The following is a 54,102-nucleotide window of genomic DNA, read 5'->3' as shown; positions in this document are numbered from 1 at the left end:
GGATCCATTGCTGGCGTTGATCTGATAGCTGTCCGTGCCGGCACTGCCGTTGACCATCATCCAACCGCCATCGGCAACCGTGAGATTGAAAGAATCGTTGTGGGATGAGCCGATCAACGCGAAACCAAAATTGTTCGTGCCTGTCATCGTGGTTTGAATGCCGACAATCGTCGTCGTGCCGTTCATGCCTTTGTCGATTGTCCCGGTATTGGCATTGCCATCGATCGTGGCATTGATCCCGGCCGAGAGATCCCAATGCCCGAGCGTGCCAAACCCAGTGACGACCCCGGAGAAATCGACAAGGTCGTTGCCCCGTCCCGGGACAACGATATCTTCCAAGTCATTGTCACCTGTTCTGATCGTATCGTTGCCGTCACCGCCTTCGAGCCAGTCGGAGTGAGCACTGCCGAGCAGACTGTCATTTCCGTCAAGGCCTTCGAAATGCATGCCGGTCGCGCTGCCAACTGCGCTCATCGTGTCGCCGCGCTCGCTGCCGCGGATTTCTTCGATGTTCGAGAAATGGTCAGTATTGCCTTGGGTGTCGGTCACCGTTCCGGCAGCGGCATCTACGACAATTCCCGACCCCACACCACCGAAATAGCTGATCTCCCACTGGTAGGACAGCATGTCATAGCCACCACGCCCGTTGACGGTGTCGGCCCCGCCCAGCGGGGCAAACCCCTCCCAATGATCGGCATTGGAGCCGGTTATACTGTCATTTCCCGCAGACCCTTCGAAATAGTTCGCATAAGTGAAGGTATCATTGACCGCTCCGTTTGCGGCCACGGCAGTGCCAGACCCATTTGCCCCGACGTTGATGGTCAGGCCGCCGCCGACACCCGACATATTGCCGTAGCTGATATCGATACCGTCACCTGAAGCATAGAGACCCGCATGCCCAATGATTGTGTTACTGCCAAGTCCGGGGCGAATATAGTCCCCCCATCCCTGACTTGCGGTACTGCCCCCGGATGCATCAATCGTATCGTTGCCGTCATTGCCTTCCAGCCTGTCACGTCCAGCGCCGCCGGCGAGGCTGTCATCACCCGAACCGCCCTCGAGGGTGTCGTCGAAAGGCGTGCCGATGGCGTCGACATTGGTGGTCAGCGTGTCCAGAACCAGATCGAATCCGTCGACTGCACCGCTCCCGTCGAAATTCACGTCGCCAATGTCGAGCAGGGCGTCGAGCGCCGTGGAGTCGTCGAGTTCGATCAGATCGATCATCGCCGGGATCAGGTCCGACGTCGCCCAGGCGAAATTGGTGAGCGTCATGATCGTGTTGCCGAGGTCGTCGCGAATCGTGATCCCGGTAACAGTTCCGGATAGAGTATTCGCGTTCAGACCGGTGCCGGTCATGGTGACTTCCCAGTTGGTGTCCGGGTTGATACCAACGACCTGCGTCGGCGTGTTGGTTGTGATCACCAGATCGAATTCATCATCGACGGAATCGTAGAATGCTTGCGCGAACACATCGATGCTCGGTCCAAAATAGGTGATATCCATTCTTCCCTCCCAATTTTTTAAATAAAAATTCTTGGCCAGATGGGCGTACCAACTCAAAATTTACCAAAATCTCTTTAAAAAACAAACTTCAGATTCAAGGAATTTCACAAAATGAAACGGTTCTAAAAATGAAAGCCAAGCTCGGAAACGCGACCATCCCCATAACCGAACATCCGCATAGGGCTCATCACGTCAATCGATCCCAACCGATCGAAGGTCCATTCCGGCGCGCGCGGACGTCATATTGAGCTTTCCTCACTTGCATCCTCTGCGTCCGCGGCATGCAATTTCCGGCGACGCAGTAAATTCCACCAGACCGGTCATTCGAGGCCATGCCAACGGCCGATTTTCAATCCGATCGTTCGCCGCACCTTGGTCGAAGTAGCGAGACGCGAGACCAGGCTGCCGTTGAGCAAGTCCATGAGAGTGGCGGGAAACCACTGCCTTGCGGACCTCCTTTCCTGCTACCGCACAGACTGCACGTTCAATACACAGTACCGCTAAGAACGCACCGAACCTGGAAAATGCAGCGAGAAAATCGCTGAGGATTTGAGAGGCATCCCTTTCAGTCGAGCCCCAGTCCCATCTGAGCTCGCAGCACCTGGTGCCCGGGCGCGACCTCATCGTAGATCGACGGTGCGGGGATGTGGCCAAGCGGAAAAACAGGGGAAGGGATCGGGCGGAAGTTCAGATCATCCCTGATATTGCGCTGCGTCGGATCGGCGACAGGTACCGCCGAGAGAAGCGATTTAGTGTAGCTGTGCTGCGGGTTTTCGAAGACCTGCTGGCGGCTGCCAATCTCGACGAGACGGCCCAGGTACATTACACCCACGCGATGCGCGACCCGTTCGACCACGGCCATATCATGGCTGATAAACAGATAGGAAACGCCCAACTCTGCCTGCAACTCCATCATCAGGTTGAGAACCTGGGCCTGCACCGACACGTCGAGCGCACTTACCGCCTCGTCGGCGATGATCAGCTTGGGATTGACTGCCAGCGCACGGGCGATGGCGACCCGCTGGCGCTGTCCGCCGGACAGCTCGTGCGGAAAGCGGGACATGAAGCTACGCGGCAGATCGACCCTGTCGAAAAGCTCTGCCACGCGGTCCTCGACCGTGCCGGCGGTCTTGATGGCAAAATTACGTATCGGCTCGGCGACCTGATCGCGCAGGCGCATATAGGGGTTGAGTGAGGCAAAGGGGTCCTGAAAAACCATCTGCATGTCGCGCCATGCCCGTCGGCGAAGATCGCGGTTATTCAAGGCCAGAATGTCAGTCCGATCCAGCAGCACCTGCCCAGATGTCGGCTCCGAGAGCCGCAGGATCGAGCGACCGCAGCTTGACTTGCCGCAACCGGACTCCCCCACCAGCGCCAGCGTCTGACCCCGACCGATGTCGAAACTAACATCCTCGACGGCATGAACGTTGGCAATGGTGCGCCGAAACAGCCCCCCCTTGACGGGATAGCGGGTCGTCAGATTGCTGACCTTCAAAAGCGGCTCTGGCGCCGCGTCTATCGGCGTCGGGGAGGCCTGCGCCGTTTCCTCGCCCACCAGCCGCATCGGCTCGGGCGCGGGTTTGCCGCGCATCTCGCCCAAGCGCGGCACGGCTGCGAGCAGCTTGCGGGTGTACTCTTCCTGCGGAGCAGCGAAGATGCGCTCAACCGGGCCCTCCTCGACCAGCTTGCCACGATACATAACCACCACGCGGTCGGCCATCTGTGCCACGACCGCCATGTCATGGGTAATGAAAAGCACCGCCATGCCGGTTTCGCGCTTGAGCCGGTCGATGAGGGCGAGAATTTCCGCCTGGATCGTCACGTCCAAAGCCGTTGTCGGCTCATCCGCGATCAACAGACGCGGCTCACAGGCCATCGCCATCGCGATCATCACGCGCTGACGCATACCACCCGAAAGCTCATGCGGGTACTGCGTCAGCCGCCGTTCCGGTTCCGGAATGCGGACCTGCTGCAAAAGCTCCAGCGCCCGCGCCCGAGCCTTGGTGCGCGACAACCCGCGATGCACGCGCAACCCGTCGGTCATCTGGCGCTCGATGGTGAAAACCGGATTGAGCGAGGTCATAGGCTCCTGAAAGATCATGCCGATCTCGTCGCCGCGGATCGCCTGCATCGTCTCCGAATCGGTCTGCGCAAGGTCGATCTGCTCACCGTTGAGCGAGAACCCGAGACGCCCCGACGTGATCCGCCCGCCGCCGAACTCGACCAGCCGCATGAGAGACAGAGACGTGACGGATTTTCCTGATCCACTTTCGCCCACAACGCAAACCGTTTCTCCCGGCGCGATGGAAAAGCTGATGTTCTCGACCCCGACAATGGGGCCGTCCTCACCACGGAATTCGACGCGCAACTTGTCGACGCTCACAAGAGGTTCTTGATCAATTGGCATTACGCCGCCCCCCTTGCGCGTGGATCAAGTGCATCGCGCAATGCGTCGCCGAACATGTTGAGCCCCAGCACCGTCACCGCGACCGCCGTACCGGGTACAAGCGCAGTCCACGGCGCACGGTCGAGATAGTCGCGCGATGCCTGAATCATCAGCCCCCAAGACGCATCGGGCGGCTGTGTTCCGAGACCCAGAAAGCTAAGCCCGGCCTCGGCCAAGATCGCGAAGGCGAGGCTGATGGTCGATTGCACGATGACGGCGGGCATGATGTTGGGCAGAATGTGCAGCGTGATCAGACGCAGGTCAGAATTGCCGGCAGTCCGCGCCGCCTCAACGTATGGCATCTGGGCCACCCGCAGGGCTTCGCCCCGGATGATGCGGGCAAGAAAAGGAGTGAAGGCGATGCCGATGGCGATAATCGTATTCTGCAGGTTTGGCCCCAGAATAGCAGAGATCGTCAGCGCCAGCAGCAGTGCGGGAAAACTGAGGAGTGTGTCCACCAGACGCATCAGCACATTGTCGGTCGTCCGGCCCACGTAACCTGAAACCAGCCCCAACGGCAGACCGATGACGATCGACATCAGCACCGCCGCCGAAGCGATGAAGATCGAGGTCTGGGCCCCCAGCAAGACCCGGAACATCAGATCGCGACCAAGCTGATCAGTGCCCAGCGGATGCGCCCATGTAGGGGGTGACAGCCGCGCGCGCATGTCCATCCGGGTTGCCCAATCGGCCGGGATCAACAGAGGGGCAAAAACGGCGACGGCCAGCACCGCCACGACGACAATCACGCCGGCAATCCCCTTGGTGCTGCGAAAGGCTGCGGGCACCTTCATGACAGACGGATCCTCGGATCGACCACGGCATAGAGCAGATCGACGATCAGGTTCGCCAGCATCACCACCGCCGCGATGACAAAGACGCTGGCCTGAATCAGCGGGATGTCCCGGTTGAGCAGCGCTTGATAGGTCAGCCAGCCCATGCCGGTGTAGTTGAAGAGGCTCTCGATCACGATGATCGAGCCGAAGAGATAGCCCACCTGCAACCCGGCCACTGTCATCACAGGCCCCACGGCATTGGCCAGACCGTAGCGCCAGACGACTGTGCTTTCGTTCAGCCCCTTGGCACGGGCTACGCGAATGAATTCCTGTTTAAGTATGCCGGTCATCGTCGCCCGGGTCATGCGCGTCAGATGCGCCATCAATCCGAGACCCAGCGCCAGCGAGGGCAACAGGGCATGGCGCACAGCGGCCCCAAGGTCGTCGCCCGGATCGACGAAGCCCGAAGACGGCAACCAGCCCAGCCCCCGCGCGAAAAGCAGGATCAGCATGATACCCCAGAAAAAATCCGGCAGGCTCACGCCAAGCATCGCAGTGGAGCTTGCCGCCGTGTCCTGCCAGCGGTTGGCGTGCACCGCCGCCCAGACCCCCAGTGGGATCGCACAGGTCAACGCGATGGCCATGGAAAAAAGCACCAACAACCCGCTCGCAGTCATCTTTTGCAGCAAGAGCGGCGCAATCGGCTCCTTGAACACCAGCGACGACCCCCAGTCTCCGGTCAGCATGCCGCCGACCCAGCGACCATATTGCACCAGAAGCGGGTCGTTCAGTCCAAGTGTTTCCCGCAGACCGGCCAGCGCTTCGGGATTGGATTGCGTGCCCATGATCATCATGGCCACATCCCCCGGCAGGATATTGGTCACCGCGAAGGTTATCGCAGAGATTAGGAAGAGGGTCAGCATCATCGAAAAGACGCGGTTGAGAATGTAGCTCACGCGAGGATCGCCCTTGTCAGCAGGTTATTGAACCGGGGCGCTACGCTGCGCCCCGGTCTTTTCATGCGGGCATCAGGTCTCGGCTAGCCAGACCTTGTGGAAGCGCAGGTTGGAACCGTTGGGATGAACGATAGAATCGAGTCCCTGCACGGTAGGCTGCGCCCCGATGGTGCCGTTGCGGAACCACAGAATCACGTCGAGCGTGTCGTCGTGGATGACCTGCTGGACTTCTTTGTAGATTGCCGCCCGCTCAGCCGGATCAACGGTGACACGCGCCTTGGCGGTGAGTTCGTCCACCTTGGGATGCGAAATCTTTCGGTAGTTGAACGCACCTTCGGTATTCCACAGAGAATAGTAGAGGAAATCCGGCTCCCACAGAGTGAAGAAGTTCATCATGGAAATCTGGAAGTCCTTGTCGACCCAGACCTGGCTCAGCCAGTCCGACCAAGTGAGCTGTTCGATCGAGGCATCGACACCCGCCATGCGGAACCATTCCAGCATGATCTGCGCGGATTCCACGTGGTAGGGATAGTTCGTTGTGACCTTAAAGACGACCGACAACTCATTCGGCCCATAGCCCGCTTCGGCCAGCAGCGCTTTGGCTTTCTCGATGTCCTGCGGACGTTGGCCAAGATCGCTGTTGTAGGAGGCCGACGTGGGATAGCTGGGCGATGCGGTGGTCGCCCCCTGCCCCCAGAGCGCCCCTTCCAGAAGCACCTCCTTGTCGATCATGTAGTCGAAGGCCTCGCGTACCTTGGGGTCCTTGAAGGGCTCGAAGTCGTGGTTGAAGTTCACGAAATCCCAGTTCAGCGGAAACCACGACACGACCTGCAGATCGCTGTCTCCCTCGATCTCGGCGATGCGGTCGGCGGGGATGTCGTTGATCATGTGAAGCTCGCCCGTCCGCAGACCGGTCAGCCGAACAGTGGGTTCGGTGATCTCGCGCGCGATGACACGGTCAAGATACGCCGGTCCGCCCCAGTAATCATCAAAGCGTTCCAGTTCGACCTCGTTGCCGAATTCGCGGCGGACAAAGCGGAACGGCCCGCAGCCCACCGGCGCGTTGCCCTGTTCCTCGCCCGATCCCTCGGGCATCACCACACCAGCCCCGTTCTCGGCAAGGCGCGACAGGAAGGGTGCGTTCACCGAGTTCAGTTTCACGATCAGGGTCAGATCGTCGGGTGTCTCGATGCTTTCCACGGCATTGAACACCTCGAAGTTCACCGCGCCGGTATCGGGGTCGCGGCAACGGTCGAAGGAATACTTCACATCCGCCGAAGTCATGGTCTTGCCGTTGTGGAACATCACGCCAGGGCGCAGACGGAAGGTATAGGTCAGTCCGTCCTCGCTTTGCTCAAAGCTTTCGGCGAGGTTGGGGATGACGTTCAAATCCTTGTCCACCGTGACGATCGAGTCGTGCACGTTCTGCAGCACGCGCCCGGTCGAGGCGGTGCCGGTCTGGTGCATGTCGAGGTTCTGGGTCGTTTCAGAATGACCCCAGATCAGCGTGCCGCCACGGACCGGCTCAGACTGCGCGCGTGCCGGGCCGCTCAGGCCGTAGAGGATGGTGCCGCTCATAAGGGCCGACGTCGTCTTTAGAAATTCCCTGCGTTTCATATTTCGATCTCCTTGTTGCACATAGGTCGGGCGTTCCGGCCCGTCAGTCGAACATCCGCCAGCCTTGATCAGCCGGTTCTCTTCCTCATTCAGGCAGGCGCGGCCGCTCGTCCGCGACGCCAAGACTGGCCTCAAGGGCCAGCCCGAGATTTATAATCGTTCCCTCGTCGAACAGCCGCCCCCAGAGGGAAATGCCCTGCGGCACGCGGTGTGTCTTGCCGCTCGTGTCCGCGTCGCCGGTGGTCAATTTACCCTCGCCCAGCGAGGCTGCGCTGCGGGTGCCCAGGTTTTCGAACCCTGCACGCAGGTGCAGGCAGGGATGGCCCGTGAAATTTGACGCAACCAGCATCGGACCGGTCATGAATGGCCCGATGAGCGCGTCGACCTCCTGGAACAGACCATCCAGCGCCTGCATCACCAGATAGCGCAGACGGTCAAGCTGGACGTGATCGACTGCCGACAAAAAGCGCGCCTTGCGGAACGTGTTGGGCCAGGCCCCGTCGTCTTGCCAGGTCAGCGTGTCGTCCGCGCCTGTCAGGGTCAGGTGTTCAAACGCCGCCGCCGCTTCGGCATAGACGACGTTCATCAAAGCGCCATAAGGCAGATCGGGCAGCGATACTTCGACAACTTCGATACCCAGCTTCTTAGCCGCTTCCAAAGCCACACGGTCGACGTCAGTTGCACCTTCACCGAAGGCCTCGGGCAAGTATCCCAGCTTCAACCCCTCGATGCCCCTGCCCGCGTCGAAGGAGAAGGGTGCGTGGATCGAACAGAGATCCGCCGGATCACCGCCATTGATCGCCGCGAGAACCAGAGCGGTGTCCTCCACGCCCCGACAAATCGGCCCCACCTTGTCGAGCGACCAGCATAGCGCCATGCCGCCCGCGCGGCTGACCCGCCCAAAGGTCGGGCGCAACCCTGTCGGGCCGCAGCGCTGACAGGGCGACGTAATGGAGCCCAGGGTCTCAGTCCCGATGGCAAAGGCGCAGAGCCCCGCCGCCGTGGCAGAGGCCGACCCGGCACTGGAACCGGAGGAGCCTTCATCGGTGTTCCAGGGATTACGGGTCACGCCACCATACCAGATGTCGTTGTAAGCCAGCGCGCCGACGGTTGTCTTTCCCAGCAGCACCGCACCCGCATCGCGCAGCATCGTCACGATGCGCGCGTCACCAGCGGGCACGCGGTTCCGGTAGGGTTCCGCACCCCATCCGGTAACGATTCCGTCCGTGTCGAATAGGTCCTTCACGCCGTAGGGGATTCCATGCAGCGGGCCGAGGGATTTGCCCTGCGCGGTCAGCGCATCCATCGCATCGGCTTCGGCGAGGGCCATATCCGTCGTGACCATCGCATAGCACATCAGTTGCGGATTGAACCTCGCAATCCGGTCGAGGTAAATCTCTGTCAATCGCCTGCTTGTCAGCGCACCGGAGGCGATCCACGCACCAAGCTGCGGCAGGCGTGCAAAGGCGATGTCTTCTTCGCTGTCAGGCAAGGGCGCGTCGGGGCGCGATCCGACCACCCCCTCTGCCTGCGGCATTTCGAACCCCGGCAAACGCGGATCGAACCGCAGGCTCATCGGGACAGAATTGGCCAGTTCAACCTTGCGCCGCGCCACGGCGGAATCGATCTGCCCTTCGAGATTGCCCGCCATCTGCGCGCGTTCCTGCGCGGTATACGCAACAGCGAGCAGCCGTTCGGCCGCTTCGATATCGGCTTCTTTGATCTTGTCGTCGCTCATGGCTTACCCCCGTTCAACTTTGTTTTTATCCGATCGTCTGTCGTTCGATCTCTATGGTCATGCGATCATACAAGAGTCCGGGCACACACGGTGGAACTGTTTCAAAAAACCGGCATCGATGCCTAAATGTTGAGCGTCCTGTCAAAACGGTGTCGCGAAAGATCGGCTGGCCTGGCCCGCGGCCCTACGACGGTCTTCTTCGGCGACGATTTCGGCATCTACGTTGGTCCGGTCGAGCGTGCCATGCGGGTTGGCCCGCGTCGGTAGTGTTTTCGACATAATCAGGAAACGCTCGTGCGCCACGTCATAGAGGCGACGCAATTCAGCGAGCGGATCGGGATGATCGTCGGCGCGCAGATCAAGCCATGGATAAGGCTCGGAGCGGTGGACAATCAGTGCCGCGGATTGCGTGCCGCGTTTGTCTCCGCCTGCTTCTGCACCCGCCTCCATCGCGGCCATCAGCCGCTCGATCAAGGGTAGATCTGCATTGTTGCGATAGGCTTCCATAGTGTCGCGTACGACGGCCTCTCCCGCCAGCATGTTACCTGCGACGGAAACACCCGGTGATGTCAGATGCCCACACCAGCCGACGCAATCAGGGCCGGTGTAGGCGGCGGTGCGCCCCTGCGCATCGACCATGTGGAGTTGCCGGTTGGCGCGGCCATCGTCGGCCTTGACCAGCGCGTCGAGCACGTCTTGCGGCGCCTCGCCTGCGGCGAGCCGGTCTGCCGCGTCGATACCCCAAAGCGGGCTGACGAAAGCCTGCGTCGCCACCGCGCCCTTGCCCGCGCGGATGTGCGGGACAAGCGCGCCCACGGCGAAGAAGCGGCTGGCTACCGCGATCCCGAGCTCGCCGGTACGCTCATCATGTGCCACGATCGAATAGGTCATCGCTCCCTCCTCAGCGCCCAATTGCGTACGCCTGCATCAGCCGCGGGGTTGCGGCGGCCTTGAGCAGCCCGTCGGACGTCCGGCAGGCGGCGGTCAACCGCCCAATGGTCCAGGGCTCGGCCACTTCGACGGCATGCCCGCGCGCGCGCAGGTCGGCGATCACCGCCTCGCCGAAATTCGGCTCCACCATCAGGTGACCGGGACGTACGGCGCGCGGGTCGAAAGATCCCTGGAAATGCGAGGTGTTGAAAAGCGGCGCGTCGATAGCTTCCTGCAGGTTCATGGCGCTGTGGACGAAGCGCAGGAACAGCATCAGTTGCCATTGATCCTGTTGATCACCGCCCGGCGTGCCGAAAGCGTGGCGCGTGCCATCCGGCTCCTCGGCCATCGACGGTGACAACGTGGTGCGAGGTCGACGCCCCGGAGCAAGCGATGTGGGCAGCCCTTCATCGAGCCAGAACATCTGCGCCCGGCTGTTGAGCGGCATTCCCAGGCCCGGCACGACCGGGGAGCTTTGCAGCCACCCGCCCGAAGGGGTGGCAGAGACCGAGTTGCCCCACCTGTCGATCACGTCGATATGCACCGTGTCGCCACGCTTTTCGGAAAGATGCGCCATCGTGGGCTCACCCGCACCGACGCCGCCGCCCAAAGCCTCTTCGCTTGCCTTCGCGCGAGCAACGGCGGCATCTACTTGACGGTCAAATCCATCGATCCGCCCAGGGCGTTGCGTGAGGCTCGCCTCCGCCCCCAGCAGCGCGCGCCGTTCCTCCGCATACTCCCGCGACAAAAGTGTGTCGGTCGGTATATCGCTGTGATCTGGGTCGCCATAGTAGGCTTCGCGGTCCGCGAAGGAAAGCTTCATCGCCTCGGTGACCATGTGCACGAAATCCGCACCCCGGCTGTCCATCTCGGCAATACCACTGCCCTCCAACGTGCGCAGCGATTGCAGCAGAGTGGGCCCTTGGCTCCACATACCGGCCTTCCAGACGGTCCAGCCCTCGTAGTCAACCGAAAGCGGCGACTCGTAGCTTGCCTGCCAGCCAGCCATATCCTCGCCGGTCATCACGCCCTTGTGCGCCGTGCCTGAGGCATCCAAAACGCAGGCCTGCCGCATCCAGCCGTCAATCGCCTCGGCCACGAAGCCCTGATAGAAGGCCCGCCGGGCCGCTTCGATCTGCGCCTCGCGGCCCTTTGCCGCCTCGGCTTCCAGCAAGAGCCTTTCCCAGGTGTCGGCCAGCGCTGGATTACGAAAGAGCACGCCCGCCGCAGGAGCCCGCCCCCTCGGCAACCAGGTTTCGTAAGAGGTGGGCCATTCGTTGCGGAAGAAGTCTGACAGCCCTTCAATGGTGGCCGCGACACGCGACAGAATAGGGTGGCCATGGCGGGCGTAGAAGATTGCGGGTTCAAGAATATCGCGCAGCCGCAGGCGCCCGTGATCGCGCAGCATCAGCATCCAGGCATCGAAGGCGCCAGGCACCACCGTCGCAAGCAGCCCTGAGCCAGGGATCCTATCCAGCCCTTCCGAGCGGTAATGGGCGATGGACGCCCCCGCAGGTGCGACGCCTTGACCACAGATGACGTGCGGAGCCGTGTCGCCAGCGGAACGGACGAGGGCCGGCATGTCACCCAGCGGGCCATTCAAATGCGGCTCAACCACGTGCAGGGTAAAACCCATGGCGGCGGCGGCATCCGCTGCCGTTCCACCGGTTTCGAGGAGCTTCATGCCGACGGCCGAGGCAATCCAGTGAGTCGAGGTCACGACGCCAAACGTACCTTGGATTTCAGGTCTGGTTGAAAAGGTCATCGGCTGCCCTGCTCATGAATCACGTGGGTCGAGCGCGTCGCGCAGCCCGTCGCCCAAAAGGTTGAACCCCAGCACCACCAGAAAGATCGCGACCCCCGGATAAAGCGCCATCCAGGGTGCCTGTTCGAGAAAATTCTTGGCGATGTTCAGCATCGCGCCCCAGCTCGGTGCCGGTGGCTGCTGACCAAGTCCGAGGAACGACAAGGAGGCCTCTGCAATGATGGCGGTGGCAATAGTCAGTGTCGCCTGCACGATGATCGGTGGAATGATATTGGGCAGGATATAGCGCCCGATCATCCCAAGATGCCCGATCCCCACAGCACGCGCGCTTTCCACGTAATCCTCGGTCATCACCGTCAGCGTCTGCGCACGCGACAACCTGATGAAGATCGGCATCGCCGACAAGCCGATGGCGATCATCGCATTGGTCAGCGAGGGACCCAGAAAGGCCGCAAGCGCTATGGCGAGGATCAGGAAGGGCGCGGCCAGCAGGGCCTCGGTAAAGCGCGAAATGATGGCGTCGGTCCAGCCACGCAGATAACCTGCGAGCATGCCCAGAGGCACCCCCAGCAGCACCGCAATCAGGACCGATACGACCCCGGCCAGAAGCGAGGCCTGCGCCCCCCATATCATCCGGCTTAGAACATCGCGCCCAATCTCGTCGGTACCAAAGGGATGCGGGATGGAAGGCGCCTTGCGCACCGCCGACCAGTCGGTCTCGGTCGGGCCGGGCACCGGCAAGATCGGTGCCAGCAGCGCCACGATCAAGAAGAACAGCACGATCACCCCGCCCAACAGCGCTGACGGGCTGCGGCGGAACTTTTCCCAGGCCCGGTTACGGCGGCGGGGCGGCAACGGATCGGCCGCCACCTCCGGATCGACGACAGCAGTCATTGCTCAGACATCCTCGGGTTCAGGACACGGTAAGCCGCATCGGCGAGTATGTTCATCAAGATGAAGGCGATGCCGGTACACAGCACGATCGCCTGCACGACGGCATAGTCCCGGTTGAAGACCGCATCGACGACCAGCTTTCCAAAGCCCGGAATAGTGAAGATCTGTTCCGTCAGCACGGCTCCGGCCAGCAGCTCTCCGAAAAGTAGCGTGATGACGGTCACGACAGGTACAAGCGCGTTGCGCAGGGCGTGCTTGATCAGGACGACGCTTTCGCGCAGGCCCTTGGCGCGAGCGGTGCGCACGTAGTCGGATTTAAGCACGCTCAGCATGGCCGACCGCGTATGGCGCATCAACGTGGCGGCGATGGCCGTGCCAAGCACGAAAGCAGGCATGAGCATCGTTCGGATCGATTGCAGCGGGTCTTCGGACAGCGGCATGTAGCCAGACGCGGGCAGCCAACCGAGCTTTACCGAGACGAGCAGGATCAGCATGATACCGAGCCAGAAATTCGGCACCGACAGGCCCGACAGGGCGGTGATATTAGCTACCCAGTCGATCCACGTGCCCTTCTTGTAGGCCGAAAGCACGCCTGCGGGGATTCCGATCAGAATGGCGATGGCCAGCGCCATCACCGCAAGCTGGATCGTCACCGGCAGTTTTTCCGCGATAAGTTCAAGCACCGGCTGCTGGGTGCGCAACGATATGCCCAGATCGCCCTGCAGCGCGTTTCCCGCCCAGGCAAGGTATTGCACTGGGATGGGGTCGTTCAGGCGGTACTTCTCGCGCAGGGCGGCGATGACCTCCGGGTCACGTTCTTCCCCGGCCATAACGAGGATCGGATCGCCCGGCAGAAGATGCTGTAGAGAGAACACGAAAAGCGAGATCAGAATGACCGTCGGGATCGCAATAAACACCCTGCGTGCGAGAAAAGCGAGCATAGCGGGACCTGAATAAGGGGTTGCGAAGGGGTCGCTGCGCCGCCCCGGGGGTTTCCCGGAGCGGCGCGCGTCATGGCTGCCCGTTACTCGGTCACGGACACGCCGTGCAGGCGGATCATGCCGTCGGGATACGGCGTGAACCCGTCCACCGCGCTGTCGAGCGCCCAGAGCCAAACCGGGTGGTAAAGGTAGACAATGGGCATGTCTTCCTGCTGCTTGGCAATCGCGGCATTGTAGCTTTCCTTGCGTACTGCCGGATCGGTGGACAGGCGAGCTTCATTCAGGAAACGGTCCATTTCGGGGTCAGAATATTTGGAATCGTTGATCCCGCCACCGGTGGTCATGAACTGGTGGATATTGCCGTCGGGATCGACCCGCCCCGACCAGCCGATCTGGCTGGCGGTGTACTCACCCGCCGACTGGTCGGCCAGAAGCGTGGCGAATTCCTTGGCGGCCAGTTCGATGGTGATTCCCGCCTCACCAGCCATGGACTGGATCACCTGCATGACCTGCGTCTGCACCGGATTGTTGGCAACTTGCACCTCGATGGTCAGGCCATCGGCAAAACCGGCCTCGGCCAGAAGCGCCTTGGCAGCTTCGACATCACGTTCGGGCACCGGGAAGTCAGCATTATACCACGGCGACGTCGGCGAATAGGGCTGGTTGCCGGTTGCGAAAGCTCCTTCGAAGACGACCTGGTTCAACGCATTGCGGTCGATCGCCAGAGACAGTGCTTTGCGCACCGCGGCATTCTGGCCCAGTGGATTTTCCGCACGCGGGCCATTGGCCACATTGATTGTGATGCCTTGATAGCCAAGCGATGTCGCCTTTTCGACCATCAGCCCGTCATCTGCCTCGGCAGAGGCCATGTCAGTCGCAGCAAGCCGTTCGAGCATATGCAAATCGCCCGCCCGCAAGTTGGCAAGGCGTACTGTCGTGTCAGGGATCGGCAGGAAGGTGACGCTGTCAAAGTTGATCTCGTCCGCGCGGTAATACTCCGCGAACTTTTCCAGCACGATGCGATCCTGCTGGATGCGCTCCTTGAACTTGAAGGGGCCCGCGCAGACCGGATTCAGGCCAAACGCCTCCCCCGCCTCGCCGGTGGCCTTGGGCGACAGCATCATGCCGGAACGGTCGGCAAACTGCGCAATCAGAGTGGCGTCTGGGGCCGAGAGATTGAACTTGATCGTATAGTCGTCGATCACCTCTGTGCTTTCGATGGATTTCACCTCGGATTTCCGGCGGCTCAGCTCGAAGTTCTGTGAGCGGTCGATGTTGGCGGCCACGGCCTGAGCGTTGAAGGGTTCGCCATCGTGGAAAGTGACACCCTCGCGCAGCGTCATGGTCAGCTCGGTGCCATCCGCATTCCACTCCCATCCGGTGGCCAGCATCGGGATAATCTCAAGGTCCGGCGTGATATCGACAAGCTTGTCGCAGAGCGAAGCGTAGACGATGCGGCCTACGAAAGTCCGCGACTGATCGGGGTCGAGCACATCAGGGTCTTCCTGCAGGCCGATCCGCAGGTCCTGAGCATGCACAAGGCCGCTTGTTGTGGCTAATAGTGCCGCCAGTCCCAGTGTTTTCAAGATACGCATTGCGTTCACTCCTCTTTTTCAAGTTTTGCAGATTCGGTATTGGCCGTCATGCTGGCGCGCGCCGCGCTGTAACGGGCAAATCTTCTTGCCACCGCAGGTGGTCGAGCCTGATTGTCGGTGCGGATGCCTTCCAGAGACATGTTATCGGCAAAGTGACAGGCGACGCGCCGCCCCTGGTCCATGTCTCGCAGCTGCGGCCGTTCGGTGCGGCAAATATCCTGCACGTAGGTGCAGCGCGTATGGAAGCGGCACCCAGACGGCGGTGAAATCGGGTTCGGCGGATCGCCCTCGATCTTGGTTTGCACCTTGCGCGCGCCGGTCGCAGGGATCGGGATCGCCGACAAAAGCGCCTCGGTATAGGGATGCGCAGGAGCCGCGAACACCTCGGCCGCCTCGCCAAGTTCGACGATCTCGCCCAGATACATCACAGCAACCCGGTCCGCGACGTGGCGGATCACGGCCAGATCATGCGCGATGATGATCAGCGTGAGGCCGAATTCGTCCTTCAAATCCTCAAGGATATTGACGACCTGTGCCTGGATCGACACGTCGAGGGCCGAGACGGGCTCGTCCCCGATCACGATCCTTGGCCCCGTCGCCAGCGCACGAGCGATACCGATACGCTGGCGCTGCCCGCCGGAGAATTCGTGCGGATAGCGGTCGGCATGTTCCGGCCGCAACCCGACCTTGCGCAGCAATTCCGCCACCTTGGCACGCCTTTCGGCGGGCGTGCCGATCTTGTGTATGCGCAAAGGCTCACCGATCAGCGCACCCACGGTCATGCGCGGGTTGAGGGACGAGAACGGATCCTGAAAGATGAATTGCATCTCCCGTCTGAGGTCACGCAGCTCGGCACCCGTCAGCCCAGATATTTCGCGACCGTCGTAGATCACCGACCCTTCTGACGCCTCGATAAGGTGCGAAAGGAGCCGCGCAAGTGTCGATTTCCCGCAGCCGGATTCCCCAACGATGGCAAAGGTTTCACCTTCGATGATCTCGAAGTCCACGCCGTTGACCGCCTGCACGATGCTCGGCGCACCGAAAAGCGGCTTGTTGGTAATGAAGTGGCGCATCAGGCCGCGGGCTTGAAGGATGGGGGCATTCATGCGGTTTCCCTCCACGCGGGCGTGGGCTCAGCCTGCTCGATAGGGGCGTGCCAGCAGGCAACGCGGTGTCCTGCCTCCAGATCGACAAGCTGTGGTGGCGCTTCGCACGCCGCATCGGCAAAGGGACAGCGTGGGGCAAAGCGGCAGCCAACGGGCATATCAAGCGGGCTCGGCACGGTGCCGGGGATGGTCACAAGCCGTTCGCTTCGGCCCGCAAGCGACGGCATGGAGGACATCAGACCCAGCGTATAGGGATGCTGCGGGTCATCGAATATCTGCGTCACGGTGCCTGCCTCGACGATCCGACCGGCATACATCACGGCGACCTTGTCGGCCATTTCAGCGACCACTCCGAGATCGTGGGTGATCATGATTTGCGCCGCCCCCGTTTCGCGCCCCAGATTGCGCATCAGATCGAGGATCTGCGCCTGGATCGTCACATCCAGCGCCGTCGTGGGCTCATCGGCGATAAGAAGCGCGGGATCATTGGCCAGCGCCATGGCGATCATCACCCGCTGCCGCATGCCACCGGAAAGCTGATACGGATACTCGTCCAGCCGGCTTTCTGCAGCGGGTATCCGCACCCGCTTAAGCATCTCCAACGCCCGCGCCCGGCCCGCCTCGCGAGAGACATCCCGGTGCTCGCAGACCGCTTCCGCGATTTGGTCGCCGATCTTCAGCGCAGGATTGAGCGAAGTCATCGGCTCCTGAAAGATCATTGCGATGCGGTCCCCACGCAGCGCGCGCAACGTCGCTTGAGGGGCCGACAAAAGGTCCGTTTCCTGGAATTCTGCCGTGCCGCCATCTATCCGAAGCGGAGTCCCCTCGAGCAGTCCCATCAACGCCAGGGCGGTGAGGCTCTTGCCGCAACCGGATTCCCCCACGATGCAAAGCGTTTCTCCGGCATCGAGGGAAAAGCTCACATCATCGACGAGCGGCCGAGCAGCCCCGGCAACGCGGATCGACAGACCTCGGACATCAAGAAGTGGTTTAGAGGCAGTCACCGCCGTTCCTTTTCCAATGACGTCTTTAAATTGGAGAAGAGCACGTTGAGATGGTCGCGCATCGCCTCAGCCGCCGCTGCCCCGTCGCGGGCGTTGATGGCGTCGATGATCCGGGAATGCTGATCATCGTAAGCCGCGCGTGTCTCAGGTGTGCGCGCGCGATGGCGCTTGCGCCGCCATTCCTCCCCCATGCGCACCTCGTCGATCAGAGTAAACGCCGTCAACATCACCCGGTTGCCGGCAATCCTCGCGATCGCCCGGTGCAGCGCGCCGTCCCAAAGCTCGGCGGCTTCGGCTTCGCCTGCTTCATGCGTTCGGTCCGCCAGTTGCCGCAGCAGGGCAACATCATCGGCGGTTGCCCGGCGGGCGCAAAGATCGGCCAGCGCCGGCTCGATACAAAGACGCGCCTCCATCGCTGTCAGTGGATCAACCTCCGAGACGATCTTGGCCGCAAGCTCTTCTGTCGGATCCGGCGGTTGACCGACAAAAGTGCCTTTTCCCTGTTTGCGCCAGACCAGCCCCTCGGCTTCCAATTGATCAAGTGCGTACCGCACCGACCTGCGGCTCGCCCCCAGGTCCATCGCCAGACGACGCTCCGTCGGCAATCGCCCGTCCGATGGAAGAAGATCATCCGTCACGATTTGACGAATGGCTCGCAACACCCGGAGACTCTCGGACAATTCTTGCCCTTCGATCTGATTATCCTGCAGCATCGACACCCAAAAACATTTCACGTTTGGTCTGTACCAATTTACGTTTGGTCCACCCAAGACTGTCAACAAAAACCGTTGTTCGGTGGGGCGAAAATCACATTTCGCTGCTTTGGTCAGATAGATTCGAACTCGGTGCGTTAGGCAAGTCATTGTTTATGTTTGACTTTAAATCTTGAATATCTTTTGGGCATCTGACGCGGAATTTTTCTGTAGGCACTGGCCAACAGTCATGGACTGGCTCAGACGTTGAAAGAATCGCTACCGTCCTGAACGCCCTCGCCATTTTGTTTGGCGTCGAATGAGAACGCTTTCGCTGGCGGCCTTGCTCTGGTTAACAACGGGAGAGTTGTTAATCGAAAATCGGATGATGCAGGCTCCAGAGACGACCCTGGGAAATCGCGCTGAACAGCGACACAACGGTCGTCTCTTTGGGAAATGCCACAGTCCAAGCCCCGGAAAGAACGGGAGAAAACAGGGAAAAAGGCTGATTGCCGGCAGAGACTGGGGTGGGTGGCGGACCGAGGAGGATTCGAACCCCCGACCCCCTGATTCGTAGTCAGGTACTCTATCCAGCTGAGCTATCGGTCCGTGGAGGCCTCAGATAGACGCATGCCCCGGCCATTGCAAGAGGGGAATCAGGATTTTTCCAACTGTTGGCCCAGCTCTCCCTTGGGCAGACGGATGGTGAAAACCGTGCCCGTATCGTCGCTTTTGTCCAAGGTCAGTGCCCCACCGTGGCCACGCACGAGCTCGGCGGCGATCGCCAGTCCCAGCCCGGTGCCATCCTTGCGGGTGCCGCCGTGGAACGGGCGAAACAGATAGTCGCGCGCCTTCTGCGGCAGGCCCGGACCCGTGTCGCTGATCCGAACATACCAGGCTTCGTCGTCCTCCCGCGCCGACACCGAAATCTCGCCCGGCTTACCGGTAGCGACAATCGCCTGCCTGGCGTTGCGCACCAGATTCGATACCACGCGGAAAAGCTGTTCGGGATCGGCACGCAGCATCATCATGCCAGGGATGTCCTCGCTCAGGCTGACATCCGCCTCGCCAATCGCCAACCGCTCCGAGGCCAGAACGTCGCCCACGACCTCCGACAGGTCAACCCGGGCCAGTCGCGGCGCCGGCTCCTCAGCCTTGCCAAAGGCGAGCGTGGTCTCGCACAAGTTCACGGCGCGGGTGATCGAATTCACTAACTTCGGCGCCATCCGTTGCACCGCAGGATCCTCGCTCATCTCGATCCGGTCTGTAAACAGCTGGGCCGAGGTCAGGATGTTGCGAAGGTCGTGCGAGATCTTGGCCACGGCCGCGCCCAGCTGGGCCAGCCTTTCCTTCTGCTTCAATGCGCTGGTCAGCTCGGTTTCGAGCGATCTCAGCGCCTCTTCAGCTTCGCGCAACTCGGTCACGCCGGCGCGCGGCGAGATAATGCGCCGGGCATCCTCAGGATCGGCGGCATAGGCCTGCATATCGGCCACCACCCGCTTGATCGGACGCACCAGGATCGCGCGCACCGCCAGAAACAACAGCGCCGCGGTGATCACCGAGATCACCGCTGAAAGGATCAGGATGCGGATGCCGTAATCGATCATCGCCGCGCGCAGCTCGCCTGTTTCCATCGTGACTTCGATCAGCAGTCCCGCTTCGCGCACCGGGTTGCCCATCACCCGGATAACCTGCGGCTCCGGGTCGAACAGCCGCACAACCGCATCGCGGATCAGCGTCAGCGGGGTGGCGTCGCGTAAATCGTAGGTCGCCGAGACCGGTTGGGGGATCGGCGCTGAAAGCATCAACTGTCGCGCTTCGTCGCGCCGCAGCACGACGTTGAACACGCCCGCATTGCGTAACAGTTCCTCCTCCAGCGAGGGGTCGATCATTTCGTCAGCCAGAAGTGCAAGACTTGCGATCTGGGCGCGCTCGAGCCGGGAGAGTAGAAAGTCCTCACGAAACCGAGCGATCGACGGCACGAAGATCAGCACCTCTGCCAGCATCACGAAAACCGTGGTCAGGATCAGGAAACGGCCAGACAGGGAATTCAGCATGCACCTTCCCCACACACCCGACATGTCAGGCGCAAGCCAGCCCTTGCGCGGGCCTGGATTGTCGTCTTCAAATCCGGCGCGTTTTTCAAATCCGTGACCTCACGGCAGCCAGCGCTGCACCAACCCGACCACCCGTTTCACCCCTTTGCTATCAAAAAGTCTGGGTGAGAAATAGGCACCCGCAGCGCGTTTGTTAACCTCGCCAAGCGACGGGTAAGGCGAGACCATGCCGGCCACCGCGCTCATCTTCAACCGGTTGGCCAACGCCAACGCCCAGAGATTGATGTGTTCTCCGGCCTGGTGGCCTACGATGGTAGCGCCGACCGGGCGACCCTTGACCACCATCACCTTGACGAAGCCCGCCGTTCGGCCTTCGGCGATTGCCCGATCGCTTCCGGCATAGTCGAACCGCGCGACCTCAAGCTTTGCGCCGTGTCTCTCGCGAGCTTGACCATCAGTGAGACCAACCTGCGCCAGTTCCGGATCGGTGTAGGTCGCCCAGGGGATGTGATCCGTCCGCACCTTTGCCGGCAATCCGAACAGCGCCGAGCGAATGACGATCCCCGCCTGGTAGCCGGCGACATGGGTGAATTGCAGCCCGCCATTGACATCCCCAATGGCGTAGACCCGGCGGTTCGAGGTCTTCAGCGATGCATCCACCTTTATGCCCGCTCGAGTAGTCTCGATCCCTGCAGCGTCAAGGTTCAGCCTTTCGATATTGGGTTTGCGCCCCACCGCCACCAGCAGATGCGTGCCTGCGAAGACGCGCCCGTCCTTGGCCGTTACGTCGATGGCGCCGGGCTGCCCGCGGATTTCTGCGGCCAAGGCGTCCTCGGCGATTTCGATTCCTTCGGCCCTGAGCGCCTCGATCACCACCGCCGCGGCGTCCGGATCGTCCTTGCCCAACACCTTCTCGCCCTCGATCACCGTGACCTCGCACCCCAAACGCCGGTGCGCCTGCGCCATTTCCATGCCGATCGGTCCACCGCCGATTATCAGCAGGTGTCCGGGCGCCTCACGTTGCTCAAAGATCGTCTCGTTGGTGTCATAGGGCACGCTGTCGATCCCCGGAATCGGCGGCACCAGCGGCGACGACCCGGTGGCGATCACGATCCGCCGCGCGGTGATCACCCGGTCGCCGGCCTGTACCTCGGTCGGCGACAGAAACGTCCCGTAGTTCGAAATCACGCGCACTCCCAACCCCTCGAACCGCTCGACACTGTCATGCGGCGCGATGGTCGCGATCACTCGCGCCACGTGCTCCTTGGCGGCCACGAACTTCACCGTCGAACCTTCATGCGCGCGCTTCGCCATGGCCAGCAGAGCCTTCGATGGCACGCAGCCATAGTTGAGGCAGTCGCCTCCCATCTTGTGACCTTCCAGCAAGGTGACGTCGGCCCCCATCTGTGCTGCACCAGCCGCAACCGACAACCCGCCGGAACCGCCGCCGATCACCAACAGATCCGTCTTGATCTGTTCCATCAAAGCACCTTTCCGCCGCGTACAGCCTTGATAGCGATCGGCAGCACCGCCAGCACGCAAAGTCCCAGGATCGGTAGCAGGATGTGCGGCTCGAAGATGACACCAAGATCGGGGGTTTCGCCACGTTCGAACACCTCTCCCAGCCCGGCACCGACCGAGGTATAGACCAGCCCGCCGGGGATAATACCGAAGAAGGTCGAGATCACGAACCGTCGCAGCGGCACTTCAAGGAAGGCCGGCACCAGGTTAGCCAGAAAAAACGGCACCGCCGGCACCAAACGGATCAGGAACAGCATCGACCACTGGTTTTCGTCGATCCCGACCTTGATCTTCTTCACCGTGCCCCGGCTGTCCTCCAGCCTGGCGCCAAGCCGCTCTCCAAGCCCCCAGCGGGCAGCAAGGAAGATGAGCGTCGCGCCAATCGTTGCGGCAGTCACGTTGTAGAGTGTGCCTGGAAACGTCGCGAACAGAAATCCGCCGGTCAGCGTCGCCACCGTCGCGCCAGGCAGCGAGAACGCCACGATAGTTACATAGGCCGCGAAGAATGCCGTCACCGTTGGCCAGTAATAGGTGTCGCGAAACGCGATCAGCATCTCGCGATTGTCCCGCAGGGCCTCGAAGCTCAGATAGTCGCGCAAGGTGAAAGCACCGACCGCCGCCACCGCCAGGATCACCGCCAGCGGCAGGTTGCGCATCAGCGCGGATTTGCGTTGTCCCGCATCGGGTTGGGTCATGTCGCTCATTCTCGGGCCGGGCCTTTCCATGCTGTTTGGCATGAAATCGCCGTCAGAAGGGGATTTATCCACCCCGCTCACGGCCGCTTGATGCGCCTTTGCCGGTTTCGTGAGAATTTCGCGGCCATTCCCAGCGTTTCGTAACATTTTCCGCCGCGCCGGCTGGAATTTGTTGCAAATCACCCGCTTCCGGGTTTGACAGATGCCACAGCCCTGCCTATAGACCGGGGCTCGAAGCATTCACGGGGCATCCGCGATTCCGCGCGCCTGCCCCACAGACGGAGACGGAGCGATGAAACGCACCTTTCAACCCTCGAACCTCGTGCGCAAACGCCGCCACGGCTTCCGCGCCCGCATGGCCAGCAAGGCCGGCCGCAAGATCCTGAACGCCCGCCGTGCGCGCGGCCGCAAGAAGCTGAGCGCGTAAGCGTTCGCCCGCACCTCCTGGTGCGGATTATCGCAATGAGCTGTCCTGAAACCGCCGGAGCCCTTGCTCGGGCGGTTTTCGCTTGTCCGGGCTCTCGTGCAACCTGTGTCGCCTGCCCCGCCCCAAGTCGCTCAACCAGGCGCGCTTTATCTGCACGGAGGCGGCAGGCGTGACCCCGGAAATCGAAATCCTGAAAAACCGCGCCGATTTCTTGGCCTGTGCTCGCGCCCGCAAGCAAGGCACCAAGGGTATGATAGTGCAGGCCCGGCGGCGCGGCGACGACGGCCCGATCCGCGTCGGTTTCACCTGCTCGAAAAAGGTCGGCAACGCCGTCGCTCGCAACCGCGCCAAGCGCCGCCTGCGCGAGGTCGCCCGGCTTGTGCTGCCTGCATACGGTCGCATGGGTTGGGACTACGTGCTGATCGGGCGGCAACGTGCCACAGCCGACCGCTCCTTTGAGGATCTCGAGCGCGACCTTATCTTTGCGTTGGACAAACTGCACAGTGGCTGACCCTTCATGACCCCGCTCGCCCACATCCTTGCCCTGCCGGTCCGGGCCTACCGGCTGATCTTCTCGCCCTGGGTCGGTCACAACTGCCGCTACGAGCCGACCTGCTCTGCCTATGCGCTCGAAGCGCTGGCGAAACACGGCGCGATCAAGGGCGGCTGGCTGGCGCTGCGCCGCATCCTGCGCTGCAATCCCTGGGGCTCCTGCGGCTATGATCCGGTGCCGGGCAGCGACAAACGCTGCGATCACGAGCACTAACCACAGGTCGCAGTGACAATATCGCGTGTCGCGCGCGGGCAATTGCAGCTTGGGCGATGGCTTTATGATCCGGCTAATCCACCCTAACGGAGAGCCGTCCATGACCACTGATCTTTCGAACGTGATCCGTCCCATCGCAACCGCCCACGGTTTGCCAAATGCGCATTACACCGACCCGGCGGTCTGGACCGAAGAACGTGAGGCGCTGCTCTTCAACCAGTGGGCCGGGCTCGACGTCGCCGCCGCGGTGCCCGAGCCGGGCGACGCCAAGCCGATCGACTTTCTTGGCGCGCCGCTTCTACTTTTACGCGACAAGCACGGCACTGTCCGGGTCTTTCACAACATCTGCCGCCACCGCGGCATGATACTGGTCTCGGAACCGCGCAAGATCGAAGGCGCCATTCGCTGCCCTTATCACTCCTGGTGCTACGCCCATGACGGCCGCCTGGTGGCGACACCGCATGTCGGCGGCCCCGGCATGAACACCCATGACGAGCTCGATCGCTCGGAACTGGGCCTCGTCGAAGTCCGCAGCCATATCTGGCGTGACGTGGTCTTCATCAATCTCAGTGGCACTGCCACACCATTCGAGGAGCTGCACGCCGGCCTGCTCGAACGCTGGAAGGAATTTGACTCCCCCGTCTATCACGGCGGCCCTGACAGCAGTTTCCAACTCGAAGTAAAGGGAAACTGGAAGCTTGCCGTCGAAAACTACTGCGAAAGCTACCACCTGCCTTGGGTGCATCCCGGCCTGAACAGCTATTCGCGCCTCGAAGACCATTACCACATCGAGGAACCGGGCCTCTATTCCGGCCAGGGCACGCTGGTCTATCGCCAGTTCAAGAATGGCGACGCCCCGGCCTTCCCCGACTTCCCCGGGCTTTCGTCGAAATGGGACGAAGGTGCGGAATATGTCGCGCTCTACCCCAACGTGCTGCTCGCCGCACAGCGTGACCACGGCTTCGCGATTATCCTCGAACCGCGCGGCATCGAAAATACTCTGGAACATATCCACCTCTACTATGCCGCGCCCGAGACCAACCCCGAGATGCGCACCCGCAACGCCGCCCAATGGGAGGAGGTCCTGGCCGAAGATGTTTTCGTCGTCGAAGGCATGCAGAAGGGCCGCCACACGCCCGGCTTCGACGGCGGGCGGTTCTCGCCGGCGATGGACGGGCCGACCCATGTCTTCCATGCCTGGGTGGCCGAGAACGTGGCCGCGCACCGGCAGAAGATGGCGGCCGAATGAGCAGTCTGGATGCGCGGCTCCTCTCGGCCCACGGCCGCGACGACCGCCGCGCACTGGTAGCGCTTTACGAAGAAGCCGCGGATGAGGCAGAAAACGAAACCGCCCGCGGTTTCTATCTCACCCACGCCTTTGTCTTCGCTCTGGAACTCGGCGATTCCCGCGCCGACACACTCCGAGCCCGCCTGCACGAAATGGGACGAATTTGAAGCGGATCGGCCGCTTTCAATACGCCGAGTGCGACCGGATGGACCTTGACCATCCCACCTCTTTGCATTCAAATCACACAATCTGAATGTATCTATGACTCCAGACTGTCACGGGAGGAAAGGACACCATGGCGTTCGAATTCAACGGCAAGTCAATCGAAACCAACCCGCAAGGCTATCTCGTCAACCAGGAAGACTGGTCCGAGGATCTCGCCCGCGCGATGGCCGAGGCCGAAAATATCGGGGAACTAACCGATCGGCACTGGGACGTGATCAACTACCTGCGCGACGAGTATTTCAACAATCGCGAGAACCAGCCCAATACCCGCTCCATCATCAAGGCGATGAGCGAAGAATGGGGAGAGAAGATCAAGCAAGGGGATCTCTACGCACTGTTCCCGCTCGATCCCTCGAAACAGGGCGGTCGCATCGCCGGCCTGCCGGAAAGCCGCCGTAAGGGTGGGTATTGATCCGTCTGCTTAACTGCACAGACGATTGTAGGGGCCGGTGACCACCAGAAGGCCCGGCCCCTCAGCTTTCTTGGTCCAGCCCCTCCGCGAGGCGAAAACCGATCCGCTTCGGAGCTTCCGCCTCGACGTCTTTCGGCAGCGCGCGCAGCACCACCGACAACTGGCTGACATGCTGAATGAGCTGGGTTTTCACCCCGTCGCCGCCGGTGCCGTAGAATGTCACGATATCAGGATCGAAAAAGCCCAACCCTTCGATCCGGATTACCCCGGCCTCGCCGCCGGCAAATCCCATCGCGACCTCGTGCTCGGCATCCAGCTGTTCTTCGAAGTTCTGGATGTAGAGGATCAGCCGCTCGTAAGCCCATTCCGCAGGGCTTTTCTGCGCCACAGGTTTCTTAGTCACCTCGCGCGGCACTTCGGTGCAGGGCGTGGTCCTCGGGTCGGCGTGCACCTCATGGCGGCGTGGGATCGCTTCGGCTTCCTGCGCTTCGGCGGCGGTCGCGATCTTGTCGTCCATGTCTTCGTCTCCACTCACAAAGGCAGCGCCGTGGTTTCTTTTATCTCCTCCATAACGAAACTCGCCGACATATCCGAGACCGGGATGCGGGCGATCACGCGTTTGTAAAACGTGTCATAAGCCGGCATATCCGCAACCCTCACCCGCAGAAGATAGTCCAGATCACCGGTCATCCGGTAGGCGCCGACCACTTCGGGCATCGCCCGGATCGTGGCGGCGAACCGATCCAGCCAGGCCGGATCGTGCGAATTCGTCCGCAACTGAACGATCACCTCCAGCGGGCAGCCTACCTTGGCCGGGTCCGCCAGCACCACCCGGCCCCGGATCACGCCGGCCTCTTCCATCGCCTTTATCCGCCGCCAGCAGGCATTGCGCGACAGCGCCACCTGCTCGGAGAGCTCATCCACCGTCAGGGTTGCATCGCGTTGCAGCAAACCCAGGATACGGCGATCTATTTCATCGATTTTTTGGCCCATGGATGAGATTCTATCCCGTTTCAAAGGCTAAATGAAGGATCATTGAGACAAAATCTCCCCCAGGTGCGGCTAATCTGCTTCCGAAAAGGACAGGAGACTACTCGATGCAAGATCAACCCCGCCCCAACGGCAGCTTCGCCCGTCTATTCCTCGATCACCCGGCGTCAGTTGATGAAAGCTATGTCGAGCATATGCGCTTTGCGCTTGGCTTCGCCGGCACACTGGCGCTGGCCGCCGGTGCCGCGCTGATACACGCTTTCATCCCCGCGGCCTGCGAGAGCACAGCTAGCAGCATCGTCAAGCGGCTCTATCCGCGCGTGGCGCACCGCGGGGCCGACGCCCAAGGCCAAGCCGAAAGGGTCTGATTGAAGGATACCGTCGCCGGGCCTTCACTCACGGGAACTGCTTGGAACCGGCGGCACCGGGCGCGGCGGCGCGGGGATGCGCCGCTGCCCCGTCTTCAGCTCAGAGTGCCGACCAGAGCCATGCGCCGTCCTCACGGCGCGCACGGGTGGCGCGTTGCTTCTCCAGCAAGTGGTTGAGATGCGCCACCGTCTCGACCAGCGCCAGCCCGTAGATGCCTTCGTCCACCCGCCGCTTGAAGAGCGGCGCGAAACACTCCGCCGCCACCCGTGGCCGGTCGAGATGGTCCACCAGCCGGTCGAGCGCATGGGTGTGGTTCTCTTCCAGTTGCCGCATCCTCAGCGGCAGCCCGGTGAAGGGCAGTTTGTGGCCCGACAGCACCAGTTGATCCTCGCGCGCGAACTGCGCCAGATGACGGCAGCTGTCCAGCCACTCGCCCAGCGGGTCAGCCTCCGGCTCGGCCGGGTAGACGCCGATATTGGGGCTGATCGAGGAGATCACCTGGTCGCCGGCGATCACCAGGTTGTCGTCGCGGCTCCAGAGTGTGACATGTTCAGGCGCATGGCCATGGCCCATGCGGACGTCCCAGTCCCGCCCTGCAGCACGAAACACCTGCCCGTCCTGCAGCCGGGTGAACCCCACCGGCAAGGGCGCACAGAGATCGGCGAAGTTGAACGGACGCTCCTCCAGGCGCTTTTTCAGATGGCCCGCGTCCATCCCCGCTGCGACCCAGTAGTCCACTGCTTGACGTGTCGGCCGGTCCTCCTCGTCGAGAATCAGCATCCGCGCCATCAGGTAAGCCGTGCGCGAGGTCAGAAGTTCGGCGCCGTGCTGCATCAGCCAGCCTGCCATGCCGACATGATCGGGGTGGTGGTGCGTCAGCAGGACCCGACCGACCGGCTTGGCCCCGAGCGGTCCATTGAGGATCGCCTCCCACATCGCAACCGAGCGGCGCGAATGCACGCCGGTGTCAACCACCGTCCAGTGATCGCCCTCGTCGAGCGCATAGACGTTCACGTGGTCGAGCGCCATCGGCAGCGGCAACCGCAGCCACAATACGCCTTCGGCCACTTCCGTGGCCTCCGCTTCGTCCGGCGGTGTCTCCCAAGGATACCGCAACTGCCCCACGCTGCCGTCCATCACGCGACCAGATCGTCAAGGCTCAGCGCGTAGAGGTCCACCGCCCCCTGCGTGGCGTGCGTCAAGAGCCCGGCATGCTCCGGCAACAACCGCTTGACATAGAATCGCGCCAGCCGGGTGCGTGGGCCTTCACCGTCTTCGGCGCAGGCGGCCTTGAGATGGTAATGCGCGCCCAGCACTCGGCCGAACCCCATCAGAAATGGCACCGACCCCGCAAAACGGTCGTTCATGTCGGACTGGGTCACCATCCACTCGGTCGCCTCGCGCAGCGATTCGGCGGCATCCCACACCACCTCGGCCATGACCGGATGCGCGCCGCGCGCCGCCTCGGCCTGGCGCGAGACCTCGTCGAGCACCGCGCAGGCGGCCTCGCCCCCGTCCATCAGCTTGCGGCCGACCAGGTCCATCGACTGGATGCCGTTGGTGCCTTCGTAGATCGTTGTCACCCGGACGTCGCGGGAATATTGCGCCGCGCCCGTCTCCTCGATGAAGCCCATGCCGCCATGGACCTGCACGCCCAACTCGCTGACACGGATACCGGTCTCGGTCCCGAAGGCCTTGGCGATCGGGGTCAGGAAGGCGGCCCTTGCCTGCCACTCGGCTTCGCCGGTGGCGTTGGCCATGTCGATGGCCACGGCACAGGCCATTGCGATCGCCCGGGCCGCGAACAGGTCGGCCTTCATCGATGCCAACATGCGGCGGACATCGGCATGGTCGATGATGGTTCCAGTGCCGTCGGCAATCGGACTGCGGCCCTGCTTGCGCTCTTGAGCATAGGCCAGCGCGTGCTGATAGGCCCCTTCGGCGGCGCCGATCCCCTGCACACCGACGCCGAGGCGGGCGTTGTTCATCATGGTGAACATCGCCGCCATGCCGCCATGCTCGGGCCCCACCAGCCAGCCTGTTGCCCCGTCATACTGCATCACGCAGGTGGGAGAGCCATGCAACCCCATCTTGTGCTCGAGGCTCACCACCTTCAGACTGTTGGCGCGGCCGGGCTTACCGGTCTCGTCTGGAATGTATTTCGGCACCAAAAACAGGCTGATCCCCTTGGTGCCCGGCACACCGTCGGGCAACCGCGCCAGCACCAGGTGGCAGATGTTTTCCGCGAAATCATTGTCGCCCCAGCTGATATAAATCTTCTGCCCGGAGATGGCATAGGATCCGTCGCCATTGGGCTCGGCCTTGGCACGCAGCGCCCCCACATCGGAGCCGGCCTGCGGTTCGGTCAGGTTCATCGTTCCGCACCAGTCGCCGGTCATCAGTTTCGGCAGATAGACCGCCTTCAACTCGTCGCTCGCGTGATGCTCCATCGCCTCGATCTGGCCCTGGGTCATCAACGGGTTCAGCTGCAGCGCCAGGCAGGCGCCGCTCATCATGTCGTTGACCGCAGTAGTGATCGTCATCGGCAGGCCCATCCCGCCATACTCGGGATCGCCCGAGATCGATACCCAGCCGCCCTCACGGATCGCCGTGTATCCCTTGTCGAAACCGGGACTGGTGCGTACCACGCCGTTCTCCAGCACCGCAGGGTGCAGATCGCCGGCGCGCTGCAGGGGCGCCAGCACCTCGTCGCACATCCGCGCCGCCTCTCCCAGGATGGCTTGAGTGACATCCGTCGTAGCCTCGGCGTATTTACTAGTGGCCGAAACCTGGTCGAACCCGACGACATGGTCCATGAGGAAAGCGAAATCCGAAACCGGGGCGCGATAGGGCATGTAAAAGCTCCTTGAAACTTGCGGCTTGGCTTTGAACCGGTGCGCTTGTATGCAGGTCCGCAGCCCAGCGTAAAGCATGATTTCCGCTCCAAGCCACCAAAACGCCGCGTCATGGCCGAACAGCTGTCCACCTCTTTTCTCATCCCCGACCCGGACGGGATAGACCAAGCCGCCGAAATCCTACGGGACGGCGGGCTGGTGGCGTTTCCCACTGAGACGGTCTACGGCCTCGGCGCCGATGCCCGCAACGACTTGGCCGTGGCGCGGATATTCGCGGCCAAGGGGCGTCCGCGGTTCAATCCCTTGATCGTCCATGTTGCCGATACGGTGGCGGCGCAGGCCTTCGTGACATGGTCTGACACCGCCGAAACGGTGGCGCGGGCGTTCTGGCCTGGTCCTCTGACACTGGTGCTGCCCCTGAAACCAGCGAGCGGCCTGTCGCCACTGGTCACCGCCGAGCTTCCCAGCCTTGCCATCCGCGTGCCCGCCCATCCCGTCGCGCGCGCGCTGCTCGAGGCGTTCGGTGGCCCGGTCGCCGCGCCCTCGGCCAACCCGTCGGGCCGCATCAGCCCGACTGCGGCGGCGCATGTCGCGGCCGGTCTGGATGGCCGGATCGAGGCGATCCTCGATGGTGGCCCCTGTGGCGTCGGCCTCGAAAGCACCATCGTCGGCCTCACCGACGCACCGACCCTCCTGCGTCCCGGCGGTGTTGCGACGGAAGAGATCGAAGCCGTGCTCGGCGCCTCGCTTGCAACTCCCTCCGGCGACGACATCACCGCCCCTGGACAGCTTTCCTCACATTATGCCCCGGGCGCGCCGGTCCGGCTGGAGGCGACCGACAAGCGACCCGGCGAGAAACTGCTCGGCTTCGGTCCGGTGCGCGACGCCGACCTGAACCTGTCGCCGACCGGCGATTTGATCGAGGCGGCGGCCAATCTTTTTGCCATGCTGCATGCCATTGACGATGGCCACAGCCCGATTGCCGTCTCGCCGATCCCCGAAACTGGCCTGGGTCGCGCCATCAACGACCGGCTGCGCCGCGCCGCCGCGCCGCGGTGACGTCGTACAGTCCCTGCCAGAGGGCGGGTGTGGGGTTCTTGGGACTGTACCGCTGAACCAGCGTCGAGAGAGAGCGCTCTGGCGGGGGCGTCTCGTCAGGCTCGGCCGGCCGCCGCCGAAAGGCCCAGCGGATCGACGCCAAGTGTCTTCAGCGCTGCGCTCCATTTCGTGGCGTCTGCCGGGTCGAATACCAGCCCTGGATCGGCATCGCAGGTCAGCCAGCCATTGGCCAGGATTTCGCTTTCGAGCTGTCCCGGCCCCCAGCCGGCATATCCCAGCGCCATGATCGCCTGATCCGGCCCGCGGCCGGCGGCGAGTTCCTCGAGAATGTCGAGCGTCGCCGTCATCCCAAAGGCGCCGTTCACCTCCAGGGTAGAGATCGGCGAGACATAGTCGGCAGAATGCAGCACGAAACCGCGCCCCGACTCCACCGGCCCGCCGAAATGCACCACCCCGTCGCGGGCACAGGTGCCGTCGCCGATTTCCAACTGCTCGACGAGGTCGGACAGCCGCAGGTCCGGCATCGGCTTGTTCACAATCAGCCCCATCGCCCCGTCGGGCGAATGGGCGCAGATCAGCACCACGGAATGCTCGAAACGTGGATCACCCATGCCCGGCATGGCGATCAGGAGCTTTGCCGTCAGGTCGGTCTCGGAGAAATCGGGGGCGTCGGTCATAACCCCAAGATGCGCCGCCTCTGCGTCGGTTTCAAGCGCGGGTTTTGCGCAACTGCGACCACTGCTCGCCGGATTGTGAGTTGGCATTTCAGTGCCCAGGCGCCATCTGTGCGTCATGAACCTGCGCCTGATCGCCCTTTTTGCCTATCTCTTGCTGGCCGCCCTCCCGGCTCGGGCGAACCCCTATGCCGACGTGGTCGAGACTCGCATCCTGCCGGGCTGGCGCACGGCTGACGGCTCTCTGATGGCCGGGCTCGAAATCACTCTCGCCCCGGGCTGGAAGACCTATTGGCGCAGTCCCGGCGACGCCGGCATCCCGCCGCTGTTCGACTGGTCGCGCTCGCGCAATCTCGAGGGGGTCGAGATTGCGTGGCCGACGCCGCATGTTTTCGATCAGAACGGATTGCGCACCATCGGATACAAGGACCGCGTCGTGTTGCCGATCACTGTGGCGCCACGCAAGTCCGGGGCCCCGGTGCGGCTCTCCGGTACGATCGATATCGGCATCTGTCGCGATGTCTGCGTGCCGGTACGGATCGAGATCAGCGAGACTCTCCGGAGCACGGCCGCGCAGCCCGATCCGGTCATCGCCGCAGCGCTGGCCGAACGGCCGTTTTCCAGCCGCGAAGCCGGGCTGACAGACGCGGCCTGCACCGTATCCGCGGCCGCGGACGGCCTGTCGCTGCGGGCCGAGTTTACCCTGCCGTCGACCGGCGGGCGGGAAATGGCGGTTGTCGAGACCGGCGACCCGATGATCTGGGCCTCCGAACCGCGCATCACCCGTAAGGGTGGTCGGCTTTTCGCCGAATTCGATCTGATGCACGCCTCGGGCGGCCCGTTTGCGATTGACCGCTCGGCGCTGCGCTTCACCATCCTCGGCAAGAAACACGCCGTCGATATCCAGGGCTGCGATCGCTGAGCGACGCAACCCTGCCAAAAACACACATAAACCCTTTGTATAAATCGCCCGCTTAAACTCTGGCCCAATGGCATTCACGCATGGGCCCGGCATGGTCGCGCCATCACCGGGGGCAGATCAACGGAGCGGCGACATGACGGTTATCACGGGCACTTTGGGCGACGACAGGCTGTTGGGCACCGCGGGCGACGACACGCTGATTTCTCTCAGCGGCAACGACACATTGATCGGTCGCGGCGGCGCCGACACGTACCAGCTTGATTTCCAGGCCATGCCCCTGTCGCCTACTCGGCTTTTCATCATCAACGAAAGCAACCGGGGTGACGGTGCGATCGACACCATCACCGGCCTCGGGTCACTGATGATGTATCACTTCGGCGGCGTGCTCGATTTCACCCGTTTCACCCGCGGCGGGACCAATGGCGACCAACTTCTGGCAACCACCGCCTCGAGCCCGAGCTGGTACAACCAAGTCGGCTATGTCTCGGGCGATATCCGCATCGTGAACCAATACAACCCTGCCACGCCCCACGCCCAGGTTGAGGTTCTGGTCGCAGGCGGTGTCACCTACAACCTGCTCATCACCGACACGGGAACCGCCGGCAACGATATCATCACCGGCTGGAACGGTTTCGACACGCTTATCGGCGGAGACGGCACCGATTACATCTCGGGCGGCGGCCGGCGCGACGAAATTCATGGCGATGGCGGCAACGACACCCTCTTTGGCGACAACGGCAATGACCGGATCTATGGCGGGCTGGGTGAAGACCGGATTTTCGGCGACGCCCATAATGATCGTATCTGGGGAGGCGACGGCTTCGATACGATCGACGGCGGCACTGGCAACGATGTTCTGCGCGGTGAAGACGGCGACGATTCCCTGATCGGCGGTGACGGCGACGACCGTCTGGTCGGCGGGCGCGGGACCGACACGCTCGACGGCAGCGCCGGCAACGACACACTGCTCGGCGGTAACAACCGCGACATCTACTCAATCTCAACTACCGTTGCGCAGCACGATGTGGTGATCGACAACGGCCCTCCACCCAGCCCCACCCTGCCGGCTTATTCAAACCATGAACGCGACGTGATCGAGATCCTGGGCTTTGCCTCTTACGAAGAAGCGATCCACAATATCAGCTTCACCATATCCGGCGATGACTTGGTCATCACCTATACCAACCCCGCCATGGCCCCGGGCGAATCCGGTTCGATCACTATTTCCGGCCAGTTCGCCGGCCCAAGAAGCGAAGTTGAACTGATCTCGTTCGGGCCGACGGGCGGTATCCTAGGCTACGAAGGCATCCAGGCGCATCACATCTCGCTCTTGAGCGGCGACGATTTCACCTACTCGGTCCACAACTATGCCGATTGGGGCGGCGAAGATATCGTTCTGGGCACCGCAGGCGATGACGAGATCTACGGCGGGCTCGCCAATGACATCCTTGTCGGCATGGGCGGCGCCGACGTGTTCATGTTCCACGACGAAGAAGACAACAACGCCGGGCACGACATCATTCTCGACTTCGATATTACCGACGACCTGATCGATGTTAGCGAAATCGCCGGCCTTGGCTGGGGCGGCCTCACCGTCACCCAGAACAGCTGGGGCAACGCGGTGATCTCCAGCGCTTACTTCGAAATCGAACTGGCCGGCGTGACGGCGGCCGAGGTCACAGCGGACATCTTCGTCTTCGCGTGACACCGTGCCGGTCGACGCGCGGCGCCGGCACTCAGTGATCCCGTGCCGACGGCACTGATTCCAACCGGGCAAAGCGTGCGTCCGCATCGGCGCGCAGTTGCGAAAGCTCAGTCCTGAACCGCCGGTTTTCCGCATTGAGTTCTGCGATGTAGAGATGCGCGTGTTCCAGCTCGTTCAGCATCCGCCCGAGCTTGTCGGTCACGTCGACGGGCGTGTGTTCCGGCGCGGGTCCGACATTCGGGAGGTGGCCGAGGCGGAGCATGGCTTCGGTATGTTCGGCGATGCTGGGCAGGTCATAGTCATCCGAGAACACCCGGTCGCAGCCGCCGCCGCAGCCGGTGCCGCCGGTGGTGAGGCTGCCTGCGAGGACGGCATCGCACGCCGGTCTGATCTCGAACAGCTTGGTCTTGTTGGCGGGCGAGGTCCCGAAGCCGATCAGCCCCGCGCTATCCATGACAAAAACCCGAGCTGGGTGCGCCTTTTTTGAATGGTGAAAGGGGTGGTGGTTTCGTCATGGGCCTGCTGAAATCCGGAAGTGCCTGCGGCAATGTCCCAGATCTGGTAAGTTGTGCCGCGCCATGTGCCCTGTTGCATCCTCAAGGTTGGCGTGGCGGGATCCATAACGTGAAGAGGTTTGGCCGGAGCTGGCCGCCCGAAACCAACGTGTCCATTCGAGCCAACCCATAGAGCAAAGTCGTTGGACGCGGTGTTGGACCCGGACACGATCCCAAAAGGAAGAGAACCGTTTTCGATGTCGACGATTCGGAAAATATTTCCGCCACTTGAATCCGCGCTGACTTCCCAATCAGGACCGTTGCTGTCTTCAAACGTAATCATTGGTAAATCTGATTTGACATGAATGCCGAAAGTATTCGCATCCCCTGAAGCGCACTCATACCCCGCACAGAGCCCGCCATCGACGATCACGTCTTCGTTGAACACCTGCTCGGCCGGCAGCGGCGGGGTCAGGGCGAGCATGGTGGCCAGTGTGGTGAGGGCGGTGACGGAGAGGCGCTCGAGGCGCGTTACGGCGCCACCATCCCGCAACTGCGCACCTTCTGCCTGCTGATGCACCGCCGGCTGGAAGAGCTGCAGGGCACGGCCCCGGTTTTCAAAGATGGTTTCCGGCGGCTGATGGTGTCGGGCGACATCAAGAACCTGCCCGATCTCACCCCGCGCGAACGCGAGGTTCCGTTTCTGCTGGTCAACGGCATGTCACGCAAGGACTGCGCGGCGACCTGCGGGATTTCTCCACACACCGTCTCGGACTATACCAAGTCGATCTACCACAAGCTTGGGGTGCGCAATGTCGTCGAAGCCGCCCGGGCCGCGAACATGGTGTGAGACGCACCGCTTACACCTCTTCCACTTCCACCACGCCCGGCAGGCTCTTGATCGCGCCCTTGACCTGAGGTGTGACGGGAAACTCGCGGCCCGCGTCAACCTCGACCTCGCCGGGCAGGCCCGGGTCCATCAGGCAGAAGCGGATCGGCCCGCGCGCCGCGCGCTTCACCGTCTCCTGCGCATCCGCCAGCACCTGCGCCACCGCCCGAATTGCCGCCTGTTCCTCGACGAACACCTTCAGCCCGACACCCCCGGCATCGGCCACGATCCCGTCGATCGGCGCCACCGACCGGCCCAGCAGTTTCAGCTGGTCGGCCTCCAGTGTCGCCTCGACCGTGACCACCACCTTTTCGCCGGTCTCCAGAAAATCGCGCGATTTTTCCAGTGTTTCGGAAAACAGCGTCACCTCGTAGCCGCCCGTCGTGTCCGAGAGCTGGACAAAGGCAAAGCGGTTGCCGCGCGCCGATTTTCGTTCCTGCCGGCCCGCCACCACACCGGCCAGCTTGGCCACCAGCGGCCCTGCCTGCGCCCGTGCCGCCACCTCGTCGAGCGTCAGCACATCCTTGCGCTTCAAGGGTACCATATAGTCGTCCAGCGGATGGCCCGACAGGTAGAATCCCACCGCCTTGAACTCTTCCGCCAACCGTTCCGCGGGCAACCAGTCATTCACCGGCGCCAACCGCGGCTCGGGCAGGTCGTCCCCCGCCTCGCCGAACAGCGACACTTGATTGGAATTCTTCTGGTCATGCACGGCCGCGGAATAATTCATCAGCGCCTCGATGCTGTCGAAAACCCGCCGTCGGTTGCCATCGAGCGCGTCGAAGGCGCCGGACCGGGCCAGCATCTCCAACGGCCGCTTGCCGACCCGCTTCAAATCGACCCGCCGGGCGAAATCGAACAGCGTCGCAAAGGGCTTGTCCACACCGTCAACCTTGCGCCCCTCGGTCACCAGCCGCATTGCCTCGACACCGACGTTTTTCAGCGCCCCCAGCGCGAAATGCAGCACCTGCTCCTTCACCGTGAACCTCGCCTCCGACCGGTTCACGCAGGGTGGGAACCAAGTCAGCTCCAGCCCCTTCTTCACCTCCTCGAAATAGACGCCCAGCTTGTCGGTCAGGTGAATGTCGCAGTTCATCACGCCAGCCATGAACTCGACCGGGTGATTGGCCTTCAGCCATGCCGTCTGGTAGCTGACCACCGCGTAAGCCGCCGCGTGCGACTTGTTGAAACCGTAATTGGCGAATTTCTCCAGCAGGTCGAAGACCTCGGAGGCCTTCTTCTTGTCGACCCCGTTTTCGGCCGCGCCAGCCTCGAATTTCGGCCGTTCAGCGTCCATCGCCTCCTTGATCTTCTTGCCCATCGCGCGGCGCAGCAGATCGGCGCCGCCCAGTGAATACCCGGCCATCACCTGGGCGATCTGCATCACCTGCTCCTGGTAGACAATGATGCCCTGCGTCTCCTCCAGGATGTGGTCGATCAGAGGATGCACGCTTTCGATCTCGCGCAGGCCGTTCTTGACCTCGCAATAGGTCGGGATGTTCTCCATCGGGCCCGGGCGATACAAGGCCACCAGCGCCACGATATCCTCGATGCAGGTGGGCTTCATCCGCTTGAGCGCATCCATCATGCCCGAGCTTTCCACCTGGAACACCGCTACCGTTTTGGCCTTGGCGTAAAGCTCATAGGATTTCGCGTCATCGAGCGGGATGGCGTTGATCTGGTTGTCCGCCCCCTCGGCGGGCTCGAAAAGCCGGGCGCCGTCGGCGGCGACATGCAGGTCGCGCCCCTCGGCATGGATCAGATCGACCGCGTTCTGAATGACGGTCAGCGTCTTCAGGCCCAGGAAGTCGAACTTCACCAGCCCGGCCTGTTCGACCCATTTCATGTTGAACTGCGTCGCCGGCATGTCCGAGCGCGGGTCCTGATACAAAGGCACCAGCTCGTCCAGGGGCCGGTCGCCGATCACCACACCGGCGGCGTGGGTCGACGCGTTCCTGAGCAAACCCTCGACCTGCATCCCGTAATTCAGCAGCCGCTCCACCACCTCTTCGCTCTTGGCCTCGGCGCGCAGCCGCTCCTCCTGCGCCAGCGCCTGCTCGATGCTGACCGGCTTCACCCCTTCAACCGGGATCATTTTCGACAACCGGTCCACCTGGCCGTAGGGCATCTGCAACACCCGGCCCACGTCGCGCACCGCCGCCTTACTGAGAAGCGCGCCGAAGGTGATGATCTGGGCCACCTTGTCGCGGCCGTATTTCTCCTGCACGTACTGGATTACCTCTTCGCGGCGATCCATGCAGAAATCGATATCGAAGTCGGGCATGCTGACCCGCTCGGGGTTCAGAAACCGTTCGAACAGCAGGCTGTAACGCAGCGGATCGAGGTCGGTGATGGTCAGCGCATAGGCCACCAGACTGCCCGCACCCGAACCCCGCCCTGGCCCGACGGGAATGTCATGATCCTTGGCCCATTTGATGAAATCGGCCACGATCAGGAAGTAGCCGGGAAACCCCATTCCCTCGATGATGCCCAACTCGAAATCGAGCCGCTCGTGATACTCCTCGACCGAGACCGCATGTGGGATGACGGCCAGCCGCGCCTTCAGGCCCTCGTTGGCCTGGCGGCGCAACTCCTCGACCTCATCGTCGGCAAATTTCGGCAGGATCGGATCGCGGCGATAGGCTATGAAGGCGCAGCGTTTCGCGATCTCCACCGTATTTTCGACCGCCTCCGGAAGGTCTGCGAACAGAACCGCCATCTCCTGTGAGCTCTTGAAATAGTGCTGCGGCGTCAGCCTGCGGCGCGGCTCCTGCTGATCGACGTAAGCGCCATCCGCAATGCAGATCAGCGCATCATGTGCCTCGTACATCTCCTCACCCGGGAAATAGACATCGTTCGTGGCTACCAGTGGCAGGCCCATGTCATAGGCCATCTCGACAAAGCCGCGCTCGGTCAACCGTTCGGCTTCAGGCACGCTGCCATCGTCGCGCGGGTGGCGCTGCAATTCGACATATAATCGGTCGCCATAGAGCCTATGCAGTCGCTGCATCAACGCCTCGGCCGTCGGGCGCTGTCCCGCCTGCAACAGCCGTCCCACCGGTCCGTCAGCCCCCCCCGACAGGCAGATCACCCCCTCGGCATGGCGCTCCAGTTCCTCAAGCGTGACATGCGGCAAAGTCCCATCGCCACGCAGGTAGAGGCACGAGTTGAGCTTCATCAGGTTCTCGTAGCCGGCCTCGCTCTGGGCCAGCAGGACCACTGGCGCCGGAGGTTTCGTCCGCTCGCCCGGCGCAGCGGCGACATATTCCACATCCACCTGGCAACCGATGATCGGCTGCACCCCAGCCCCGCTCGCCGTCACGGAGAACTCCAGCGCGGCAAACATGTTGTTGGTGTCGGTCACCGCCACCGCCGGCATACCCAGCTTCTCGCACAGCCCCGCCAGCTTTTTCAGCCGCACGGCGCCTTCCAAAAGCGAATATTCGGTATGAACTCTGAGATGAATGAATCGGGGATCGCTGCTCATGGGCAGAGACTAGCCGCGCCGCGGCCGACGCGGAAGTCGGAAACCCCACTTCTTCTGTTTTCGAAATACCTCGGGGGTGCGGGGGCAAAGCCCCCGAAAAAAACCGCCGCCTCCGGCGTGCCTGTCATTCCACCCGATACCCGGTGATCCGCCCGCGCCAGTAGGGCTGGTAAACCCCATCCACCATGTAACCCACCTCGCCCCGGCGCGGAATCCGCCGCCCGCCGATCTCACCATAGTCAGTGAAACGGCCCTCCCAGTCCTTGTAGAGCGCAGCGCCGCCGACCTCGCCGGCATAGCGCGCTTCGGCCCGCATCACCGCCAGATCGCCGGATGCGTCCAACTCAAATCGCACCACCGCATCGGACGGCCCAATTTTCAACAACACTTCGATTTCGCCGCTCTCCAGCACCCGCCAGCGCAGATCCCGGTTGAGCAAAATGGCATCGGGCGCCCAGGGCAATTCGGCGAGATATCGCATCGCCTCCCCCCGATCCACCTCGGGCCCCGCGGCACGCGCCACCGGGACCGAGCCCAGCAACCGTACCTGCAACCGTCCATGCCCGGCGGTAAAAGCATCGATCACCCGAACCAGCAGCAGCGGGCCTTTGCTCTGCCACGCCTCCCAGACAAACCCCGTCTCGCTCACCCCGATCGTCTGCCGCGCGGTGATAGCCTGCCAGCCACCCCCCGGCTGCAGCTCCATTTCGGCCGCCTGCTCCAACCTGATCCGTCCCGCCAACGGTGCCTGCCCGGACAGGCCGCGCCGGGCGAACGCGCGCACGGCCGCAGGCAGATCCTCGCGCGGCACTGCCGTACCGCCCTGCCCGATCTCCGCCACCAACCCGGCGGCAAGCCGACGGAACTGCCAGGCACTCAGCAGATGTGCCGCCCAGATCACCAGCACCAGCGCGCCTAGTATTGTCAAAGCCCACCGCATTCGACCCTCCTGCGTTGCCGTCCTCACTCTGCCACGAAATCGGGCAACCGTACCCGACAACCCGCCGTTGCCTCAAATTTCTTTCAGCTTTCCAGAATAAACAGCTTGATTATCCTGCATTCCCTGAAAGACTTTCAACGCCGGAGACGGATTCCTTGCTTGCCAGATCGGCGGCTTGCCCGCTTTCATGGTGTCCGACAGGGGGGCCTTGCGCCCGAACCAACAAGAAAGCCGGGGGCGCGTGTGACGCAACCACTCTTGAAGATCGACGGGCTGACCAAGGCCTATCCCGGCGTCGTGGCGAACGACTCCGTCTCGTTCGAGATCGGCGAAGGCGAGATCCATGCGCTTCTGGGCGAAAACGGCGCCGGCAAATCCACGCTGGTTAAAATGATCTACGGGCTCGTGAAACCCGACAGCGGCACGATGCAGATGCGCGGCGAACCCTTTGCCCCGCCCGAACCCCGTGCCGCCCGCGCCGCGGGCGTGGCGATGGTGTTCCAGCATTTCTCGCTGTTCGACGCGCTCGACGTGGCCGAGAACATCGCTCTGGGCATGGAAGACCCGCCGCCGATGCGCGACCTCGCCGCGCGGATCCGCAGCGTTTCGGAAGAATATGGTCTGCCGCTCGATCCCTATCGCACGGTGGGTGATCTCTCGGCGGGCGAACGCCAGCGGGTCGAGATCATCCGCTGCCTTTTGCAGGATCCCAGACTGCTGATCATGGACGAACCGACCAGCGTTCTGACCCCGCAAGAGGTCGAAATCCTGTTCCAGACGCTGAACAAGCTGCGCGCCGAAGGTACTTCGATCCTCTATATCTCGCACAAGCTGGAAGAGATCCGCGCGCTCTGCGACACCGCCACGATCCTGCGGCTGGGCAAGAACGTCGGCACCTGCGTGCCGCGCGAGACCACCGCCCGCGACATGGCCGAAATGATGGTCGGCTCCGAATTGCAGACCCCGAAATCTGCGGGTGCGAAGCTGGGTGATATCGCGCTCGATATCTCGGGCCTGTCCATGCCCTCGCCCGGCCAGTTCGGCACCGCGCTGAAAAACATCCATCTTGAGCTCCACCGCGGCGAGATTCTGGGTATCGGCGGGGTTGCGGGCAACGGCCAGGACGAGCTGCTGCTTGCGCTCTCGGGCGAAGAGCGTGTGCCGTCGGACGCGATCAGGCTTGGCGGCCGGCCGATCGGCAAGCTCGGTCCCAACGCCCGGCGCGCCGCAGGCCTCCTGTGTGCCCCCGAGGAACGGCTCGGCCATGCCGCGGCGCCAAACATGAGCCTGACGGAAAATGCCCTCCTGACCGGCGCGGTGCGCCGCGATCTGGCCAACCGGGGCTTCCTGCGCTGGGGCCAGGCACGCGAATTTGCCGAGGAAATCATCAAGAAATTCGATGTCCGCACGCCAGGCCCGGAAAATGCTGCACGCTCGCTCTCGGGCGGCAACCTGCAGAAATTCGTGATCGGCCGCGAAGTGCTGCAAAAACCCTATGTTCTGGTGGTGAACCAGCCCACCTGGGGCGTCGATGCCTTGGCCGCCGCCGCCATTCGCCAGGCCCTGCTGGATCTGGCTGCGGGCGGCGCGGGCGTGGTGGTGATCAGCCAGGACCTCGACGAACTGATGGAAGTGTCCGACCATTTCGCCGCGCTGAACGAAGGCCGGCTTACAGCGAAACGCCCGACCAAGGGCCTGACGGTCGACGAGATCGGCCTAATGATGGGTGGCGCCCACGGTATGGAGGTGGCCCATGCTGAAGCTTGAGAAACGCCCGCAGCCGTCCAGGGTCTTTGCTTGGCTGACACCGCTGATGGCGGTGGTGCTGACGATGATCGCGGGCGGCATCCTGTTCGCGATGCTGGGCAAGAACCCGGTCGAGGCGATCAGGGTGATATTCTGGGATCCTTTGTTCAACGAACAGTTCGCCTCGTATTCCCGGCCGCAGCTTCTGGTCAAGGCGGGGCCGCTGATTCTGATTGCCATCGGGCTTTCGCTGGGTTTCCGCGCCGGCATCTGGAACATCGGGGCGGAAGGCCAGTATATCCTCGGCGCGATCGTCGGCGCCGGCGTCGGCCTCGCCTTCTATCCTCTCGACGCGTGGTATGTCTTCCCGCTGATGGTGATCGGGGGCGCCTTGGGCGGCTGGCTCTGGGCGATGATCCCGGCACTTCTGAAGGTGAAGTTCGGCACCAACGAGATCCTGGTCTCGCTGATGCTTGTCTACGTCGGCGAACAGCTCCTGGCCTCGATGTCGCTGGGGCTCCTGAAAAACCCCGAGGGCCTGGGCTTTCCCGGTTCGCGCAACCTCAAGGACTATCCGTCCGCCTTCAATGACGAACTGATCGCCGGAACCGGCATGCACTGGGGCGTTCTGACCGCGTTCCTGGCCGTGATCTTTGCCTATATACTGCTCAACCGCCACATGCTGGGCTTTTCCATCCGCCTCACCGGCGAGGCGCCGCGCGCGGCGCGCTTCTCGGGCGTCAATCCCAACCTGCTGATCCTGTTCTGCCTCGGCATGTCGGGGCTGATGGCCGGGCTGGCCGGTCTGTTCGAGGTTTCCGGCCCCTCAGGCCAGATCAGCATCGATTTCAACACCGGATACGGGTTCACGGCGATCATCGTGGCCTTCCTCGGGCGGCTGCATCCGGTGGGTATCCTTCTGGCCGGCCTGCTGATGGCGCTGACCTATATCGGCGGTGAGCTGGCCCAGCTCATGCTCAGCCTGCCCTCGGCCGCGATCCAGCTGTTCCAGGGCATGCTGCTGTTCTTCCTGCTCGCTGTGGACCTGCTGACCAACTACCGCATCCGCTTCGTCAAACGCGAGAAAGCCTGATGGACCTCTCCGCCATTTCCCCCGCTCTTCTTCTGGCCTCGCTCATGGTTGCGGCTACGCCGATCCTGATCGCCGGTATCGGCGAGCTGGTGGTCGAGCGTGCCGGCGTTCTCAACCTCGGGGTCGAGGGCATGATGATCACCGGCGCGATCTGCGGCTTCGCCATCACCATCGAAACCGGCTCACCAGCCGTGGGTTTTGTCGCCGCCGCCGTGGGCGGGGCGCTTCTGTCGCTGCTCTTCGCCATCCTCACCCAGTTCGCCCTGGCCAACCAGGTGGCCTCGGGTCTTGCGCTCACGCTCTTCGGGCTGGGGCTCAGCTCGCTTCTGGGGCAGGAGTATGTCGGCCTGAAACCGGCGCAGACACCCGATCTCCATATCCCGCTTCTCAGCGACCTGCCGTTCCTCGGCACCGTGCTCTTCTCGCACGACGTGATGGTCTATTTCGGGCTTGCGCTGGTCGCCGCGGTCTGGGCGGTGTTGAAATACACCCGCGTCGGCCTTGTGCTGCGGGCGGTGGGCGAAAACCATGATGCCGCCCATGCGCTGGGCTACAAGGTGGTGCGCATTCGTGTGTTGGCCATCATGTTCGGCGGCGCCTGCGCCGGCCTGGGCGGCGCCTATATCAGCCTGATCCGCGTGCCCCAATGGACCGAGGGCATGACCGCGGGCGCCGGCTGGATCGCGCTGGCACTGGTGGTGTTCGCCAGCTGGAAGCCCTGGCGGGTGCTGCTCGGCGCCTATCTTTTCGGCGGTGTCACCGTGCTGCAGCTCAATTTGCAGGCTGCGGGGCTTGCCATTCCCGTCGAATACCTGTCCATGTCACCCTATCTGATTACCATCCTCGTGCTGGTCATCATGTCGGCCGACCGCAGCCGGGCTCCCGGCTCGCTTGGCCGCGTCTTCCACGCCTCAGGCTGAAGCCGGGGCCGCTGCCGAACGTACCTAACGAAACAACAGGGAGAGCACTCATGACAATCACCAAGCTTCTCGCCGGCGCCGCGCTGGCGCTGGGCCTCGCCACCAGCGCCGTGGCCCAGGACAAGACCAAGGTCGGCTTCGTCTATGTCGGCCCCGTCGGCGACGGTGGCTGGACCTACGAACACGATCAGGGCCGCCTCGCGGTCGAGGCGCATTTCGGCGATAAGGTCGAAACCACCTATGTCGAAAACGTACCCGAAGGCGCCGATGCCGAGCGCGTCATGACCCAGATGGCCCTGCAGGGCGCCAACCTGATCTTCACCACCTCGTTCGGCTACATGGATCCCACCATCAACGTCGCCAAGAAGTTCCCGAACGTGAAATTTGAACACGCCACCGGCTACAAGACCGCCGAAAACGTCGGCGTCTACTCGGCCCGCTTCTACGAAGGCCGCGCCATCCAGGGCACCATCGCCGGACACATGACGCAATCAAACGTGATCGGCTACATCGCCTCCTTCCCGATCCCCGAGGTCATCCGCGGCATCAACAGCGCCTATATCCACGCCAAGAAGGTTAACCCGGATGTGCAGTTCAAGATTGTTTGGGCCTATACTTGGTTCGACCCGGCGAAAGAGGCTGACGCCGCCAAGGTGCTGATCGAACAGGGCGCCGACGTGATCCTGCAGCATACCGACTCGAAGGCGCCGCAGGCCGCCGCGCAGGCCGCCGGCAACGTCTATACCTTCGGTCAGGCGTCCGACATGGCCGAGTTTTCGCCGATGCCGCGCATCAGTTCGATCATCGACAACTGGGCGCCCTACTACATCGCTCGCACCCAGGCCGTGATGGACGGCACCTGGGAAAGCGACAACACGTGGGACGGCATCGGCCCGGGCATGGTGGGCATCGGGGAAATCACCGACGTCGTGCCGGCCGAGGTAAAAGCCGAGGCACTGGCTCTGAAAGATGCGATCGCCAAGGGCGAATACCACCCCTTCACCGGCCCGCTTAACAAGCAGGACGGCTCGCCCTGGCTAGCTGACGGCGAGACCGCCGATGACGGTACGCTGGCCGGCATGAACTTCTATGTCGAAGGCATCGAGGGCGAGATTCCGCAATAACCCGTTTGACAGGAGTTTTCGCGACACGGGCCCCGTCTTCCGCGGGGCCCGTTTCCTTTTTGACCGGGCACCGCGTCAGGCCGCACCGGCCGATTTCCGCCGTGGTCAGGTTTTCCCGACCTGCGAGCCAATTTCAATCAAAAGGGGATTCGCATAACATCTTTCCCGTGACTTAGCGCTATTTCACGCAACTTCTTTGTCAACAGAAAGGATTATTCCCATGGCACGTTTTGTAATCGACCTCGGCAACGTGGAACTCAGCCGCGATGCCGAACAGGAGCTCGCCTCCGACCTGCAGAAGGTCGCGCTCGGCAAGGTGGCCGCCGCCGGCGCAGGCAAGATTGTAGAACAGCCCTTCGCCATCCGCTTCCCCCGCGAATGGCTGGGGCTCATCCTGCGCGAACGGTTCGACGACATCCTAAAGGTCGAAAAACAGGTCGCCGAATTCGAAAGGCAGTTCGGATGAGAAAAGACGCGCCCGAACTCACCTGCCCCTCCGCGCCCTGCGCCCCTGGCGCAACGCTTTTGGGGACGATGGGACGGGACGGTGTGCTCAGCTACCTGCGCACACCGATGCAGATCGACGGCGATTTCGTCGCCGTGGCGCGGAACCACGGCCCGCCCGAGGCCCGCATGCGTTTTGCCTCACCCTGCCAGGAAGGTAACTGCGCGCAGTGGACGGGCGACGGCTGCGGCGTGGTGCGCAAGGTGCTGGCCGCGATCGAGGCCCAGGGCGGGTTGCCGCAGGACGATCTGCAGCCCTGCGTGATCCGCGCCTCCTGTCGCTGGTATTCCGAACGCAGCGGCGCGGCCTGCACCGCCTGCAAATACGTGGTGACTGACCAGTACGCCGTCGTTGCGGCGGAATAAGCTGAAAAGCCGGGGCGGGTAACCACCCGCCCCGCTTCAGCATTACATATTGGGATAGTTCGGCCCGTCGCCGCCCTGCGGGGTGACCCAGTTGATGTTCTGGCTGGGGTCCTTGATATCGCAGGTCTTGCAGTGCACGCAGTTCTGGAAATTGACCACGAAACGCGGGGCCTGGCCCTCTTCCTCGACCACCTCATAGACACCGGCCGGGCAATAGCGCTGCGCCGGTTCGGCGTATTTCGGCAGGTTGACCTTGATCGGCAGGTCCGGATCGTCGAGGTGAAGGTGCGCCGGCTGACTTTCCTCGTGGTTGGTGAACGAGAAGCTGACGTTGGTCAGCCGGTCGAAGCTCAGCTTGCCGTCGGGCTTGGGATAGTCGATCGGTTTGTGCTTGTCCGCGGGCTCGGTCGCTGCCGCATCGGTCTTTCCGTGCTTCAACGTGCCGAACAGCGAGAAGCCAAGGGTGTTGCACCACATATCGAATCCGCCCAGCGCGAGACTCGGCAGCATCCCCCATTTCGACCACATCGGCTTGACGTTGCGCACTTTCTTGAGGTCCTTGCCGATCGGTCCGGTCCGCACTTCGGTCTCGTAGGCAGCCAGCTCATCGCCTTCACGGCCGGCCTGGATCGCCTCGTAGGCGGCCTCAGCTGCGGCCTTGCCCGAGAGCATGGCGTTGTGGTTGCCCTTGATCCGCGGCACGTTGACCATGCCGACCGAACAACCCAGCAGTGCCACACCCGGCGCCACCATCTTTGGCATCGACTGAAAGCCGCCCTCGCTGATCGCCCTTGCGCCATAAGCCACGCGCTTGCCGCCTTCCAGCAACTCGGCGACCTTCGGGTGATGCTTGAACCGCTGGAACTCCATGTAGGGGAAGAGATGCGGGTTGGCATAGTTCAGGTGCACCACGAAACCGACATAGACCTGGTTGTTCTCGAGGTGATAGATGAACGACCCGCCCCCGGCATTGCCGCCGAGCGGCCAGCCCATCGTGTGGGTGACTTCGCCTTCATTGTGCTTGGCCGGATCGATCTCCCAGATTTCCTTCATTCCGATGCCGAATTTCTGCGGCTCTTTGCCTTTCGACAGGTCGTATTTGGCAATCACCTCTTTCGCCAGCGAGCCGCGCACGCCTTCCGACAGGAACACGTACTTGCCATGCAACTCCATGCCCGGCTCGGTGTCCGGCCCGATCGACCCGTCAGGCTCAAGACCGAACACACCGGCCACCACGCCCTTTACCCGGTCGCCATCGTAAACCAGCTCGGAGCAAGCCATGCCGGGGAAGATCTCGACGCCCATCTCCTCGGCCTGCTCGGCCATCCAGCGGCAGACATTGCCCATCGAGACGATGTATTTGCCGTGGTTCGACATCAGTGGCGGCATCGGCCAGTTGGGGATGCGGATATCACCTGCCTCACCCAGCATGTAGAAATTGTCTTCCTTGACCGGAACGTTCAGCGGCGCGCCCTTGTCCTTCCAGTCGGGGATCAGCGCGTCGAGCCCGCAGGGATCAAGCACTGCACCCGACAGGATGTGCGCACCCACTTCCGAGCCCTTCTCGAGCACCACGACGCTCAGATCCGGGTCGAGCTGCTTGAGCCGGATCGCCGCCGACAAGCCCGCCGGGCCTGCGCCAACGATCACCACATCGTATTCCATCGCTTCGCGTTCGATCTCGGACATGCGCGTCCTCCCCTTGGCACCTAACGGGCAACAAAATTTCAACGCTGATTAGCGCTTCACGCTGCACTGCGTCAATCGCGACACGACGTTAACGCGTCCTTTCTGCGGTTTTCCCGGCCAAGATGCGCGGAATTGCACTGCTCACAGCCATACTCTATTGCATGGCCTCACGCCTTTGGGCAGTGTGACATGCAGCATGAGACGGCGCGCGGAAGAACGCGCCGCGTTTATTTTGACGGTGGACCAGGAGCCATGGAAAAGATCCCGATGACCCGCGCCGGCTTTGCCGCGCTCGAAGCCGAGTTGAAGAAACTCAAGTCCGAAGAGCGCCCCGCCATCATCAAGGCGATCGCTGAGGCGCGCGAGCATGGCGATCTAAGCGAAAACGCCGAATACCACTCGGCGCGCGAAAAACAGAGCTTCATAGAAGGCCGGATCAAGGAGCTCGAAGGGGTGCTCGGCCTGGCCGAGGTGATCGACCCCACCAAACTGTCGGGCGCGATCAAGTTCGGCGCCACCGTGACGCTGGTGGACGAGGACACCGACGAAGAAAAGACCTGGCAGATCGTCGGCGAACACGAGGCCAACATCGAAAAGGGGCTGCTCAACATCAAGTCCCCGATCGCCCGAGCGCTGATCGGCAAGGAAGAGGGCGACAGCGTCGAGGTGCGCACGCCCGGCGGCGACCGCGCCTACGAAGTGCTCAAGATCGAATATGTCTGACCCGTCCCGAGGGGGGCCGCGCATGGTCGAACCAACCGAGAGCCGCCCGACTCCGCTCGGGATCTATGACCGTCCGAGCCAGCCGTACATCACCGCCATCGAGGTGATCGCGCTGGCTCTGTCGGTACTGTGGCTGGCGGGGGCCGCAGTGTTCTTCCTCACCCTCGGTCCGGCGGACAGCCCCACCTACGGCGCCGGCGAAGGCAGCCTCGAAGGGCTGCGCTTCATCATGACCATGCTGGCGATCTTCATGCCCGTGGCGATGATCTGGGTCGCGGCCACCGCGGCACGGGCCTCAAAGGTGATGCGTGAGGAAAGTCACCGACTGCAAGGCGCGATCGACGCCATTCGCCAGGCCTATGTCGCCCAGGCCCAGAGCCGCGGTGCGGTGATGGACCAATCGGTGGCCAAGAAGCTTGACGAGATCGCGGCGGCTCAGAAAAAGACCGAAACCGCGCTCGCGACCTTCCATTCCTCGCGCGATGCCGGCACCGTCCGGCCGCCCGAACCGGCACCGCCCCCACCGGGCGCCGAAGAGCAGGTGGCGCTGCCGCTCGGCACCCGCGCCGAGGACATGACGCCGCCGCTTTCGCGCGCCGATTTCATCCGCGCGATGAATTTCCCCGAAACCGCCGAGGACTTGGACGGCTTCGCCGCACTGCGCAAGGCGCTCAAGGACCGGCATGCCAGCCAGCTGATCCGCGCCAGCCAGGACGTGCTGACGCTGCTGAGTCAGGACGGCATCTACATGGACGACCTGCGCCCTGACATGGCCCGGCCCGAGATCTGGCGCAAATTCGCCGCCGGCCAGCGCGGCCGCCCGGTGGCCGCGCTCGGTGGCGTGCGCGACCGGTCCTCGCTGGCGCTGACGGCAGGGCGGATGCGGCAGGATCCCATCTTCCGCGACGCGGTGCATCATTTCCTGCGCAAGTTCGACCAGATGTTCACCGAGTTTGCCGACGCCGCCTCGGACAGCGAGATATCCGAGTTGGCCGACACCCGCACAGCACGGGCCTTCATGCTGTTGGGCCGCGTGGCGGGAACCTTCGACTAACCCGGTACTCGCGAGGAAAATGCGCCCGCTAAGACACATGAGCAACGCAATTTCCCCCGGGTCTTGAGCCGGATTCGACACCGGACCTCTACGTCGGTCAAAGCCCGAAGCCGCTCCAGGGAATGAAACGCACCGCGTCGCCTTCGGAAATCTCCGCTGTATCCTCAGGCAAATCAACCAGCCCCTCGGCCCAGCTCAACCCGCTGATAAGCCCTGATCCTTCCGAGCGGAACACCTCGGCCCGACCATCGCGAATGCGGGCGCGCAGGAACTCCCTCCGCCCCGCTTTCTTGCGCTTGGAAAAAGCTGCCGGCAAGTCGAAACCCTGCGGCACCCGCCAGCCGCGTCCCGCCAGCAGCCCCAACGCTGGCAGAGCGAAGACGCAGGCCGTCACAATCGCCGCCACCGGGTTGCCGGGCAGACCAAAGACCGGCACCCCCTGCCACATCCCCAGCGCCAGCGGCCGCCCCGGCTTGATCGCCATACGCCACAGCGACATTGCGCCGGCCTGTTGCAGCAAGGCCGAGACATGATCCTCGTCGCCAGCCGACGCTCCGCCCGAGGTCAGCACCGCATCGGCCTGCGCCGCCGCGGCGTCGAACGCGGCGCGCAGGCGCACGCGATCATCCGCGATGCGCCCCAAATCCACCGGCACATGACCGGCGCGTTCGATCAGCGCCAGCAGCATCGGCCGGTTGGCATCGTATATCTGCCCCGGCTCCGCCGCTTTTCCCGGCTCGACCAACTCGTCGCCGGTTGAAATCACGGCGACCCGCAGTGGCTTGCGCACCGTCAGTCGGTCCACGCCCACCGCGGCGCAAAGCGCCAGGTCGGCCGGCGTGACCACTCGGCCCGCGGCCAGCACTTCGTCTCCGGCGGTCACGTCCTCGCCCGCCCGGCGAACATTGGCGCCGGCTTTCACCCCGGCCCTGAAGGCCACTTCGCCAGCGCCAAGTTCGACGTCCTCCTGCATCACCACCGTATCGACTCCGTCTGGCAACGCCGCCCCGGTCAGCACCCGGATCGCATGGCCCGGCGGCACCGTGCCCTCGTATCTCAGCCCTGCCGCCGCGCGGCCCGCCACCAGCGGCAGCACCGGATCGCCGACAGGCAGGTCGGCACAAGCGAAGCCATAGCCATCAACCGCGGAATTCGGCAGCGGCGGGTTCGACCGCCGCGCGACCACCGGGTCCGCCAGCACCCGACCCAGCGCATCGCCGAGCGGCACCGTCTCGGTCGCCGTCACCGGTTCCAGACGATCGCGCAGCAGCGCCAGCGCGGCATCCACCGGCGTCCACTCAACGCCCGGCGGCAATGCAAAGCAATCGTTCTGGAGCGCCGGCGGTTTCAGCGCCGTCGCCGCCCGTGCGGCATCCGCCAACGTGTCTTCGTGCCCCAATCCGAAGATCCAGCCTTCCGCGGCCGCCTCCGGGGCCTCCACCGACAGCATCTTGGCCAGCCGGTCGGGCGGCAAAGCGGCCACCGCCGCGGCCAGCACCCGGACCTGGGCCGCATCACGAACCTCGTCGGCGCGCTGCGCCTCGGCCACAACCTTGCGGATCAGTGACGGCCAGACCTCGACCAGAGCCAGCGGCTTGTCCTCCAACGGTTCGAACGGCCAGGCCGCCGCGCCGAAGCGGTCACGCAGCCGCCACAACATGGGCAGCCCCATCATGACCTGGCCGCCGACCGCGCCCGCGCCCGTCATCTGCCAGCAGGGAAACGCCCCCTTGGCGCGGCGCTCGGCCACGCGCCATTCCGGCACCGCATCGAAATCCCGCGCCCGCCCCTTGCGCGGCAGATCGTGGATGTCGCGCTTGAGACCGTTGCCCCAGAACGGCCCGGTGCCCGAGAACAGCCGGTTGATCTCACCCGCGACATCAAACCGGTTGTTGGCCTTGGGCGCGTCCTCGATCCGCTCGGCGAACCAGCGCCAGAGGATCAGCGGATCGTCTTCGCCGACCAGCGCACGCGCCAACCCCGCCGGATAGCCGAAGGGGAAATCGAACCCGGCCAGCACCCGCCGCCCGGCGTCGATTTCGTCACCGATCCGCGCGGTCAGCCAATCTTCGGCCGCCTGCCGGTTGCGATGATAGAGCGGCGCTTCCCCCGCGACACAGGTCCAGATCGCATCCGCCTTGGGCGTCGGCCCGCGATCATTGCCACCGGACCAGTCGGCCATGATGATGGTGTCGAACTCGCTCACAACCCCAACTCCGCCAAAATGAAATCCGCGATCCCCCGGGTATCGTCGAGATCGAAGACCGGCCGATCGAGGCTTAGCGGCGCGTCCGACGCGACCGCCCGCACGGTCGGATCGTCCGGCGCGATCAGCGGCTGCCCGGTCTCGGCCCGGTGTGCCTCTAACTTGGCATGACCATCGCGCTTATAGCCTTCGATCAACACCAGGTCGCACGGATCCAGCTTGCCCAGAAGTTCAGACAGCGGCGGCTCGGGCGCGTCGCCCAGCTCGGTCATCAGCGCCCAGCGCATGCGCGACGCCAACAGAACCTGCCCCGCCCCGGCGACCCGGTGGCGGTGGCTGTCGCGGCCCGGCTGGTCGACGTCAAAGGCGTGATGCGCATGTTTGATGGTCGATACTTTCAGCCCGCGTGCGGTCAGGTCGGCCACCAGCCGCTCCATCAGCCCGGTCTTGCCCGAGTTCTTCCAGCCGACGACCCCGAATATCTTCACGTGGCGCTCTCCAGATAGCCCCGGGCGATGTCCAGATCGTCGGGCGTGTTGACGTTGAAAAACGGCGCGGGATCGGCATCGGGAAAAAGCGCCTCGCGCCCGCCATGGGCATCGGTCCAGAGCACGACCTTGCGCAAGCCGCCCTCCAGCGCCGCGCGCAGGTCATGGCGCAGCGCCACGGGCCAGAGACCAAACGTCGGGTGCCGTACCAGGCCCGAGCGGGTCTTCGAGCGAGTCTCGGCTTCTTCATCGCGCGGCGTCGCAGCCAGAACCAGCGGCTGCGCCATGCCCTGCGCGGCGTCCGTCAGCCGCGCCACCAGATCGCGCGGCAGGAAGGGTGTGTCGGCGGCGGCGGTGACGACGGTTTCCGCGCCTTGCTCCGCCGCCCAGTCGAGCCCGGCCAGCACGCCCGCCAAGGGGCCCGGGAAACCCTCGATCGTGTCGGGCAGCACCGGCAGGCCGAACCCTTCAAACCGCGCCGCATCGCCATTGGCATTCAGCGCCAGCCCCGCCACCTGTGGCCTCAGCCGCTCGATCACGTGGGACAGAAGCGTGCCCTGCCCCAACGGCAGCAACGCCTTGTCACCGCCCCCCATCCTTGTGGCAAGGCCCCCGGCGAGGATGATGCCAAGCGGGCGGGTCATCGTGTGCGCCCGACGCAACGGCACACAAGAATTTTCGAAAATTGTTGGTAAAGTTCTTCGAAGAATATTGTCCGCCGTAGAAAACTCATGCTCCGCCCTCGCCACGCCAGCGCGCTATTTGGGCTGGAAAACCGTCCAAATTTCCACCGCGCAGCCTCACCTTGGGAAGGATGATTGCACCATTGGCGGCAGTAAAAACGAAAGTCTTTTTCCCCTGTGCGAAACGGTCGATATCCGGCCATCCGAAGTGCAGGCGGCTGCTTTCAGTCTCTTGGATCAACCCGTCTTTCGACACGGTCGTGACCACATCGCCAGCCAGCGGCGATTGCAGGGTCACCGAAAGAAAATGCCGTAGGCGCAAATGGCGCAGGCCGATATAGCCCGCGACGATAAGGAACGGCAGATAGGCCACGGCGACGCCGTTTTCGGGTGCTTTCCCAGTCAGCACGATCCACCCGCCTACCAGCGCCAGCCCCAGACTAGTCACCAAGATCACTAGCATGGCAAGAGTTTCGACAAAGCCCAGCAGGCGCCAAGGGCCCGAACAGACCAGGCGCGCTGCGATGCGGCTGCCTTCGGACATCTCCGCAAGGCTGACCGGCCTGTCAAAGATGAAATCTCCCTCCGTCATGCACCCCCCGCCCCCTTCCGCCGGTACCTGCCGTCCTCCTCGGGCACCGCGGCCACATCCGCATCCCGCACCAGCCGCTCCTCGCCGCTCAGGCAGACGAAGCGCTGGCCGCGCATCCGGCCGATCAGGGTCAGGCCGACTTGGCGGGCGATCTCGACCCCCCAGGCGGTGAAGCCCGAGCGCGAGGCCAGCACCGGAATGCCCATCAGCGCCGTTTTGATCACCATTTCCGAGGTCAGCCGCCCGGTGGTGTAGAGCAGCTTGTCGCCCGCTGCGACGCGTTCGGAAAACATCCAGCCGGCGATCTTGTCGACGGCGTTATGGCGTCCGACGTCCTCCATATAGACCAGCGGGCGGTCGCCCTGGCACAGCACCGTGCCATGAATCGCGCCGGCCTCAAGATAAAGCGACGGCGTGCGGTTGATCTTGTGCGCCAGCGCGTAGAGCTCCGAGGTTTTCACCCGGGTCGCCGGTAGTTTCACCCTGTCCAGACCTTCCATCATGTCGCCAAACACCGTGCCGACGGCGCAACCCGAAGTGCGAGTTTTGCGCGAGAGCTTGTCCTCAAAGGAGGTTTCGCGCACGGTGCGCACCACCACGGTGTCAAGCTCGTCGTCGAAATCGACGCCGGTCACCTCCTCCTCCGGCCCGAGCATCCCCTGGTTGCGCAGGAAACCCAGCGCCAGATAGTCCGGATAATCCCCGATCGTCATCGCCGTGACGATCTCGCGGGAATTGAGGAAGATAGTCAGCGGCCGCTCTTCCACCACGCGGATATCAGTCGGCTGCCCCAGGTGATCGGTGCCGGTGACCGCCCGCGTCAGGCGTGCCGCGCCGGGGTCGGGCGCGATAATGTATTCCCCTACGTCAAGGCGAGTCACAGATTGTTTCCCTCTCCCAAAACGGGTAGCGATGCTAAATAGCATCACACGTTTCCGATTTTACGGCCTTACCATGCCACCTGCCACCGCAAAATCCCCCTTCTGGATGGGCGTGCGCGCCGGCGCCCCGTTCATCCTTGTTGTGGTTCCCTTTGCCGCGCTGTTCGGTCTGGTTGCCACAGAGGCCGGCCTTAACCTTTTGGAAACGCTTGGTTTTTCTTTTGCGGTTGTGGCCGGGGCAGCGCAGTTCACGGCGCTGCAGTTGATGCAGGAGCAGGCGCCGGTGCTGGTGGTG

General features: G+C 63.1%; 52 protein-coding genes and 1 tRNA gene (1 of these 53 only partly in view). 20 read left to right on the top strand and 33 right to left on the bottom strand.

Going from position 1 to position 54,102, the window contains the following annotated elements:
* From NO357_RS21060 to NO357_RS20975, 18 genes are all read right to left on the bottom strand, one after another.
* Nucleotides 1–1,503, bottom strand: a 1,503-nt coding sequence (locus tag NO357_RS21060) for a calcium-binding protein (RefSeq protein ID WP_376744413.1), incomplete at its 3' end; no start/stop codon positions are given.
* Between the two features lie 565 nt (nt 1,504–2,068).
* Entirely contained in the window at nt 2,069–3,910 is a 1,842-nt protein-coding gene (locus tag NO357_RS21055) for an ABC transporter ATP-binding protein (RefSeq protein WP_306737726.1), read from the bottom strand.
* Entirely contained in the window at nt 3,910–4,743 is an 834-nt protein-coding gene (locus tag NO357_RS21050; protein ID WP_306737725.1) for an ABC transporter permease, read from the bottom strand. The genes NO357_RS21055 and NO357_RS21050 overlap by 1 nt, the downstream gene beginning before the upstream one ends.
* On the bottom strand, nt 4,740–5,681 hold the full coding sequence (locus NO357_RS21045) for an ABC transporter permease (protein WP_306737724.1): 942 nt from the start codon (nt 5,679–5,681) through the stop codon (nt 4,740–4,742). The genes NO357_RS21050 and NO357_RS21045 overlap by 4 nt, the downstream gene beginning before the upstream one ends.
* Before the next feature lie 72 nt (nt 5,682–5,753).
* Nucleotides 5,754–7,298 carry an ABC transporter substrate-binding protein gene (locus NO357_RS21040; protein WP_306737723.1) on the bottom strand — a complete coding sequence of 515 codons (1,545 nt, stop codon included), beginning with the start codon at nt 7,296–7,298 and terminating at the stop codon, nt 5,754–5,756.
* An 85-nt stretch (nt 7,299–7,383) separates the two neighbouring features.
* Entirely contained in the window at nt 7,384–9,036 is a 1,653-nt protein-coding gene (locus tag NO357_RS21035) for an amidase (protein WP_306737722.1), read from the bottom strand.
* Between the two features lie 141 nt (nt 9,037–9,177).
* Nucleotides 9,178–9,927, bottom strand: coding sequence for a DUF1028 domain-containing protein (locus tag NO357_RS21030; RefSeq protein WP_306737721.1), 750 nt, complete (start codon nt 9,925–9,927; stop codon nt 9,178–9,180).
* A gap of 10 nt (nt 9,928–9,937) precedes the next feature.
* Entirely contained in the window at nt 9,938–11,731 is a 1,794-nt protein-coding gene (locus NO357_RS21025; protein ID WP_306737720.1) for a gamma-glutamyltransferase family protein, read from the bottom strand.
* 12 nt (nt 11,732–11,743) lie between these two features.
* Nucleotides 11,744–12,625: an ABC transporter permease gene (locus NO357_RS21020; RefSeq protein WP_306737719.1), complete on the bottom strand. Its 882-nt coding sequence runs from the start codon at nt 12,623–12,625 to the stop codon at nt 11,744–11,746.
* On the bottom strand, nt 12,622–13,566 hold the full coding sequence (locus tag NO357_RS21015; RefSeq protein ID WP_306737718.1) for an ABC transporter permease: 945 nt from the start codon (nt 13,564–13,566) through the stop codon (nt 12,622–12,624). Before NO357_RS21015 ends, NO357_RS21020 begins: the two co-directional genes overlap by 4 nt.
* An 83-nt stretch (nt 13,567–13,649) precedes the next feature.
* Nucleotides 13,650–15,161, bottom strand: a complete 1,512-nt coding sequence (locus tag NO357_RS21010) for an ABC transporter substrate-binding protein (protein ID WP_306737717.1) — start codon at nt 15,159–15,161, stop codon at nt 13,650–13,652.
* A gap of 5 nt (nt 15,162–15,166) precedes the next feature.
* A complete protein-coding gene (locus tag NO357_RS21005; RefSeq protein ID WP_306737716.1) occupies nt 15,167–16,267 on the bottom strand; it encodes an ABC transporter ATP-binding protein in 1,101 nt (366 codons plus the stop codon).
* Entirely contained in the window at nt 16,264–17,271 is a 1,008-nt protein-coding gene (locus tag NO357_RS21000) for an ABC transporter ATP-binding protein (RefSeq protein ID WP_306737715.1), read from the bottom strand. Before NO357_RS21000 ends, NO357_RS21005 begins: the two co-directional genes overlap by 4 nt.
* A complete protein-coding gene (locus NO357_RS20995) occupies nt 17,268–17,984 on the bottom strand; it encodes a FadR/GntR family transcriptional regulator (RefSeq protein WP_306737733.1) in 717 nt (238 codons plus the stop codon). The genes NO357_RS21000 and NO357_RS20995 overlap by 4 nt, the downstream gene beginning before the upstream one ends.
* Nucleotides 17,985–18,495: 511 nt before the next feature.
* A tRNA-Arg gene (locus NO357_RS20990) sits at nt 18,496–18,572 on the bottom strand.
* Between the two features lie 47 nt (nt 18,573–18,619).
* Nucleotides 18,620–20,020 carry a sensor histidine kinase gene (locus NO357_RS20985; RefSeq protein WP_306737714.1) on the bottom strand — a complete coding sequence of 467 codons (1,401 nt, stop codon included), beginning with the start codon at nt 20,018–20,020 and terminating at the stop codon, nt 18,620–18,622.
* Nucleotides 20,021–20,119: 99 nt separating this feature from the next.
* Nucleotides 20,120–21,502 carry a dihydrolipoyl dehydrogenase family protein gene (locus tag NO357_RS20980; protein WP_306737713.1) on the bottom strand — a complete coding sequence of 461 codons (1,383 nt, stop codon included), beginning with the start codon at nt 21,500–21,502 and terminating at the stop codon, nt 20,120–20,122.
* The gene (locus tag NO357_RS20975) at nt 21,502–22,245 is read right to left on the bottom strand and encodes a TVP38/TMEM64 family protein (protein WP_306737712.1); all 744 of its coding nucleotides are present in this window, start codon (nt 22,243–22,245) and stop codon (nt 21,502–21,504) included. The genes NO357_RS20980 and NO357_RS20975 overlap by 1 nt, the downstream gene beginning before the upstream one ends.
* Before the next feature lie 283 nt (nt 22,246–22,528).
* Between NO357_RS20975 and rpmH the strand changes: the two genes are divergently transcribed.
* From rpmH to NO357_RS20945, 6 genes are all read left to right on the top strand, one after another.
* Nucleotides 22,529–22,663: a 50S ribosomal protein L34 gene (rpmH, locus tag NO357_RS20970; RefSeq protein ID WP_306737711.1), complete on the top strand. Its 135-nt coding sequence runs from the start codon at nt 22,529–22,531 to the stop codon at nt 22,661–22,663.
* A 148-nt stretch (nt 22,664–22,811) separates the two neighbouring features.
* Nucleotides 22,812–23,174 carry a ribonuclease P protein component gene (gene rnpA, locus NO357_RS20965; protein ID WP_306737732.1) on the top strand — a complete coding sequence of 121 codons (363 nt, stop codon included), beginning with the start codon at nt 22,812–22,814 and terminating at the stop codon, nt 23,172–23,174.
* A gap of 6 nt (nt 23,175–23,180) precedes the next feature.
* Nucleotides 23,181–23,429 carry a membrane protein insertion efficiency factor YidD gene (gene yidD / locus NO357_RS20960; RefSeq protein WP_306737710.1) on the top strand — a complete coding sequence of 83 codons (249 nt, stop codon included), beginning with the start codon at nt 23,181–23,183 and terminating at the stop codon, nt 23,427–23,429.
* Between the two features lie 100 nt (nt 23,430–23,529).
* Nucleotides 23,530–24,678, top strand: a complete 1,149-nt coding sequence (locus tag NO357_RS20955) for an aromatic ring-hydroxylating oxygenase subunit alpha (RefSeq protein ID WP_306737709.1) — start codon at nt 23,530–23,532, stop codon at nt 24,676–24,678.
* A complete protein-coding gene (locus NO357_RS20950; RefSeq protein WP_306737708.1) occupies nt 24,675–24,884 on the top strand; it encodes a hypothetical protein in 210 nt (69 codons plus the stop codon). Before NO357_RS20955 ends, NO357_RS20950 begins: the two co-directional genes overlap by 4 nt.
* A gap of 128 nt (nt 24,885–25,012) precedes the next feature.
* Complete coding sequence (locus NO357_RS20945; protein WP_306737707.1) at nt 25,013–25,354, top strand: TusE/DsrC/DsvC family sulfur relay protein; 342 nt, start codon at nt 25,013–25,015, stop codon at nt 25,352–25,354.
* A 61-nt stretch (nt 25,355–25,415) separates the two neighbouring features.
* Here the strand turns inward: NO357_RS20945 and NO357_RS20940 are convergent, their stop codons facing one another.
* On the bottom strand, nt 25,416–25,871 hold the full coding sequence (locus tag NO357_RS20940) for a DUF6173 family protein (protein WP_306737706.1): 456 nt from the start codon (nt 25,869–25,871) through the stop codon (nt 25,416–25,418).
* A 14-nt stretch (nt 25,872–25,885) separates the two neighbouring features.
* Complete coding sequence (locus NO357_RS20935) at nt 25,886–26,347, bottom strand: Lrp/AsnC family transcriptional regulator (RefSeq protein ID WP_306737705.1); 462 nt, start codon at nt 26,345–26,347, stop codon at nt 25,886–25,888.
* 104 nt (nt 26,348–26,451) lie between these two features.
* Between NO357_RS20935 and NO357_RS20930 the strand changes: the two genes are divergently transcribed.
* The gene (locus NO357_RS20930) at nt 26,452–26,712 is read left to right on the top strand and encodes a DUF6356 family protein (RefSeq protein WP_306737704.1); all 261 of its coding nucleotides are present in this window, start codon (nt 26,452–26,454) and stop codon (nt 26,710–26,712) included.
* 100 nt (nt 26,713–26,812) lie between these two features.
* Here NO357_RS20930 and NO357_RS20925 read toward each other — a convergent pair whose 3' ends face one another.
* Both NO357_RS20925 and NO357_RS20920 read right to left on the bottom strand, forming a co-directional pair.
* Nucleotides 26,813–27,850 (bottom strand): MBL fold metallo-hydrolase, encoded by a 1,038-nt coding sequence (locus tag NO357_RS20925; protein ID WP_306737731.1) that lies wholly within the window; start codon nt 27,848–27,850, stop codon nt 26,813–26,815.
* A complete protein-coding gene (locus tag NO357_RS20920; protein WP_306737703.1) occupies nt 27,850–29,568 on the bottom strand; it encodes an acyl-CoA dehydrogenase in 1,719 nt (572 codons plus the stop codon). The genes NO357_RS20925 and NO357_RS20920 overlap by 1 nt, the downstream gene beginning before the upstream one ends.
* Nucleotides 29,569–29,679: 111 nt before the next feature.
* Here NO357_RS20920 and NO357_RS20915 point away from each other — a divergent pair, with 111 nt between their 5' ends.
* Nucleotides 29,680–30,627: an L-threonylcarbamoyladenylate synthase gene (locus NO357_RS20915; protein ID WP_306737702.1), complete on the top strand. Its 948-nt coding sequence runs from the start codon at nt 29,680–29,682 to the stop codon at nt 30,625–30,627.
* Between the two features lie 95 nt (nt 30,628–30,722).
* Here NO357_RS20915 and NO357_RS20910 read toward each other — a convergent pair whose 3' ends face one another.
* Nucleotides 30,723–31,304 carry a YqgE/AlgH family protein gene (locus tag NO357_RS20910; RefSeq protein WP_306737701.1) on the bottom strand — a complete coding sequence of 194 codons (582 nt, stop codon included), beginning with the start codon at nt 31,302–31,304 and terminating at the stop codon, nt 30,723–30,725.
* A gap of 115 nt (nt 31,305–31,419) precedes the next feature.
* Between NO357_RS20910 and NO357_RS20905 the strand changes: the two genes are divergently transcribed.
* Nucleotides 31,420–32,223, top strand: coding sequence for a protein-disulfide reductase DsbD domain-containing protein (locus NO357_RS20905; protein ID WP_306737700.1), 804 nt, complete (start codon nt 31,420–31,422; stop codon nt 32,221–32,223).
* A gap of 133 nt (nt 32,224–32,356) precedes the next feature.
* Nucleotides 32,357–33,928 carry a calcium-binding protein gene (locus NO357_RS20900; RefSeq protein ID WP_306737699.1) on the top strand — a complete coding sequence of 524 codons (1,572 nt, stop codon included), beginning with the start codon at nt 32,357–32,359 and terminating at the stop codon, nt 33,926–33,928.
* Nucleotides 33,929–33,959: 31 nt separating this feature from the next.
* Here the strand turns inward: NO357_RS20900 and NO357_RS20895 are convergent, their stop codons facing one another.
* Both NO357_RS20895 and NO357_RS20890 read right to left on the bottom strand, forming a co-directional pair.
* A complete protein-coding gene (locus NO357_RS20895) occupies nt 33,960–34,382 on the bottom strand; it encodes a hypothetical protein (RefSeq protein WP_306737698.1) in 423 nt (140 codons plus the stop codon).
* Nucleotides 34,364–34,975 carry a hypothetical protein gene (locus NO357_RS20890; RefSeq protein ID WP_306737697.1) on the bottom strand — a complete coding sequence of 204 codons (612 nt, stop codon included), beginning with the start codon at nt 34,973–34,975 and terminating at the stop codon, nt 34,364–34,366. Before NO357_RS20890 ends, NO357_RS20895 begins: the two co-directional genes overlap by 19 nt.
* Before the next feature lie 21 nt (nt 34,976–34,996).
* On the opposite strand from NO357_RS20890, the gene NO357_RS20885 reads away from it, so the two are divergent.
* Entirely contained in the window at nt 34,997–35,272 is a 276-nt protein-coding gene (locus tag NO357_RS20885) for a helix-turn-helix domain-containing protein (protein ID WP_306737696.1), read from the top strand.
* Between the two features lie 10 nt (nt 35,273–35,282).
* On the opposite strand, the gene dnaE is transcribed toward NO357_RS20885, so the two are convergent.
* Nucleotides 35,283–38,798, bottom strand: coding sequence for a DNA polymerase III subunit alpha (gene dnaE, locus NO357_RS20880; RefSeq protein WP_306737695.1), 3,516 nt, complete (start codon nt 38,796–38,798; stop codon nt 35,283–35,285).
* A 124-nt stretch (nt 38,799–38,922) separates the two neighbouring features.
* Nucleotides 38,923–39,738 carry a DUF6544 family protein gene (locus tag NO357_RS20875; RefSeq protein WP_306737694.1) on the bottom strand — a complete coding sequence of 272 codons (816 nt, stop codon included), beginning with the start codon at nt 39,736–39,738 and terminating at the stop codon, nt 38,923–38,925.
* Between the two features lie 243 nt (nt 39,739–39,981).
* On the opposite strand from NO357_RS20875, the gene NO357_RS20870 reads away from it, so the two are divergent.
* The 6 genes from NO357_RS20870 (at nt 39,982) to NO357_RS20845 (ending at nt 45,491) form a co-directional block, all read left to right on the top strand.
* Entirely contained in the window at nt 39,982–41,505 is a 1,524-nt protein-coding gene (locus tag NO357_RS20870) for an ABC transporter ATP-binding protein (RefSeq protein ID WP_306737693.1), read from the top strand.
* A complete protein-coding gene (locus NO357_RS20865) occupies nt 41,492–42,577 on the top strand; it encodes an ABC transporter permease (protein WP_306737692.1) in 1,086 nt (361 codons plus the stop codon). Before NO357_RS20870 ends, NO357_RS20865 begins: the two co-directional genes overlap by 14 nt.
* The gene (locus tag NO357_RS20860) at nt 42,577–43,497 is read left to right on the top strand and encodes an ABC transporter permease (RefSeq protein ID WP_306737691.1); all 921 of its coding nucleotides are present in this window, start codon (nt 42,577–42,579) and stop codon (nt 43,495–43,497) included. Before NO357_RS20865 ends, NO357_RS20860 begins: the two co-directional genes overlap by 1 nt.
* Nucleotides 43,498–43,547: 50 nt before the next feature.
* A complete protein-coding gene (locus NO357_RS20855) occupies nt 43,548–44,621 on the top strand; it encodes a BMP family ABC transporter substrate-binding protein (RefSeq protein WP_306737690.1) in 1,074 nt (357 codons plus the stop codon).
* A gap of 220 nt (nt 44,622–44,841) precedes the next feature.
* A complete protein-coding gene (locus tag NO357_RS20850) occupies nt 44,842–45,087 on the top strand; it encodes a hypothetical protein (protein ID WP_306737689.1) in 246 nt (81 codons plus the stop codon).
* Complete coding sequence (locus NO357_RS20845) at nt 45,084–45,491, top strand: hypothetical protein (RefSeq protein ID WP_306737688.1); 408 nt, start codon at nt 45,084–45,086, stop codon at nt 45,489–45,491. Before NO357_RS20850 ends, NO357_RS20845 begins: the two co-directional genes overlap by 4 nt.
* Before the next feature lie 42 nt (nt 45,492–45,533).
* Here the strand turns inward: NO357_RS20845 and NO357_RS20840 are convergent, their stop codons facing one another.
* Complete coding sequence (locus NO357_RS20840) at nt 45,534–47,180, bottom strand: electron transfer flavoprotein-ubiquinone oxidoreductase (RefSeq protein WP_306737687.1); 1,647 nt, start codon at nt 47,178–47,180, stop codon at nt 45,534–45,536.
* 252 nt (nt 47,181–47,432) lie between these two features.
* Here NO357_RS20840 and greA point away from each other — a divergent pair, with 252 nt between their 5' ends.
* Together greA and NO357_RS20830 are read left to right on the top strand one after the other, a co-directional pair.
* A complete protein-coding gene (gene greA / locus NO357_RS20835; RefSeq protein WP_306737686.1) occupies nt 47,433–47,903 on the top strand; it encodes a transcription elongation factor GreA in 471 nt (156 codons plus the stop codon).
* A gap of 22 nt (nt 47,904–47,925) precedes the next feature.
* Entirely contained in the window at nt 47,926–48,957 is a 1,032-nt protein-coding gene (locus NO357_RS20830; RefSeq protein ID WP_306737685.1) for a hypothetical protein, read from the top strand.
* 97 nt (nt 48,958–49,054) lie between these two features.
* Here the strand turns inward: NO357_RS20830 and NO357_RS20825 are convergent, their stop codons facing one another.
* From NO357_RS20825 to NO357_RS20805, 5 genes are all read right to left on the bottom strand, one after another.
* Complete coding sequence (locus tag NO357_RS20825) at nt 49,055–51,163, bottom strand: molybdopterin-binding protein (protein WP_376744412.1); 2,109 nt, start codon at nt 51,161–51,163, stop codon at nt 49,055–49,057.
* A complete protein-coding gene (mobB, locus tag NO357_RS20820; RefSeq protein ID WP_306737684.1) occupies nt 51,160–51,651 on the bottom strand; it encodes a molybdopterin-guanine dinucleotide biosynthesis protein B in 492 nt (163 codons plus the stop codon). Before mobB ends, NO357_RS20825 begins: the two co-directional genes overlap by 4 nt.
* A complete protein-coding gene (gene mobA / locus NO357_RS20815; RefSeq protein ID WP_306737683.1) occupies nt 51,648–52,295 on the bottom strand; it encodes a molybdenum cofactor guanylyltransferase MobA in 648 nt (215 codons plus the stop codon). The genes mobB and mobA overlap by 4 nt, the downstream gene beginning before the upstream one ends.
* An 85-nt stretch (nt 52,296–52,380) precedes the next feature.
* A complete protein-coding gene (locus NO357_RS20810; RefSeq protein ID WP_306737682.1) occupies nt 52,381–52,926 on the bottom strand; it encodes a YcxB family protein in 546 nt (181 codons plus the stop codon).
* Nucleotides 52,923–53,807 (bottom strand): formate dehydrogenase accessory sulfurtransferase FdhD, encoded by an 885-nt coding sequence (locus NO357_RS20805; RefSeq protein ID WP_376744411.1) that lies wholly within the window; start codon nt 53,805–53,807, stop codon nt 52,923–52,925. Before NO357_RS20805 ends, NO357_RS20810 begins: the two co-directional genes overlap by 4 nt.
* Before the next feature lie 73 nt (nt 53,808–53,880).
* Here NO357_RS20805 and NO357_RS20800 point away from each other — a divergent pair, with 73 nt between their 5' ends.
* On the top strand, nt 53,881–54,102 hold the beginning of the coding sequence (locus tag NO357_RS20800; RefSeq protein ID WP_306737680.1) for an AzlC family ABC transporter permease. Its footprint extends 507 nt past the window's final position; only the first 222 of its 729 coding nucleotides appear in the window; it begins with the start codon at nt 53,881–53,883; its stop codon lies beyond the right edge, outside the window.

The sequence above is a fragment of the Marimonas arenosa genome, assembly GCF_030848945.1.
Classification (GTDB): domain Bacteria; phylum Pseudomonadota; class Alphaproteobacteria; order Rhodobacterales; family Rhodobacteraceae; genus Marimonas; species Marimonas arenosa.
The sequence above is the reverse complement of the archived record's forward strand: the minus strand, read 5'-3'. Positions and strand labels throughout refer to the sequence as shown.

Coding starts and splice junctions, on each gene's coding strand:
- NO357_RS21055 (WP_306737726.1), bottom strand. CDS start 3,910: ATGCCAATTGATCAAGAACCTCTTGTGAGCGTCGACAAGTTGCGCGTC.
- NO357_RS21050 (WP_306737725.1), bottom strand. CDS start 4,743: ATGAAGGTGCCCGCAGCCTTTCGCAGCACCAAGGGGATTGCCGGCGTG.
- NO357_RS21040 (WP_306737723.1), bottom strand. CDS start 7,298: ATGAAACGCAGGGAATTTCTAAAGACGACGTCGGCCCTTATGAGCGGC.
- NO357_RS21035 (WP_306737722.1), bottom strand. CDS start 9,036: ATGAGCGACGACAAGATCAAAGAAGCCGATATCGAAGCGGCCGAACGG.
- NO357_RS21030 (WP_306737721.1), bottom strand. CDS start 9,927: ATGACCTATTCGATCGTGGCACATGATGAGCGTACCGGCGAGCTCGGG.
- NO357_RS21025 (WP_306737720.1), bottom strand. CDS start 11,731: ATGACCTTTTCAACCAGACCTGAAATCCAAGGTACGTTTGGCGTCGTG.
- NO357_RS21020 (WP_306737719.1), bottom strand. CDS start 12,625: ATGACTGCTGTCGTCGATCCGGAGGTGGCGGCCGATCCGTTGCCGCCC.
- NO357_RS21015 (WP_306737718.1), bottom strand. CDS start 13,566: ATGCTCGCTTTTCTCGCACGCAGGGTGTTTATTGCGATCCCGACGGTC.
- NO357_RS21010 (WP_306737717.1), bottom strand. CDS start 15,161: ATGCGTATCTTGAAAACACTGGGACTGGCGGCACTATTAGCCACAACA.
- NO357_RS21005 (WP_306737716.1), bottom strand. CDS start 16,267: ATGAATGCCCCCATCCTTCAAGCCCGCGGCCTGATGCGCCACTTCATT.
- NO357_RS20995 (WP_306737733.1), bottom strand. CDS start 17,984: ATGCTGCAGGATAATCAGATCGAAGGGCAAGAATTGTCCGAGAGTCTC.
- NO357_RS20985 (WP_306737714.1), bottom strand. CDS start 20,020: ATGCTGAATTCCCTGTCTGGCCGTTTCCTGATCCTGACCACGGTTTTC.
- NO357_RS20980 (WP_306737713.1), bottom strand. CDS start 21,502: ATGGAACAGATCAAGACGGATCTGTTGGTGATCGGCGGCGGTTCCGGC.
- NO357_RS20975 (WP_306737712.1), bottom strand. CDS start 22,245: ATGAGCGACATGACCCAACCCGATGCGGGACAACGCAAATCCGCGCTG.
- rpmH (WP_306737711.1), top strand. CDS start 22,529: ATGAAACGCACCTTTCAACCCTCGAACCTCGTGCGCAAACGCCGCCAC.
- yidD (WP_306737710.1), top strand. CDS start 23,181: ATGACCCCGCTCGCCCACATCCTTGCCCTGCCGGTCCGGGCCTACCGG.
- NO357_RS20955 (WP_306737709.1), top strand. CDS start 23,530: ATGACCACTGATCTTTCGAACGTGATCCGTCCCATCGCAACCGCCCAC.
- NO357_RS20950 (WP_306737708.1), top strand. CDS start 24,675: ATGAGCAGTCTGGATGCGCGGCTCCTCTCGGCCCACGGCCGCGACGAC.
- NO357_RS20945 (WP_306737707.1), top strand. CDS start 25,013: ATGGCGTTCGAATTCAACGGCAAGTCAATCGAAACCAACCCGCAAGGC.
- NO357_RS20940 (WP_306737706.1), bottom strand. CDS start 25,871: ATGGACGACAAGATCGCGACCGCCGCCGAAGCGCAGGAAGCCGAAGCG.
- NO357_RS20935 (WP_306737705.1), bottom strand. CDS start 26,347: ATGGGCCAAAAAATCGATGAAATAGATCGCCGTATCCTGGGTTTGCTG.
- NO357_RS20930 (WP_306737704.1), top strand. CDS start 26,452: ATGCAAGATCAACCCCGCCCCAACGGCAGCTTCGCCCGTCTATTCCTC.
- NO357_RS20925 (WP_306737731.1), bottom strand. CDS start 27,850: ATGGACGGCAGCGTGGGGCAGTTGCGGTATCCTTGGGAGACACCGCCG.
- NO357_RS20920 (WP_306737703.1), bottom strand. CDS start 29,568: ATGCCCTATCGCGCCCCGGTTTCGGATTTCGCTTTCCTCATGGACCAT.
- NO357_RS20915 (WP_306737702.1), top strand. CDS start 29,680: ATGGCCGAACAGCTGTCCACCTCTTTTCTCATCCCCGACCCGGACGGG.
- NO357_RS20910 (WP_306737701.1), bottom strand. CDS start 31,304: ATGACCGACGCCCCCGATTTCTCCGAGACCGACCTGACGGCAAAGCTC.
- NO357_RS20905 (WP_306737700.1), top strand. CDS start 31,420: ATGAACCTGCGCCTGATCGCCCTTTTTGCCTATCTCTTGCTGGCCGCC.
- NO357_RS20900 (WP_306737699.1), top strand. CDS start 32,357: ATGACGGTTATCACGGGCACTTTGGGCGACGACAGGCTGTTGGGCACC.
- NO357_RS20895 (WP_306737698.1), bottom strand. CDS start 34,382: ATGGATAGCGCGGGGCTGATCGGCTTCGGGACCTCGCCCGCCAACAAG.
- NO357_RS20885 (WP_306737696.1), top strand. CDS start 34,997: ATGCACCGCCGGCTGGAAGAGCTGCAGGGCACGGCCCCGGTTTTCAAA.
- dnaE (WP_306737695.1), bottom strand. CDS start 38,798: ATGAGCAGCGATCCCCGATTCATTCATCTCAGAGTTCATACCGAATAT.
- NO357_RS20875 (WP_306737694.1), bottom strand. CDS start 39,738: ATGCGGTGGGCTTTGACAATACTAGGCGCGCTGGTGCTGGTGATCTGG.
- NO357_RS20865 (WP_306737692.1), top strand. CDS start 41,492: ATGCTGAAGCTTGAGAAACGCCCGCAGCCGTCCAGGGTCTTTGCTTGG.
- NO357_RS20860 (WP_306737691.1), top strand. CDS start 42,577: ATGGACCTCTCCGCCATTTCCCCCGCTCTTCTTCTGGCCTCGCTCATG.
- NO357_RS20855 (WP_306737690.1), top strand. CDS start 43,548: ATGACAATCACCAAGCTTCTCGCCGGCGCCGCGCTGGCGCTGGGCCTC.
- NO357_RS20850 (WP_306737689.1), top strand. CDS start 44,842: ATGGCACGTTTTGTAATCGACCTCGGCAACGTGGAACTCAGCCGCGAT.
- NO357_RS20845 (WP_306737688.1), top strand. CDS start 45,084: ATGAGAAAAGACGCGCCCGAACTCACCTGCCCCTCCGCGCCCTGCGCC.
- NO357_RS20840 (WP_306737687.1), bottom strand. CDS start 47,180: ATGTCCGAGATCGAACGCGAAGCGATGGAATACGATGTGGTGATCGTT.
- greA (WP_306737686.1), top strand. CDS start 47,433: ATGGAAAAGATCCCGATGACCCGCGCCGGCTTTGCCGCGCTCGAAGCC.
- NO357_RS20830 (WP_306737685.1), top strand. CDS start 47,926: ATGGTCGAACCAACCGAGAGCCGCCCGACTCCGCTCGGGATCTATGAC.
- mobA (WP_306737683.1), bottom strand. CDS start 52,295: ATGACCCGCCCGCTTGGCATCATCCTCGCCGGGGGCCTTGCCACAAGG.
- NO357_RS20810 (WP_306737682.1), bottom strand. CDS start 52,926: ATGACGGAGGGAGATTTCATCTTTGACAGGCCGGTCAGCCTTGCGGAG.